Here is a 56,731-nt window from a genome sequence, read left to right as displayed (position 1 = left end):
AGTCTCTCCCGGGTCGGTGGTTTATTCCTACCCGGCTGATGGCCAGCCAGATGTCAGCCCGAAAGCAAACATTGTTCTGCGCTTCAGCCATGCGTTGACCGATGAGGATGCAGATCTTCAAAACAAGATTTTGCTGCAATCGCAGGGACAGCCACAGCCCTTTTCCATCAGCCGGATTGACGGCGGCAAAAGCCTGAAACTGTCGCCCTCGTCGGAACTCGACAAGCTCGGCGACTACACGGTGACGTTCAGCGAACCGCTGGCTGCGGAGGGCGGTCGCCAGATCGACACCCCTAACGCGGTCGGCGATGCCGGCATCCAGTTCGAGACTCGGGGAAGTTTCTCCGGACCAGCAAGCATAACCAACTCGGCCGCGGATTTTGGTATCGCCTGGCAAGTTCCGGCAAACAACAGTCCGTTCGAGGCCATGAACTTCTCCACATTCCGCCTGGCCATGACCCACCCGATCCATCCGGACTGGAAGGCTCTCGGCGGTTCCATCCAGCTCCTGGATGGCAACGGAGAGGCTGTTCCAGCGATGGTACTGGTGAAAGGCAACCGGGTAACGGTGGACCCCTGTCTGGTCGAGGCTCCCAGGGAATGTGGTAGCAAGGACGATGTCCTGGACACCAGCCAGACCTATACCCTGCGTCTGGAAAACCTGGCCAGCCTGACTTCGCCCGAAGCGGACCGGTTCAGCGAGGAGATCACATTCACGCCCCGCGAGACAGGCCCAACGGTCGTACTTCAGCAGTCTGCTGTCGATTCCGGGCTGGCCGCAGGTACTGCGGAACAAGACGTGACCCGATCCGTCCTGAACGGCCAGGTCATTAACGGCGTAACGCTCAACTCGGTGCTCCAGGGAGAAGCAGGCCCCTCCCAACAGACCGGCGACCTGTTTGCAGAGCTGGCTTATGCGCCGGCATTCGAGGCTGATGAAGCACTTCCATTGCGTATCGCCCGGGGCAGTGTCTTGAACAGTACCAGTCTGGATGTTCTGGTGGGCGGCGAGGTTCCCGTGCTGGACGCTGCTACCGGCCAACTTCAGACCACCGGCAACATCAAGGTCACCATGTTGTCAGACGCATCCGGCTACCTGAGCCCCAACCCCTACACCGATGACATTAACGCGCCCAGACATATCTCGCTGTTTATGGATGTCTCCATGAACACCGAAAATGCCCAGCCCAATGCAGCGCTCTCTCAGGATCTGATGGGGGTAGAGTTGCGCGGCATCGCGCTGGTGCAGGATGGTGTACTGACCATCGATGCCATCGGAATGGTGGAACCAAACCTTCTCGGCCAGGAGTACACCGACTCGACCATCGCGTTCCATCTTCAGGCGGCCACCGATGCCGATTCGGTTCTGGACGCCGAGCTACTCCGCGAGCTTGACAGCACTGCGCCCAGCCTGGTCAGCTGGATGCCCGGACCGGACAACGCCATTCCGGATACGCGCCAGTCCATGCAGCGCCCCGGCGATCCGGTCATTCTGTTCTTTGATGAGCCCCTTGCCGCGGACTCCATTGATACCGGAATCTCATTGTTCGCGGATGGTGTTCCTGTTGAGACACTTGAGACACGACTGGACGGAACTGCCGTTATCCTGAATCCGGGCGATGGCCTTCGCCATGGCGTTGACTACGAAGTCGTCATTGATGGTTTGACCGATCTGGCCGGCAACCCAGCCACCGCGGCACCCTTACCGTTTTCACTGGATGATATTGGCGGCTCCACTGTAACTCGACGCCCTGCCCTGGCCCTGACCACCTATCCGGGATACCCCTGCGAAACCGACCATAGTCTGCTGGATCTCTCCGCCGGCGTACTGGGACAGTGCTATTCCGATGGAGGTGTGGGTGACACTCTACCAGTCAGCACCATGCCGTCAGATCGCCCCATTACTGTTGTCTTCTCCAAGTCCATGGACCTGAATTCCATTATTCAAGGCGACACGTTCACCGTTGAAAAAGTGAGCCAGGAGCCAAATGGTTCGGTCACGGTTCTGGAAAGCAACGTGCCTGGCCGGCTTGAAAAGAATCTCCAGCGGATCCGGTTCTACCCGGACCAGCCCTGGGGAGCCGACGCACACTATCGGTACACCCTGAAGTCATCAGAGGATGCAGGAAGCTGCGCCGCTGGAAGCTACACCTCAATTTGCGATTCCGACGGCCTGGCGTTGAAAACCGACCTGCTTGAAGGGCTTGATGACGGGGGTGGCAACAACGGTCCGGATGACATGGTGATCTATTTCACCGGAACCGAACCTATGGACAGCGTTTTCACGCCTCTGCGAAACCTGCCAGTTCGCGACACCAATGCCAACTTCATTGTCGACTGTGACTCCAACACCAACCCGGACTGTCTTGAGCCTTTTGACCACCAGGGCAGCGACCCTGATGGCTGGGCCGCTTCAGCCAATTCAACCAAACTGAGGGTTCGCAATAACGAGGCATCAGCCTCTCCGCCCGTGATAGTAGCCAGTACCGCCGATGCGCGGGTTGGCTGCGAGACCGGTGAGCGTTGCCCCAAAGATAAGTTCATCTACCAGACCTACGCCCTCAACACGGAAGTTATTGGCCCTGGCGTTTATGAGCCAACCGGCGATGAGGGGATTCTGGTCAACCTGTATCCCACGCAGTTGGCGACCACATCGATCAGTGTGTTCACAGAGCTTAAGGTTTTTGGATTTATCCCGCTTCAGGAAGAGTCCATTACCAATACCCAGGTCCTCCGCATGCGCTATGCGAAGGACGACCCGGCGTGTTCCGGCCCGGGCTGCAGCCGCTCTGGCCTGATACCCGGGGTAATAACCGAGGGTGAAAATGGCCAGCCGGTCTTCAAGACCCGGGCCGAATTGATGCTCGATGCGCCCGATATGGAAATCCCGCTGGGGGGCCGCCACGACCTGTACGGTCGGGAGTTTGTGCTTGAACTGGAGGGCAATATCACCTTCTTCGATGACGGCCGGATGCAGATTGAGCAACGCAACTCCAACCTGGTCGACATCAATGTTCGGGCGCGGGCGCTTGGGGTGCCTGGCGGCGAAATCGTGACGATTGATCTGCCCCTGCAAATCCCCGAACAGGGGGTCTACCTCAACTTCATATCCAATCCGGTCAAAGAGATCCCGGCAGAGCCGTAAAACGCTCTGAAACCACTGCAAAGGGCCAGCCTTCGGGTTGGCCCTTTTTGCACAGGGCACAAGCGGTGGTTATTTCCCCATCCAAGCCATTTACTGCTAATCTGGTTGCAGATTGAAACTGCTATTGCAAAACAACAACCCTTCAGGAGAGCCCCTTCATGGAAAACGGCACCCACTATCGTACCTGTCACCTTTGCGAGGCCATGTGCGGTGTCGCGATCGAAATGAAGGACGGCCGGATTGCCTCCATCAAGGGCGATGAGAATGATCCACTGAGCCGGGGGCATATCTGCCCGAAAGCGGTTGCGCTGCAGGATCTGCATGAAGATCCGGACCGCCTGAAAAAGCCCATACGTAAAACCGGGACCGGCTGGCAGGAAATGGAGTGGGCCGAGGCGTTTGACCTCGTCGCCGAAAAACTCCACCAGACCCGCCAGGACCATGGCCGTAACAGTATCGGCGTTTACCTCGGCAACCCGAACGTGCACAACCATGGCTCTCTGGTTGCCACCATGCCATTGCTGCGGGCCATCGGAACCCAGAACCGGTTTTCAGCAACGTCCAACGATCAGCTGCCTCACATGCTCGCGAGTCTCGAGATGTTCGGGCACCAGGTTCTGTTCCCCATTCCCGATATCGATCACACGGATCTGTTTATCTGCATCGGTGCCAACCCCATGGCGTCCAATGGCAGCCTGATGACCGTTCCGGACTTCCGCGGGCGACTCAAGGCCCTGAAAGAGCGTGGCGGCAAGATGGTTGTGGTGGACCCCCGCCGCACCGAGACCGCGAAACTGGCCGACGAATTCCACTTCATCCGGCCCGGAAGCGATGCCCTGCTGATGATGGCCATGGTGCATACGTTGTTTGAAGAAGGCCTCGTGGATCCCGGCCCGGCCGAAAGGCTGGTGAAAGACGTCGACCTTCTGCGTCTGGCCGCCCTCAGCTTCACCCCGGAAGCGGTCAGCGCACACACCGGCATTTCCGCAGAAGACATTCGTGCCCTCGCCAGACAGCTCGCCACCACGCGAAAGGCGGCTCTTTACACGCGCATGGGAACAAGCACCCAGTCCTTTGGCGGTGTGGCAACCTGGCTGGCCTATTGCCTCAACATCCTGACCGGAAAACTGGACCTGCCAGGCGGCGTTCTGTTCTCGCAGCCGGCGATTGATCTGGTGGAGCTTGGCGCCATGGCCGGCCAGAAAGGTCACTTCGGCAAGCGCCACAGCCGCGTGAAGGGACTGCCTGAATTCGGCGGAGAATACCCGGCCAGCACCATGGCCGATGAGATGCTGACCCCTGGCGATGGGCAGATCCGGGCATTTGTCACCGTTGCCGGCAACCCGGTGCTCTCCAGCCCCAACGGGCGGCGCCTGGAAGAGGCTTTGGGTGGTCTCGATTTCATGGTTTCGGTGGACTACTACCTGAACGAAACCACCCGTCACGCGGATATCATTCTGCCACCGACAGCGGCGCTGGAACGCAGCCATTACGATCTGATTTTCAGCATGTTTGCAGTGCGCAATTTCGCGAAGTACAGCGAAGCACTCTTCGATGCCGGCCCGGGCGCCCGCCATGACTGGCAGATCTTACTGGAACTGGCCCACCGGCTGGAAAAGATCCGGAAAGGCGGGCGACTGCCCCTGCGCACGGAGCTCGGCTGGCGCGCCTTCAAGCAGATTGGCCCGGACCCGATCCTCGATCTGCTGTTACGCTCCGGCCCCTATGGCGCCGATGCCGGACGCGCGCGTGGATTGCTGCAGCCTGCGGTCGATCTGGTAATGGACATCTTGCCGAAACGACACCCGCTTCGTGGACTGGCCAAGCTCAGCCCCCTGAACCGCCACTGGCAGGAGCTACCGAAAGGGCTTTCCCTGAGTGCCCTGAAGGACAACCCGAACGGGGTCGATCTAGGCCCTCTCCAGCCGTCCCTGCCTGAACGCCTGTTTACCCGCGATGGCAAGATCAACCTTGCGCCAAGGCGCTACCTGGACGACCTTGGCAGGCTGCATGAGGCCCTGGCTGCGCCGGCCGGCGACTCCCTGCAACTGATTGGCCGGCGCCACGTCCGGAGCAACAACTCGTGGATGCACAACAGTCAGCGGCTGGTTAAGGGCAAGGACCGGTGCACCCTGATGATTCATCCCAAAGATGCCAGCCGCCTGGGTTTGCAGGCCGCTGACTCGGCAGAAATATCTTCGGAATCCAGGCAAATTGTCTTGCCGGTTGAGATTACCGAGGATGTCATGCCCGGGGTGGTATCCATTCCCCATGGCTGGGGGCATGACCGAGATGGCACTGGCCAGTCGGTGGCGGCTGCCCATGCCGGTGCCAGCATCAACGACTTGCTCAGCGACGGTCGAATTGATCCGCTCTCCGGCACTTCCGTATTGAATGGACAGTCCGTTGCTGTCAAAGTCTGGCGCCCGGAGCGCCAACGCAAACGGGCCTGATTCATAAAAGGAGCCGAAAATGCCCCAGTGGCTGCAGTGGAGTCTGATTATTGCCGGTCTCATCGCCATCGTTCTGCTGGCGGTTTTCATCCTGCGTCAGATGAGATTGCTTTCGGAAAATCGCAAACGGCAGGCCAAAGCCGAGGCGTTCCAGACCAACCGCAGAAACGACATGATTCGCAGTGTTCATGTTATTGCGATGGCGGTTGAAGAGGATCAGATCGAATATTCGGAAGCCTGTCTGAGACTCAAGGGCCTGCTGGACCACATTGCTCCGGAGTTGCTGGAGCAGTCCCCTTTCAGGGTATTCCAGGACGTGCATGACCAGTTGCAACACATGCCCACGCACCGGGCACGGCAGGCAACGGAGACAAAGTTTGTGGACAAAATGGACAAGGAACGTTTTGAGGTGGAACAGAAGCATGCCGATGCAATTCGCCGAGCCGCAACGGCTATCCGGCACCATTCCTTTTCAAGTTAGCACCAGCCACTAAAGCATCAACGAAACTGGTCAGACCTTATTTTTGTAACAATTTGTAACAGGGTTATCGGCAAAAAGGATAATTTAGCTTATCAAATCAAAAGGTTCTGACGCGGTGAAAAACTGACACTGCGATCATTCCTTCACGGTTACAACTGTTGACTTTTCTTTTCTCTATCAGGGTCTAAATTGAAAACAGGGAGGCACCTATCATCTGCGGCAGGTGCCACCTAACGTTGTTTTCTCCTGATAAGTTTGGACGACTCTGCAATAAAGCGGGTGAGCTTGCCGGCCTCTGGGCCGGCTTTTTTTGAGTTACAATATGCGGAATGCTGACCCTATTGGCTCATCATGCCGGCCATGGCCATAACGCTATCTTTGTTGTGGACCAGTTCGTCGAACTGTTCCTCAACCTGCCCACGGTCAAGCCCCAACTCGTCGTAGACTGCCGGATCAATCTCTTCACCGGCGCCCAGAGCTACACCTCGTGCCACTAGCAACTGCCGGCCGAGCCATAGCAAACGGGCATACACGCTGTTTGATCCACTGTAAAAGCGATTCTTCTGGTAACGAATTGCCAGTGTCACCTCGTCGGGCATGCCCCAGTTTTCCATGAGCTGGGCAGCAATCTGCTCTCGGGTAATTCCGAGCAAGTAGTGCTCAGTAACTGAGGAATCAATATCAGGATTTACTTCCAGGGAACGGCATACAAGTTTGAAATGTGGCGGAAACACTTGCGCCAGAACCAAGTGGCCAAAGTTGTGGAGAAGCCCTCCCAGATAGGCAAGACCAAATACAGGACGCTCTCCGCGGGGCATCATGCTGGCCAAAATACCGGCAGACTGGGCTTGCCAGATAGCCTGCTGCCAGTAATCCACATAACCTTCGGGATGATCCTGAGGCTGCTTTAATGCCCGCCCCAAAGAAAGGCCCATGGCCAGGTTCATGACGAGGTCGAATCCGAGAACTCGGGACACCGCATCATGCACTGATTTTACCTGGCCGGCGGCGGCATAGAACGAAGACGACGCCCAACTGACTACCTGCGCTGCCAAGCTTGGATCGCTCTCGACGATATCAACGAGGTCCCCCATCACAGCATTGGGGTTTACTCGTAAATGGATGATTCTCTGCGCGGTTTCAGGCAGTGGTGGTAACTCAAGCGTATCTTCAAGTCGCTGCTGTATTCTTAAACCGGTGAATTTTTTGATGGCCGAATGGAATTGATCCCGATCTCTGTCGTGGTCATCATAATTAACCGAAATGGATTCCAGGGCGACCGCAAGAGAGTGTCGATCGGCACTGGCTGTCAGAGCCTGAAAGTCCTCTGCAGGCATTACCATCGCGAGATTTTGTTCGCCAAGCTCCAACGCAACCGCAGAAAGTTGATCCACACGCTCATCAACAAGCGTTGGCCAGCCGGTCAATGACGGCAATGCTGGAAGCGCTTTAAGGCCTGCCCGCTCTCTCACCCGCACTTGCTCTCGGCGCTTCATGAGACGCAGATCCCGCCCGAGTTCCTTGTTCATCTGTTCTAAATCAATCAGATCGTCCTTGCGACAAATCACCTGAAGGTTACCTTGCTCATCAGTCAGCAAGACCATGCGCAGCAGTTCTTTTCGGCTGGCGGTGCTAGCATCCCTCAAGGATACACCCGCTGCGGTCTCACCCAGAGCCTGCTGAACTGCGACAGGTAATTCCATAAATATCTCCCGAATATTGCTGTTTTCCGCCCGATAACCCGAACCTGAAAATCATACTGAACCCAGTATAGGGCAAAGAAATGACCCTGACGTTGACTGAACTCTATTTCCAGAGCGCTTTCATACGCTTTCAGAGAATAAACGGACGCCTTTACACATCGCCGTAACGCGTTCTCTCACCGAGCCATCGTCTCACCAGAGCGCGGACAGTCTCCGGATGAGCCATCAGTCCTGGGGCCATTTTCCGGACTGGCTCGATCCAACCCTTGTCGCGTTCGAAGTCCGCCAGCCGAAACTGCATCATACCGGTTTGCCGAGTGCCCAACACTTCGCCCGGCCCACGAATCTCCAGGTCTTTCTCGGCGATACAGAAGCCATCCTGGCTGTCCCTGAGCGCCTGCAGGCGGGCCTTGCCATTGGCAGACAAGGGCGGGTGATACATCAAGACACAAAAACTCGCCTGCTCTCCCCGACCGACACGACCGCGAAGCTGATGCAACTGGGCCAGGCCCAGGCGTTCGGGATTCTCAATGATGATCAGCGAGGCATTGGGTACGTCAACGCCTACTTCAATGACCGTTGTGGCCACTAGCAGGTCAAGCTCGCCAACTTTGAACTGCTCCATCACCGCCGCCTTTTCCTGGGCCTTCAGCCGGCCATGCACCAGCCCCACTTTCAGGTCCGGCAATCGCTCGGCAAGCTCCTGGGCGGTCACCTCGGCAGCTTGACACTGCAGAGCCTCGGATTCCTCGATCAGGGTGCAAACCCAATAGGCCTGTCGACCTTCCCGGCAAGCGTCCCGAACCCGCTCAATCACATCATCCCTGCGGCTGTCGGGAATCACGATGGTTTCGATCGGCTTCCGTCCCGGAGGCAGTTCATCAATAACCGAGGTGTCCAGATCGGCGTAGGCGCTCATGGCAAGCGTACGGGGAATGGGTGTTGCCGTCATGATCAGCTGGTGAGGTGCCAATGAGCCACCGACGCCCTTCTCCCGCAAGGCCAGCCTCTGGTGGACGCCAAAACGATGCTGCTCATCGACGATGACCAGCGCAAGACGGTGGAACCTGACATCGTCCTGAAACAGGGCATGGGTGCCGATCACCACGGCGGCATCCCCTGACTGGACCGCTTCCAGCGTTTCGGCCCGGGTCTTTCCTTTTACCTTCCCGGATAGCCACGCGAGACGGATGCCCAGAGGCTCCAGCCATGCCCGGAAATTCTGAAAATGCTGTTCGGCAAGGATTTCGGTGGGCGCCATCAGGGCTACTTGTGCACCGGCGCCAATAGCCTGCAACGCCGCCAATGCCGCGACGACGGTCTTGCCCGAGCCAACATCACCCTGGACAAGCCGGAGCATCGGCAGTGGCTGGCTCAGGTTCTGACGGATATCGGCCAGCACATGGCGCTGGGCACCGGTGAGTGCAAAGGGCAGGGAATCCAGGAAACGCTCGGGCAAATCCCCCGTGGGCAGTAGCGGGAGCGCTTCACGAGCCTGAATCTGTTCACGCACCTGGAGCAAGCTCAGCTGATGGGCCAGCAGTTCTTCCATCACCAGGCGCTGTTGCGCCGGATGGCGTCCTTCCATAGGCAGGTTAACCGGCGCGCTGGCTGGCGGGGAATGCACCAGCTGGACAGCTTCGGTGATTCCGGGCAGCTGATACTCGGCCAGCAGGTTCCCGGGCAGCCAGTCACGAATCGGGAACCGCTCAAGATAGCCCAGCGCCTGCTGGCAGAGCGAGCGCACTCGAGGCTGCTGGATACCCTCTGTCAGCGGGTAAACCGGCGTCAGGGTCGCGTCACCTTCCGCCGGCATGGGCGGTGGATTGACTTGGTACTCCGGATGGTAGAACTCATAACCTGCGCGCCCGGGCCGGACTTCGCCAAAGCAGCGAACCCTTGCGCCCTCGCTCAACTGATTTTTCTGGGCCGCGTTGAAATGAAAAAAGCGCATCACCAGAAAGCCGCTGTTATCCCGGAGGGTCACTTGCAAACTGCGTCTGCGACCCATGATCAGGTCCGCTTTCATAACCTCCCCTTCCACCACGGCCACATCACCGATGCGAAGACTTCCCATGGGTATTACCCGGGTTCTGTCTTCGTATCGGTGAGGCAGGTGAAACAGCAGGTCCTGCAGGGAGGTAATACCCAGCTTGGCGAGCTTTTCTGCCAGGGCGTTTCCTACGCCCTTGAGCTGGGTGACCGGTATGTCATCCAGTGACGTCATAGTCAGGCTCAGGCGCTTTCGGCCACAACCGGTGTGTCTGTTTTCGCCTTTTCGATTACCCGGCACTGGCTGGCAGCCAGGGAGAGCACATCAATAGCCTTGGGCCGCGGGAACGTAACCCGCCAGGCCAGAGCCACTGTGCGGAACGGCACCGGTGGCGCAAACGGTCGAACGGCCAGAATGTCCTCGTGGTACTGCATGGCGGTGGCCGCCGAGAGTGGTAAAACTGTGATGCCCAGGCCGGAAGCGACCATATGGCGAATGGTTTCCAGAGAACTGCCTTCGGTCACCAGCGCCGGTGAACCGTTGTTTGCCCGGTGGGTTACGGCTTCTACCAGGGGTGGGCAGGATTCCAGAACCTGATCCCGGAAACAGTGTCCGGGCCCGAGCAATAGCAATTGCTCCTTGGCCAACTCGTCGGCAGTCAACTGCTCCTTGCTGGCCAGCGGATGTCCCGCGGGCAGCAACACTACGAACGGTTCGTCGTAGAGCGGCAGGGTAACTACTTCCGGCTCCTCGAACGGCAGGGCAATAATAATGGCATCCAGCTCAGACTGCCGGAGTTTCTGCCTCAGGTTGGCGGTGTAGTTTTCTTCGATATACAGCGGCATTTCCGGGGCCGCACGCCTCAGTTCCGGGAGCAGATGCGGGAACAGATAGGGACCGATGGTGTAGATCGCACCGACCTTCAGAGGCGAATTGAGCTGGTTCTTGCCATCCTGCGCCATGTCCTTGATCAGGCCGACCTGATCAAGCACCCGCTGGGCCTGCTCGATAATGCGCAGACCGGTTTCGGTCACGCGGATGCTGCTTTTGCTTCGCTCGAACAAAGGGATACCGAGCTCGTCTTCCAGCTTTTTCACAGCAACACTGAGCGTTGGCTGGCTAACATGGCAACGCTCTGCAGCCCGGCCAAAATGCCTTTCGCGGGCCAGCGTAACGACGTATCGTAACTCGGTGAGAGTCATGGTGAGCTCCGGTCAGAAAGATGCGGGTCGAAGTTTCACGAATTTATGAGGTAAAGCATAAGGATTGAAATTGTCTATGGCAATCACTGAAAGTCGTAAGACGCCCCGAATTCTCGTTGCTGGTTGCGGCAAACTCGGTGGCGCCATTGCCAGTCGGCTGACAACCTCGGCTACCGTGTTTGGCCTGCGGCGAAATCCCGAGCGTGTTCCCGAGGGCGTTCACGGCATCGGCGCCGATCTGACAAGGCCTGAGACCCTCGCCCGCAAACTTCCTGCTGATCTCGATATCATCATCTATTGCCTGACGCCCTCCAGCTACGACCAGCAGGGCTATCGCGATGCCTATGTGACCGGTCTGGAAAATTTCTTGGCGGCCATCGGCAGTCAGTCCCTGAAACACCTGTTCTTTGTGAGCAGCAGCAGTGTCTATTCACAGGATGACGACAGCTGGGTGGATGAATCCAGCCCCACAAAACCGGCCCGGTTCAGCGGGGAGCAGGTCCTGGCCGGTGAACAGACCGCATTGGACAGCGGCCATCCAGCGACAATCATCCGATACAGCGGCATTTACGGACCTTCACGGCGGCGTTTTCTCGAGGAGGTCCAGGAGGGGCGCATGAATCCGGCGAAGCCAGCACCGTTCAGTAACCGGATTCACGAGGAGGATGCAGCGGACGCGGCTGCCCACCTTGTGAAGCTGGCACTTGCAGGAGCGTCACTGGAGACCTGCTACCTTGCCAGCGATTGCGAGCCAGTAAGGCTTGATGAGGTAGTAGATTGGGTGCGGCAGCAAACGCCCTGCGCCGATCCGCAGCCCGATGCCCGGAAAGGCGGCCGGGCCGGGAGCAAACGCTGCAGCAACAAGCGACTGCTGGGCACCGGCTTCCAGTTCCGCTATCCGGATTTCCGTTCCGGCTACCGCGCCATGATTGACCAGGGATGAGCCTCCGGCATTAAAAAAGGCGGCCTTGGCCGCCTTTTTTAATGCCGGTGTTATCAGGTCTTAGCTGAGCACCATCACCGCTTCCATTTCAATGGGCACTCCCTTGGGAAGCGCCGCGACACCTACCGCCGCTCGGGCCGGATACGGTTCCTGGAAATAGGTGGCCATGATCTCGTTGACCGTGGCGAAATTGGCCAGGTCCGTCATGTAGATGTTCAGTTTCACGATGTCCTTCAGCTCGCCACCGGCGGCCTCGCAAACGGCCTTGAGGTTATCGAATACCTGCCGGGTCTTGGCCGAGAAATCGCCGGCGACCACTTCCATGGTTTCCGGCACCAGCGGAATCTGGCCAGACAGGTACACGGTATCCCCTGCCTTTACCGCCTGAGAGTAAGTGCCGATTGCCTGGGGCGCATTCTCGGTCTGAATTACGGATTTGTTGGTCATGACCCTTGGTTTCCTCTCTTCCAAAACGCCAATCGTCGCCCTTGCGTAGCGCGCCTGTCAACCGGGCTTTGGTCGGTGTCAGTGCCGCACACGGCTGATGTGGGTAATCGCACGAATGTTGCGGATCCGGCGCATCACCCGAGCCAGGTGTCGACGGCCATTAACGTGCACTACGAGACTGACGACGCCAAAGCGGGCGTTCTGCTCTTCCACGTTGATGCGCTCGATATTGCCGTCCGCCATGGCAACCGCGTTGGCCATCTCGGCAATCACACCGCGCTGGCGCTCCAGCTCTACCCGAAGCTCCACGGAAAATTCGTCGGTAATGTCCTTGGCCCATTTGAGATGAGTCAGGCGAGCCCGACCCTCATCGTCCTCGGGCAACCGGGAGCAGGTATCGGAATGAATCACCATGCCTTTGCCCGAGTCCATCACCCCAACCACCGGGTCCCCCGGAATCGGCTTGCAACAGCTGGCGAACCTTACCAGAAGCCCTTCGGTGCCACGAATGGTCACCGGGCTGTGATTGCCGCCCTCGATATCCCTGGGTGCCTCAATGGCTTCGGCAACCTCTGAGCCGCTCGCAAGCTGACGGGCGACCAGATAGGCCATCCGGTTGCCTAGCCCGATGTCGCTGATCAGGTCGTCAAAACTGTTCACCTGATTGTGGTTCACCACCGCCTGCTTCTGGGCGTCGCTGATCTCGGACAGTTTCGCACCGAACCCCTTCAGGGATTTTTTCAGCAGGGTCCGGCCAAGCTCCAACGATTCCGCGCGCTTCTGGCTCTTGAGCACGTGCCGGATACTGCTCCGAGCCTTGCCGGTCACGACGAAACTTAGCCAGGCCGGGTTGGGCCGGGCGCCGGGCGCAGTAATGATTTCCACGGTCTGGCCACTCTGCAGAGGCTGGCTGAGGGAACCCAGGTTGCGGTTGATTCGACAGGCTACGGTGGCGTTGCCGATGTCCGTGTGGATGGCATAGGCAAAGTCCACCGGCGTTGCCCCGCTTGGCAACTCCATGATGCGGCCCTTGGGGGTGAAGACGTATATCTCGTCCGGGAACAGGTCTACCTTCACATGCTCGATAAACTCCATGGAGTCATCGGCCCGTTCCCGCATTTCCATCAGCCCCTTCACCCAGCGGTCGACCCGGGCCTGGTTGGCGCTGGTCACGCTGCTGGGTTCATTCTTGTACATCCAGTGCGCCGCAATACCATTATTGGCGATATGCTCCATCTCCTCGGTACGGATCTGGATCTCGATGTTCACGTGCATCCCGAACAGGGTGGTGTGGATGGACTGGTAGCCATTGGCCTTGGGCATGGCTATGTAGTCCTTGAAGCGGCCCGGGAGGGGTTTGTAAAGGCTGTGTACGGCACCAAGGATCCGGTAGCAGTCGTCTTCGGTATCGGTGATGATCCGGAACGCGTATACATCCATGATTTCATGGAAGGACTTCTGCTTGAACTTCATCTTGTTGTAGATGCTGTTCAGGTGCTTTTCCCGGCCCAGAATCCGCCCCGGCAGGCCACGCTCCTCCAGCTTTTCCTGCAGTTTGCCGCGAATGTCCTCGATGATTTCGCGGTGGCTGCCCCTGAGCTTGTCCACTGCTTTTGAAATGTACTTCGAACGCATCGGATACAAAGAGGTGAAGCCCAAGTCCTCAAGCTCGGTGCAGATCGAGTGCATACCCAGGCGGTTCGCGATGGGGGCGTAGATATCGAGGGTCTCGGTGGCAATGCGCTGGCGCTTCTCATAGGGCATGGGGCCCAGAGTGCGCATATTGTGAAGGCGGTCCGCCAGCTTCACCAGAATTACCCGAATATCTCTGGCCATGGCCAGAGTCATCTTCTGGAAGTTTTCAGCCTGGGCTTCCGCTCGGGAACGGAATTCGATCTGGGTCAGCTTGCTGACCCCATCCACCAGTTCCGCAACATCGTCGCCGAACTGCTCCGCCAAGGCGTCCTTGGGAATGCCTGTGTCTTCGATCACATCGTGAAGCATCGCCGCCATCAGGCTCTGATGGTCCAGACGGAGATCGGCGAGAATGTGGGCGACAGCCAGGGGGTGAGTAATGTACCGGTCGCCGCTTTTGCGCATCTGGCCCTCGTGGGCCTGCTCGGCATAATAATAGGCGCGTCGCACCTGATTGATGCGAGTGGTATCCAGATAGGAACTTAGCTCTCGAGCCAGTCCTTCAACCGTAGCCTCTGCCGACACCGCGCCTCCACAACTTCATGAAATTCAGGGACAAAAAAACCCGAATGCACGCATCCGGGTCCTTCCAGAGTCCTTCCAGCAACGCTCTATAGATACACTATAAAACCGCGGGGACAGATTTCAATGCTTCTCGCTTGCGGACAGATACTTATATACCTGGGTCCGCAGCTGAATCACTCGTCGTCTTCTTCCTTGAGGAGATCCCGAGTAATCTTGCCTTCGGCAATTTCGCGCAGGGCGATAACCGTGGGCTTATCATTTTCTTCAGCCACCATCGGCTCGGCACCCTTGGTAGCGAGCTGACGGGCACGCTTGGTTGCCAGCATTACCAGCTGGAAGCGGTTATCAACGTTTTCCAGACAATCTTCAACGGTAACTCGTGCCATAACTTCCCCGACTCATAAAATGACTGTTTCAGCAGACCGCACAGTTTACTGTGGCCGGTTCAATTTGTATACAGGAAAACCCCGTATCACGCCGGGCCAGACAATCCAGCCAGCAACGCCCGGTGCCTTGGCTGCTGCACTTCCATTCGAAGGCGCTGGGCCCGAACAATGGCGAGCAGATCTCCGAGAGCGGCTTCGAAGTTGTCATTGACCACCAGAAAGTCGAACTCCACCGCGTGACGGCACTCCTCCTCGGCCTCGGCCAAGCGCCGCTCCACCACCTCCGGCGCATCGGTGCCACGCCCGACAAGTCGCTCGCGCAGTACTTCCGGCGACGGTGGCACGATGAAAATACTGACACACTCGGGAATAAGGCGTCGCACCTGCGCGGCACCCTGCCAGTCGATCTCCAGGATCACATCCTGGCCCTTGGCCAGAGTTTCCCGAACCCAGACCTGGGAAGTGCCGTAGTAATTGCCGAAGACATCGGCGTGCTCCAGAAAGTCGCCCTCGCCAATCATCGCCTCGAACACGGCCCGACTGACAAAGTGGTAGTTCACCCCGTTCTGTTCGCCCTCCCGCATGGTACGGGTCGTGTGCGAGACGGAAACACCGAGCTTGTCGTCATTCCGGAGCATTTCCGCCACAAGGCTGGTCTTGCCGGCACCGGATGGCGCGGAGATAACGTACAGAGTACCCTGCTCAACTGCCTGACTCATAACCCGAGAACTCCAAACCTAGACAAGGCGACCGTGTATTCCGGCCAGTAAAGCACGGAATTATACGGACTTTGGCAAAACACCGCACCCCACAAGGGCGCCAGCTGATACCATTTGCCTATCCAACTGTTCAGCGACTGCAAGAACCCATGCGAACCACCATCGACATCACCGTGAAGCAGCCCGGCAAAGCCATCGACGCCCTGAGCGAGGCAGCCCCCGGGCTTTCGCGTCAGAAAATCAAGGACGCCATGACCAAAGGCGCCTGCTGGTGGACTCACAAGGGCAAGCGCCTTCGGCTACGCCGTGCCACGAAGGAACTGAAGCCGGGTATCCGACTGCAGCTTTACTACGACGAAAAGGTGCTCGCGAGGAAACCGGAAGAGCCAATTCTCCTGGAGAATGTGGGGCGGTACACCGTCTGGTTCAAACCTCACGGGCTCCTCGCCCAGGGCTCCCAGTGGGGCGACCATTGCAGTCTGCTCCGCCTGGCCGAAATCCAGCTTGAGCAACCATGCCATCTGATCCACAGGCTCGACGCCGACGCTGCCGGGCTGATGCTGATTGCCCATGATCCGAAAGCGGCCGGCGCCCTCTCCCAGTGTTTCTCGGGTCGGACCATGACCAAACACTACAAGGCGCGAGTGGCCGGGCTTATGGACTCTCGGGACCAGCTCGTTGATGCACCCGTCGAGGGCAAAGCGGCCGTCAGCCGTGTATCGACACTCGAGCTGGATGAAACCGGGGAAACTTCGCTGGTGGAAGTCAATATCGAAACCGGACGAAAACACCAGATTCGCCGGCATCTGGCTGGCCTCGGCCATCCGATCATCGGTGATCGCCTGTACGGGCGACCGGCCGGCATGCCCTTGCAACTTCTCGCCTTTTACCTCGAATTCGACTGTCCTCTGAAAAAGCGCAAGATGATGTTCGAACTGCCGGCGGAACTGACCGACCTGAAACTGAACTGACCACCGGCGCACAGATCCGGCTTATTCCAGATTCTGCACCTGCTCTCGCATCTGCTCGATCAGAACCTTCAGATCCACCGCAATTCGTGTGACGCCAGCATCGATACTTTTGCTGCTCAAGGTGTTGGCCTCCCGGTTCAGCTCCTGCATCAGGAAGTCGAGCCGCCGGCCGATGGCATCGTCGCTTTTGAGAGTGTCAGTCACCTCACCGATATGGGCATCCAGCCGGTCCAGCTCCTCGGCCACATCGCTCTTCTGGGCCAGCATCACCATCTCCTGGGCAACCCGCTCGGCATCCAGTTCCACTTTGGCTTTTTCAAACCGCTCCCGCAGTACTTTCTCCTGGGCCTCTAGCAGTTCCGGCATACGTTTACGGACGTCGGCAACGAGGTCACCCATGGTTTTCAGGCGATCTTCGAACAGCGGCCGCAGGCGCTCCCCTTCACGCTCGCGTACCGATGCAAGTTCAGCCACGGTCTGCTCGAACAGACCGACCGCGGCGTCTCTGGCAGGGCCGTAGTCCTGTTCGGGCACTGATAGCACGCCCGGCCAACGGAGAATGTCCAGGGCATTGATGTGGGCCGGATTATCCAGCATCCGGTTAATATGGTTGGCCGCCTCGTTCACCGCCTGAGCCATATCCTCGCTGATCTCGAAGCTTTGAGATCCCTTCTCTGCCGACTGCAGGCGCATGGAAACATCCACCTTGCCCCGTTTCAGCTGCTTTCTCAGCTCTTCCCGCAACCGGTTTTCCAGCTCCCGGAAAGCATCCGGCAGCCGGAACGAAGGCTCCAGATACCGGTGATTCACAGTCCGGATTTCACAGGTCAGCGTACCCCAGTCTCCCTGGACGTCCTTGCGGGCAAATGCGGTCATACTTCGGATCATGTCGGCTCCGCTCATGGTTAATGATCAGCAATCGAGTTTAACAGGCTCTTAACAGCTACTGCGAACCGGACAAAAGCCTAACCCCAACGTGTTATACTGACCGCCCTTTTCGACATACGTTCGACCGGGACACGCGCCCGGACATTCAATACTGACTTCAGGAAACACTATGCGTCCAAGCGGCAGAACGCCCGAGCAACCCAGAGATGTTCGAATCACCCGCAACTATACACGTCACGCCGAAGGCTCCGTGCTGGTGGAATTCGGGGACACCAAAGTCATCTGCACTGCCTCCGTCGAAAACAAGGTCCCCCCGTTTCTGAGGGGTGAAGGCAAGGGCTGGATCACCGCCGAATACGGCATGTTGCCCCGCTCCACCGGCAGCCGCATGGGCCGGGAAGCTGCGCGCGGCAAACAGGGCGGCCGCACCGTTGAAATCCAGCGCCTGATCGGCCGATCCCTTCGCGCCGCTGTCGATCTGACCGCCCTCGGTGAACACTCCATCACCATCGATTGCGACGTCATCCAGGCCGATGGCGGCACCCGCACCGCAGCCATCACCGGCGGTTGTGTAGCATTGGTCGATGCCCTGAATCATCTGGTCGCCGAGAAGCGCCTGAAGAAATCCCCCCTCAAGCAGATGATCGCTGCGTTCTCCGTTGGCGTTTACAAGGGGACTCCGGTGGTGGACCTGGACTACCCGGAAGACTCCGAAGCCGAAACCGACATGAACGTAATCATGACCGACCAGGGCGGTTTCATTGAGATTCAGGGAACTGCGGAAGGTGCGCCGTTCGACCAGTCAGAACTGGACAGTATGCTGACTCTGGCCAAACAGGGTATTGAGCAGTTGTTTGAGATTCAGAAAGCGGCGCTGGCGGATTAAGCTTGTCGCCCGCGTGTCCGGAGGGGGAGACCTTTCCGGTGCACAGTGTCGGATTACGGCTTACGCCTAATCCGACCTACGGCTTGTTCAGCCCACCCCAAAGTCTGGGGCGCCTGTGTGGCGATGCTTCCCCAGACTTAAAAGCCGACTTCGATGTCGTAATCCATGATCACCGGAGCGTGATCGGAGAACCGGGTTGAGTCGTCGATCCAGCCATCTTCGATAGTCTTGCGGATTCCCGGTGTCAGCAGGTGGTAGTCCACCCGGATGCCCGCATTCTTGCGCGAACCTTCGGCCTGCTCGGGCCACCAGGTGAACTGGCTGCTCTGCTTGTTGATCTCCCGGAAGCCATCAACGCAGCCCATTTCATCAAACAGGCGGTCCAGCCACGCGCGCTCGTGGGGCAGAAAACCGGAGAAATCCAGCTTGTGGTACAGGGGGCTGGCGTCAGTTACATGGTGTGCGGTCTGGAGGTTGGCGCAGAAGATAAACTGACGACGTTTGCGCAGTGTTTTCTGCATGTGCAGACCGAAGGACTCCATAAATTCGTCCTTGTGGTCCAGAACCGTGAGGTCGTCCTCGCCGATCAGTTCTTCTTCGCGACCGAGGGCACAAGGAGCAAGCACGCAGGCTACGGAGACCTTGTCAAAATCGGCCTGAATGAACCGGCCTTCCCGATCAGCCTGTTCATTGGCAAATCCATACATGATGGCCTTCGGGAAATGACGGGTATAAATGCCGACACCGCCATCCTCATTCTTTTCGCCATCAATAAAGTAGGCCTCGTAACCTTCCGGAATCAGGTTATAGTCCTCAATCTCATAGGCCCGCATGCGATGGTCCTGAACGCAAACCACGTCAGCGTCCTGCTCCGCCAGCCAGTCGAATAAACCTTTTTCAACAGCCTGAGCGAGGCCATTGACGCTGATTGATACTACCCGCATACGTGTTCCCTGATTCGGTTTGTGTGTATGATACCGTTTTTACGCGCTAATTAAAGATCAACACCCGCCAGAAGCCTTGTCATGCACGACTATCAGCAAAAATTTATCGAATTTGCCATCCGCCGAAATGTACTACGCTTTGGTGAGTTCACGCTCAAGTCGGGCCGAACCAGCCCCTACTTCTTTAACGCTGGCCTGTTCAATACCGGGGACGACCTGCTTCAGTTAAGCAAGGCCTATGCCGCCGCCATCGCGCGCAGCGGGCTGGATTATGACATTATTTTCGGCCCTGCCTATAAGGGCATACCGCTGGCCACCGTCACAGCAATGGCGCTGGCTACAGAAGGTAACAGCAAACCCTTTGCGTTTAATCGCAAGGAAAAGAAAGATCATGGCGAGGGCGGCAATATTGTTGGCGCACCATTGCGGGGCAAAGTCTTGATTGTGGACGATGTGATTACTGCCGGCACGGCTATCCGGGAGTCCATCGACATCATTCGGGCCGCCGGGGCTGAACCTGCAGGCGTGTTGATTGCGCTGGATCGCCAGGAGAAAGGCAATGGCGAATTGTCTGCCATCCAGGAAGTGGAGAAGGAATTCGGCATTCCGGTGGTGAGCATTATTCGCCTCGAACAGGTTTTGGACTATCTTAAAGCCAACCCGGAGTTTGCCGGGCATGCCGAGAAGGTAGCCAGTTATCGGGATCGTTACGGAGTCTGATTGATGGCCAATCGTCTGACCGCGCTGTCTGTTAAAACGACGGCACTGGCACTTGCCCTGGGGTTATCTGCCCAGGCAGCGGCCAATATGTACCGTTACACGGATGAGAACGGCCAGATCGTAATCAGCAGCACCATCCCCCAGGAAGCCACCAAGCGTGGCTATGACATCCTGAATGACAATGGCCGCGTGATTGACACCATTCCGCCGGCACCAACCGAAGAAGAGATTGCTGCCCGGGAAGCGGAAAAACAGCGCCAGAAGGAACTCGCAGAACAGCGCGAACAAGACCGGGCGCTGCTGAAACGCTTCAGCCACCCGGATCAGGCCGTGAAAGCCATGCACCGGAAAATCCGCGAGCTCGAGGGTCTTATTCAGCTCAAGCGCGGCAATATATCGGTGATATCCAGCCAGCTGGATAACGAACAGAGCCGGGCAGCCAACATGGAGCGGGCCGGTCGCGAGATTCCCGAGGGCACGCTGGAGAAAATCCGGCGGCTGGAGGCCCAGATTCGCGATATCGAGCGGGAAATCACCTCACAGACCCAGGAAATCGAGGAACTACGCAAGGCCTTTGAAGCCGACATCGAGCGCCTGGAAGAGGTTACCGGCGAGGCACGAACCCTGCCACTTGATCATACCGAGACCGAAAACTGATCCTGCACTGAAATTTCCGAGACCAAAAAAAGGCCGCCGGTGTTACCCGGCGGCCTTTTCATTTCACTCACCTAACGGTGAGACGCTATCCGCATTTCAGGCGGAAGCTGTGCTCTTCTTGGCAGTTGAAGTGGTCTTGCGCGCAGTGGTCTTGCGTGCAGCCGTCTTCTTCGGCTCAACAGATTTCTTCGCATCCTGCGCAGCGTCAGACACGTCTTCCGCGGCTTCTGCGACTGCATCAGCGCCTTCGGCTGCTTCTTTTTCCAGCTTGGCGACCAGGTCACCAGCGAAGCTGCCAAAACGGCTGTTCAGGTTGCGCAGCTGATCGAACAGGCTGTCACTGTAGCCGTTGTAACGCTTGCGCAGGGTCTTCACGCTGTACTCGCGCGCTTCAGACTCGAGCTTCTCGGCGTACTCGAACGGCTTGGAAGCCAGCTTCTTCTGCTGCTCTTCAGCGGCATTGATACCCTTGTCCACGATTTCCTGGAGCTGTTCCTGATAAGACTTGAGTTTACCCATGATAAATCCCCTTGGTTTCCTGAAAGTTCCAAGGCCTTGTCGAAACCAGTGCAACTAAGGCCTTACTTCGATCTCACAACCTAAGCTACGCTCTAAAATTAGAATGTTCATACTAAAAGCAGGAAATGGACGAATAAGGGCTTTTACGGATTATTCACTTGATCCTGAAAACCCGGCTGGCATAATGCGTGGCTGTCAAAGAAGCCCGTCTCCCCGTTTTATTCAGGCTCCATACGCTTAATCAACAAAGGCCTCGATCAGGCCCGTATGCGAGTAACCATGATCCCTAATAAGCCCGGACATCCACGCGTCTCCCTGGTTCTTTTGCCGTTGATTGCCGCGTCTTTCCTACTTGCTGCTTGCCAAGAAGATTCCCGCGCCACCAGCACCAGCTCTGACCGGGCTGCTGAAATTGCTAATTCGCGATTGGACAAGGCGACCGACGGGCTGATGACGACGCTGGGGCAGGCCCACAAATCCGGAGATACAGCCACTGAGCCGAGGGAATTGACATGGACAGCTCCGCTGACCCGGGAAGACGGCTCCTCTCTGGCACTGGGGGAGATTGCGGAATTCAGGATTTACTACCGCCTCAGACACCAGGAAAACTACAACGTAATCCTTATTGAAAGCTCTGCCAAAACAAGGCTTTCACTGGCCGAGATGTCGCCCGGGGCGTACGAATTCGCCATCACCACGGTAGATATCGAAGGTTTGGAAAGCCGGCGCTCAACGCCGGTCACCGTGGATCTGATCTGATTACGATTTACCAGCGGAATATCACCCAACTGGGCACCAGCATGTCGGAATCGGTTTCCCGGATCCAACCGCCCCCATCCGCCGGCACCAGGTAGTACTCCGGTCCAACTTCCGGCACAACTTTAATTTCCATCAGCTGTCCGTTGACCCGGTATTCGTAGAACACTTCCTGCTCGCCCGGGCGAATAACAATCTCGGGACCCTGGCCCGCAGGCTGGTAATCCGAGATCACCACAGGCTCTTCGGGAGTTACCACCGGTGTCTCATCCAGAGCGCCCTCGTCCTGAGCCAGGGCAGCCAGAGGCAGACAGGCGAGCAACAAAGCCGGACAGGCGATTCGTTTCATTTTCGTGATACCCTTTCGTCCATCGATTTCAGTACAGAGTTGCATAAGCCAACCCACGCTTCAATCAGATTCCGGACCTGTTTTGACATGACCAGCAAAAACACACCACCTGTGGTTCTTGTGGACGGATCGTCCTATCTTTTCCGCGCTTATCATGCACTTCCACCACTCACCACAAGCAAGGATCATCCGACCGGAGCCATCAAGGGCGTGATCAGCATGATCCGTCGCCTGGAGCAGGATTTTCCCGGGTCCAAGATGGTGGTGGTGTTCGACGCCAAGGGCAAAACCTTCCGACATGATCTCTATGAAGAGTACAAGGCCAACCGACCTCCCATGCCGGAGGATCTCGCCTGCCAGATCGAGCCCATTCACGAGATCGTAAAGGCCATGGGGCTGCCGCTGCTGACGGTGACAGGCGTTGAGGCCGACGACGTGATCGGCACCCTTGCCAACGAAGCAACCAGCAAGGGCATCGATGTGGTGGTCTCCACCGGCGACAAGGACATGGCACAACTGGTCAGCGATCATGTCACGCTCATCAACACCATGACCGAGACCCGGATGGACCGGGACGGCGTGGTGGAGAAATTCGGCGTTACTCCGGAGCAGATTGTCGACTACCTGGCCCTGGTGGGCGACAAGGTGGATAACATCCCCGGCGTCAACAAGTGCGGCCCGAAAACCGCGGTCAAATGGCTGCAGAGCTACGATAACCTGGACAACGTCATCGAACACGCCGATGACATCAAGGGCAAGATCGGTGAATACCTGCGGGAAGCGACGGAAACCCTGCCCCTGAGCCGTGAACTGGCTACCATCCGCACCGACGTGGAACTGGATTTCGGTCTGGAAGATCTGAAACTCCGGGAGCAGGACGACCAGCAATTGCTCGAACTGTTCAAGGAATATGAACTCCGCAGCTGGATTGCCGAACTGGAAGAGGGAGACACTTCATCTTCCGGCAACGCTCAAGCCGGCGATGAGAATCCCAAACCGGAAACCGGCAAGAAAGACTACAGCATTGTCACCGACCAGAAACAACTGGATCAGTGGCTGGAGCGCCTTAAGTCGGCAGAGCTGTTTGCCTTCGACACAGAGACCACCAGCCTGCGCTACATGGACGCCGAAATCGTAGGCGTCTCCTTTGCCATAACGCCTGGCGAAGCCGCCTATGTCCCGCTGGGGCACGACTACATGGGCGCGCCCGAGCAGCTGGATCGTGATCAGGTTCTGGACCAGCTTAAACCACTGCTGGAGAACCCCGACCTGGCAAAGGTCGGCCAGAATCTGAAGTACGACAAAAACGTACTGGCCAACCACGGCATTACCCTGGAGGGCATTGCCGAAGACACCATGCTGGAATCCTACGTTCTGAACTCTGTGGCCACGCGGCACGATATGGACAGCCTCGCCATGTACTACCTCGGCGAGAAGACCACCAGCTTTGAGTCCATTGCGGGGAAAGGCGCGAAACAGCTCACTTTCAACCAAATTGACCTTGAAAAAGCGGCGCCCTACGCCGCCGAAGATGCGGACATTACCCTGCGCCTGCACCAGACCCTGCGACCGAAGCTGAAAGAAACCGGAAAACTGGCCGCTGTGTACGAAGATATCGATTTACCCCTGGTGCCGGTACTGTCGCGAATGGAGCAGCGTGGCACCCTCATCAGCGCGAGCACTCTGCGCCAGCACAGCCAGGAACTGGCGGAGCGCATGGCGGAGCTGGAAGAAGAGGCCCATGAAGTGGCCGGGGAAACCTTCAACCTGGGCTCCACCAAGCAACTGCAGGCGATCTTCTACGACAAAATGGGGCTGCCGGTCATCAAGAAAACCCCAAAGGGCGCGCCGTCAACAGCGGAGCCGGTGCTTCAGGAACTGGCACACGAACACGAACTGCCGCGCCTGATTCTTGAGCACCGAAGCCTGAGCAAGCTGAAGTCGACCTACACCGACACGCTGCCAGAGCTGATTCACCATCGTACCGGCCGGGTACACACGTCCTACCATCAGGCTGTCACTGCTACCGGTCGACTGTCCTCGTCGGAACCCAACCTGCAGAATATCCCCATCAGGAGCGAACAGGGACGCCGTATACGGCAGGCCTTTATTGCACCCGAGGGATACAAGCTCGTCGCTGCCGACTACTCTCAGATCGAGCTTCGGATCATGGCCCATCTCTCGGGAGACAAAGGACTGCTTAAAGCGTTTGAGAAGGGCGAAGACATTCACAAGGCAACGGCATCGGAAGTATTCGGGGTCAGCCTTGACGATGTGTCCTCAGACCAGCGTCGGAGCGCCAAGGCCATCAACTTCGGCCTGATCTACGGCATGTCCGCCTTTGGCCTTTCGCGGCAACTGGACGTTGAGCGCAAACTCGCCCAGGAATACATCGATCGTTATTTCGAACGCTATCCCGGCGTTCTTAAATACATGGACAACATCCGCAAACAGGCCCATGACGACGGTTTCGTGGAGACGCTCTTCGGACGGCGCCTGTACCTGCCAGAAATAAACGCCCGCAACAAACAGCTGCAGCAGGCTGCGGAGCGAACCGCTATCAACGCCCCGATGCAGGGTACTGCGGCAGACATCATCAAGCGAGCCATGGTGGATGTGGAGAACTGGCTGCTAAAAGAGCACGCCGATGAAGCCCGCATGACCATGCAGGTTCATGATGAACTGATCCTGGAAGTGAAGGAATCGGCACTCGACAAGATTCGGGCGGGACTGGAAAAGCGCATGTCGGCAGCCGCGGAACTGGATGTTCCCCTGCTGGTGGAAGCCGGCGCCGGTGACAACTGGGACGAAGCACACTAACGCACCCCAAAACAGGGCATGGACGCCCTTAAACGCACCGAAAACACTCACACTTTTAAACACTGAACCCGCTCTCAGCTTTCGTGACTTGCCGCCAAGTCGCAGAGGCGCCAACGCCGGCCAATTCTTCCGCCGTTACGGCACGATATTCGCTACGATTCCAGAGTCGGCGCTACCCCATCAGACACTCCGGGCAGCGCCAGGTTGTGACATTTCATCTCCGAGGCTCATACCATGACTTCTCTGGCATCTGAACGTAGCTGGCTGCTGGACCCCAGCGTGCTGAAACTGGTTCACCAGTGCCGCCGCCTGATTCACACGGAATTCGGCGTCAAACTGCACCTCACGGAAGAGCATCTGGAACAACAGCTGGCCGATTACGCGCGAAAAACACGCTCCAGTCAGCTGACTCGTGTCTGGGAGACCCTCAAAGAACGGGTTCCACAGCTCAATATTGAGCCCGAGGAAGAAGATGACGGCCTCAAGCGTAACTATCGAGGCCAGGTCATTGCCGATGCGCCGCCCTCATCAGCGGAACAGGACGAGGAGGGACAGATCGACCCGCCACGGAAGAAGAAAGTCATCTACCGTGGCCAGGTGGTTGGCTGACCGGCCTGCAGCCTGCCAGATTCTCGAGGGTTTAGAAGGACTTGCTTACCTCGATCGCAGCACTCCAGGCGCTCAAATCATAGCTACCGCGGTAATTGCTTGGATCTTCCAGACCGGGCCGCAGCTCAGCAACCTGCGTGGGATTCTCATGCTGGTAGTTTCTTTCATTGACTTGCGCATCGCCATCGAAGATCAGTGTGCCCGCAGCCACATCAACGGCCCAACCACTCTGCGCGTCAGCCCATTGCGCTCCGAGGGTCAACCAATGACGGTCATTGGAGGGAATCCTGGCAGTCACAAAATTCTCGTTGACCGGAGATTCATCAAACGCATAACCGGTTTTGAAAGCCCATTCTGGTGATGCCTGCCAGATTGCCCCAACGTTGAACTGCCAGGTATTTTGCCACTTCTCGGTTACGTGACTGAGAATGGCGCCCTCCTGAGGGGCCCCGGTAATCTCGCCACCAGCCTCACGACTGACAATATCCAGCTCTTCAAAGCGACTCCACTTGGCGTAGGTCGCCCCGGCCAGCAGGGTTACCTGGTTGGTCAGCTTATGCCTTGCACCAAGCGTTACGCTCTCGGGAATCGCAAGCGGCACCTCCACTTTTTCGAAGGCGTTGGTGGGCGTGACAACACCATTGGCTGGATCAACAAAGTTACTCAGCTTGGCATCGCCCTTCAAATTCAGCTCAGTACCGGTCTGGGCGCTGAGACCAAACTGGGTTCTGTTCGAGAGCTCATACAAAAAGCCGACCCGGAAAGTCACACCGATATCATCACCTTCAATATCAGCATACCCTTCGTTATAAAACGCCGGATCGGCTCCCCCGGTTACTGCAAAACTGGCTGCTGAGTTATCCAGGAACCTGGTCAGTTTGCCTTCCGCATACATCAGGTTGATTCCGGCACCCATCGACAGCCCTTCCCCATTACTGACAGAGATCGAGGGCGTAAAGGCAATAACCGTCAACTCGGTTTCATCAGCAAAGTATCGGCCGGCAAAATCGTCTTCGTAATCCGCCGCCAATCCGTAGGGCGCGTGTATGCCGAAACCCACATCAATGGATTCGCTGACTTCATGAGTGAGATAGAAATTCGGCAAGACCGCAGGATCAGCAATATCCCCGCCTCCTGAACCTGAACCAGGCTGGCCTAGCTGGTTTACCGCCTGGGCGCTGTCATCGCTGGCCTCAGCATCAATATCCAGAACGGCAGCACCAAACGAAATATTTGTGCCCGACAACTGGCTCATGCCGGCGGGGTTGAAAAGAACCGTGGTCGCATTTTCGGGATTGGCGGCAGCACCGGCATTAGCGGTGCCCATCGCACTGGCGCTCTGCTCATTGAGGGAAAAGCCGCCTGCCAGGGCAGAGGCAGGTGCGGCGAGCGCCGCGAGGGTGATAAGACGTACAGCTCGTGCAAGCATTGAAGAACGGTGGCGCATGGTATCTCCTTGTTGAATCGCGCGGAGTATACGCACCACCCCTTATTGGCCTCAAATGCCATTCCTAACGGTTCGGGGCCCTAACTTTCTACGACTAACGTCTTATGACCTTGCAGCCATCAGTCATCCTGGATCGAAAGCTTGTCAACCGAGGAAGACAGCTTGTCGGCTCCCTGGGCATCCGCGCCCAGCTTGATCATCAGGCGCAGATCGTTGGCAGAATCTGCGTGAGCCAGGGCATCCTCGTAGGTAATCGAACCCTCTGCATACAGGTGATAAAGCGCCTGGTCGAAGGTCTGCATGCCGGATTCGTTGGATTTGGCCATCAGTTCCTTCAAACGATGCACCTCACCTTTACGAATCAGGTCTGACACCAGAGGGGTATTGATCAGCACCTCAATAACCGCCTTGCGGCCCTTGCCGTCTGGCGTTGGGACCAGCTGCTGGGCGACGATCGCCTTGAGGTTCAGGGACAGGTCCATCCAGATCTGGTTATGCTGTTCCGGCGGGAAGAACTGGATAATCCGGTCCAGCGCCTGGTTGGCGTTGTTGGCGTGCAGAGTCGCCAGGCACAGGTGACCGGTTTCGGCAAACTGTACCGAGTACTCCATGGTCTGCCGGGTACGAACCTCACCAATCAGAATAACGTCGGGCGCCTGCCGCAGGGTGTTCTTGAGGGCTACTTCGAAGCTCTCGGTATCAATGCCCACCTCGCGCTGGGTGACAATGCAACCCTGATGCTGGTGCACGAATTCGATCGGGTCTTCGATGGAAATGATGTGGCCACGGCTGTTGCGGTTACGGTGCCCGAGCATGGCCGCCAGGGACGTAGACTTACCGGTACCGGTAGCGCCCACGAACATGATCAGACCACGCTTGGTCATGGCCAGTTCTTTAATCACCTCTGGCAATGACAGATCGTCGATTTGCGGGATCTTTACCTCGATCCGACGCAGCACCATCCCGCACAGGTTGCGCTGGAAAAAGGCGGAAACCCGGAAACGGCCAATGCCACGGGCACTGATTGCGAAGTTACACTCATGGGTTTCCTCGAATTCGGCGCGCTGCTTGTCGTTCATGGCGCCGTAAACGAACTCCCTGGTCTGCTCCGGCGTCAACGCGTTCTTGGTGACCGGCAGAACCTTCCCGTTCACCTTCATGCTCGGCGGCACACCCGCTGTAATAAACAGGTCCGAGCCACCCTTTTCCACCATCAACCGAAGCAGTTTTTCGAATTCCATTTTTCTACCCAATTTTCACTGTTTGGCGCCGAGCGCACCTTGTCAGAAGTTATCCGGCATCTTGGCCTTCGCCCGCGCCGCTTCGCGGGAGATAAGCCCTTTCTGCAGCAGCCGCTCAAGGCACTGATCCAATGTCTGCATGCCGAGGGAGCCACCGGTCTGGATCGACGAATACATCTGCGCGATCTTGTCTTCACGAATAAGGTTCCGGATCGCAGACGTACCGATCATGATCTCGTGTGCCGCGATCCGGCCGCCGCCCATCTTCTTCATAAGCGTCTGGGAAATAACCGCCTGCAAGGACTCCGACAGCATCGACCGCACCATGGACTTTTCCTCTGCCGGGAAAACGTCGACCACACGGTCAATGGTTTTGGCGGCGGAGGTGGTGTGCAGGGTGCCAAATACAAGGTGGCCCGTCTCAGCCGCCGTCAGCGCCAGACGGATGGTTTCCAGATCCCGGAGCTCGCCAACCAGGATGATGTCGGGGTCTTCCCGCAGGGCCGAGCGCAGTGCTTCGTTAAAACCCAGAGTATCCCGGTGCACTTCCCGCTGGTTCACCAGACATTTCTTTGAGTCGTGTACGAATTCGATGGGGTCTTCAATGGTAAGAACGTGTTCGTAGCGGCTGTCGTTGATGTAATCGATCATCGCCGCCAGCGTGGTGGACTTACCCGAGCCCGTCGGGCCGGTCACCAGTACCAGACCACGGGGCACTGAAGACACGTCCTTGAACACCTGCCCCATACCCAGGTCTTCCATGGTCAGAACTTTGGAAGGGATGGTCCGGAACACAGCGCCGGCGCCACGGTTCTGGTTAAAGGCGTTAACACGGAAACGGGCGACGCCCGGAACTTCGAAGGAGAAGTCGGTTTCCAGGAATTCCTCGTAGTCCTTACGCTGCTTGTCGTTCATGATGTCGTAGATAAGCCCGTGGACCTCTTTGTGCTCCATGGGCGGCAGGTTGATGCGGCGTACATCACCATCAACACGAATCATCGGGGGCAAACCGGCAGAGAGGTGCAAGTCAGACGCACCCTGTTTCGCCGAAAAGGCAAGCAGTTCAGTAATATCCATAGGAATCCTCGGAAGGCTTTTTCTTTTATCCCGGTAGCTTCCGCCCGGCGGGGCCCGGCGCGGTTCACTTGGCATTTCAGTGACCTGCGGGTAACGTGTCACCGTACAAGTGACAGACCGAGCGTGGCATTCTCACACTATGAGCAGCATAGCAGACAACATCGGGAGCGTAACCCGACGCATACAAAAAGCAACATTGCAGGCAGGCCGTGCGCCAGAGTCTGTGCATTTGCTCGCCGTCAGCAAAACCCGACCACCCGAAGACCTGCGGGAAGCCTTCGCTGCCGGGCAGCGGGCCTTCGGTGAGAACTACCTCCAGGAAGCACTCGAGAAGATCGAGGCGCTTGCAGATCTCGAGGGCGTCGACTGGCATTTCATCGGGCCAATCCAGTCCAACAAGACGCGACAGCTGGCCTCCGCCTTTTCCTGGGTGCACAGCGTCGACCGCCTCAAGATTGCCCGTCGCCTCAGCGAACAGCGGGATCCTGCGCTGCCGCCATTGAATGTCTGCCTTCAGGTCAATATTAATGAGGAAGAGAGCAAGTCCGGCTGCACTCTCGATGAGTTGCCGGATCTGGTGGCCGAAATCGGCGAATTGCCGAACCTCAGCTTGCGAGGCCTGATGGCCATTCCGGATCCGGATCAGCCCGAAGCAGGATTGAGAGCCAGTTTCCGGAAACTTGCCAATACCCTGAAACAGCTGCGGTCAGACCATTCCGACGCCGGCCCCCTCGACACGCTGTCGATAGGCATGTCCGGCGATCTGGAAGTCGCGATTGCGGAAGGCGCCACCTGGGTACGGGTCGGCACCGCCGTATTCGGCAAACGCCCAGTAAAGAGCTGAACCGGCCGGTTCCTGCTATGATCAGGGCCGGACGTTTAATCGATCAACCGGGGAGTTAACCTTGAGCACATCACCAACCATTTCTTTTATTGGCGCCGGCAACATGGCCAGCGCCATCATTGGCGGTATGCTGGATAACGGCTACAAGGCCGGCAATATCTGGGTCAGCGCACCGGATGACGCTCACCTGCAGACAATCCGCAAGCGCTTCGGCGTAAGCGTCACCACAGACAACCGGTACTGCGCCCAGCAGGCTGACATGGTGGTTCTGGCGGTGAAACCCCAGGTCATGGCCGATGTCTGTCGCGACATTGCACCAGTGGTCCAGAACACTCGCCCGCTGATGGTATCCATTGCCGCCGGTCTAACAGCCGATACACTCGACGGCTGGCTTGGCGGCGGCTTGCCCATGGTTCGGGTAATGCCTAACACACCGTCCCTGGTCGGCAAAGGGGCTGCAGGCCTGTTCGCCAACAAAGAGGTGAAAGACAAGCAGAAGAAGATGGTGGAATCGGTGTTCGAAAGCATCGGCTCTGCGCTCTGGGTTGAGGACGAAAACCTGCTGCACGCGGTTACCGCCCTCTCCGGCAGCGGACCCGCCTATTTCTTCCTGATGCTTGAGGCGCTTGAGGAAGCGGCTACCGAGGCTGGCATTGCCGCCGGAACTGCCAGGGAGCTGGCCATCCAGACCATGGCGGGAGCCGCGGAAATGGCCGGTCGAAGCGAGCACGATCCTGGCCAGCTCAAGCGCAATGTGATGTCTCCTGGCGGAACCACCGAGCAGGCCATAAACACCTTCGAGGAAGGTGGTATGCGCGATCTGGTGGCCAAAGCCTACAAGGCGGCCTTCGAGCGCTCGGAAGAAATGGCCAAAGAACTGGCAGGCAAACAGTAACCGATAACGGAGACACGGCTTCATGCTGGCAGACATTCTGATTACCATCCTGCTCATCGCATCCACCTTTTACTTGACCATTGTGCTGCTTCGGTTCCTGCTTCAACTGGCCAGGGCAGACTTCTATAACCCCATCACTCAGTTCGTGGTCAAGGCAACCAATCCACCGCTGCGCCCGCTGCAGCGTGTCATTCCTGGCCTGGGCGGTTTCGATGGAGCTTCGCTGGTTCTTGCAGTTATCATCCAGGGCATCACCTTCTTCCTGATCCTGGTGGCACTGAACGGCGGCATTCCCGCCATAAATCCGATCACACTACTGGTCTGGGCCGTACTGAACGTGCTGGATCTGATCGTGAAGATCTATTTCTGGTCGGTTATTGCAGTGGTGGTCGTCAGCTGGATCGCGCCGGGCAGCGGCCATCCGGCCATCCAGCTGGTGGCCCAGATCACCGAGCCGGTGATGCGCCCGGTGCGCAATATCATGCCCTCGATGGGCGGTCTGGACCTGTCACCCATCATCGTGTTCCTGATTCTGAACGTGATTTCAGTGGTGATTGAGCACATGAAAATGGCCGCAGGCCTCGGCTCCATCGGGCTCGGTATGTAAACCCCGTCTCAAAAATACACTCTGTAACACTTAACCACGAAATCCATCATTCCCGAGCTGCAAAGTCATATGACTGATTTTGCAGCTTTTTTATTGCATTTTCGGCGAGCTTGGCCGATCCTTCCACTCCGGCCCAGCCACAAACTTTGAAATAACAGGATAGTATTAACGGTAATTAATCCGTCACCCGTGAGCACCCCGTCCTGACCGGGATACCAGGAAGTCGCGCAGAAGGAAAATCCGATGAACCAACAGGGAACTCTGTCGCAGCAGGTAGAGGCTTATCACAACTGGAAAAAAGAGCTTATCCGCCAGATCGGCCGGTACCGGCTGTGGCTGCAGGATAACAACCTGTTCTCCGATGATGTCAGCACCCGCATCCGCCACGGGCTGGAGCTGCTGATCGAGGATGAGCTGACCATTGCGTTTGTCGGCGAATACTCCCGCGGTAAAACCGAACTGATCAACGCCCTGTTCTTCTCCGATTACGGCCAGCGCATGCTGCCGTCCCAGGCGGGCCGCACTACCATGTGCCCCACCGAGCTGTTCTTCGATCGCAGCGCCAATGAAAACTACCTGCTCCTGCTCCCTATCGAAACCCGTAACGGCGAACTGTCCCTCCAGCAACTGCGCAAGCAGCCGGAACGCTGGGTCAAACATGAGCTGGATGAACGCGATCCTGAGATCATGCGGGAGGTGCTTGCGGAAGTTGCCAGGGTCAAGAGTGTGCCACCAGAGGAAGCCCGCGCACTCGGTTTCGACGAAGGCATGCTCGAGCATGATCGCAACAATCCGGGCAATGTACTCGTACCTGCCTGGCGTAACGCCCAAATCAGCATCCGCCACCCCCTGTTCGAGCGTGGCCTGCGGATCCTTGATACTCCGGGCCTGAATGCCCTTGGCTCCGAGCCGGAGCTGACCATCAGCATGCTGCCCCGCGCCCATGCCGTGATCTTTGTGCTGAGCGCCGACACCGGCGTGACGGCCAGCGACATGACCATCTGGAAAGAGCATATCGACACCCAGCACGCAGATCATCGCGCCGGCCGCTTTGCCGTGCTGAACAAGATCGACGTGCTCTGGGATGACCTCCAGGGCGAGCGCCACACCAACGAGGCGATTGAGCGGGTGCGCGGTTACACGGCCGACCACCTGGGCATGCGCCAGCACGATGTTATCCCGGTTTCTGCCAAGCAGGGACTGGTCGCGAGGGTCAAGAAAGACAACGAGCTGTTTGACCGTTCCAATATCAACCAGCTTGAGCAGCTGATTATCCAGCGCATTCTCATGCACAAGGAACAGCTGATCACCCAGAGTCTGATCAACGACCTGCTCGGCATGCTCCAGAACAGCCAGGCGGCGATGCAGTACCGCCTGGAATCCCTGGAGGAAGAACTCCAGGCGTGCGCGGGCGTTACCATGGACAAGGCAGCGCTGGGCCGCCTCGCAGAACGCGCCCAGAAAGACTACGACTTCTACTACAAAAAGCTGATTACCCTGCGCTCGAGCCGGCGTCTGATGGACTCCCAGGGCGACCTGCTAAAAAAACTGGTGGGCGAAGACCGGTTCGAAGCCCACGCAGAGCGGGTGCGCACCAGCATGTCGAAGAGCTGGACCACTGCCGGCATGAACCGCGCCATGGACCAGTTTTTCGAACTGCTTGAAAGCGACTTGACCAACCTTCTGAGTGAAGGGCACCTGGCCGAGAAAATGGTGGGCGCGATTTACCGTCGCTATAACGAAGACAACCGAGCCCGTCACCTTGAGCCCATCCCGCTTCGGGCAGGTCGCCATGTGATTGCCATCCGGGAGTTGCGCAAGAAAGCGAGACGCTTCCGTATCAGCCCGAAGAATCTGCTCACCGAGCAGTCAGTTCTGGTTCGCCGTTTTTTCAATGTCATGGTGGGCGAAGCCCGCACACTGCATGCCCGTGTACGCCAGGACGTTGAACGCTGGCCATCAGAAGCCCTGCTACCGATCATGCAGTACTCCATGGAGCAGAAGCAGCTTCTGGAGCACCAGATCCGGCGCCTTCGCGATATGGTCCGAAACGACAAGGACAGCCGCACCGAGCGTCAGCGCCTGACCAACACCATTGCCGACCTGCGCAGGCAACTGGAACTGGCAGACGCGATGCAGCGCCAGATCCGCAAACCGGCCCCTACCCTGATCCAGCAAAAAGTGGTGAACATCTCCGGCGCTGTGTAAGCGCAGCAAACGCGACCATTCAGGCGGTTGCAGCCATCACGCCCCGGCTTTAAACTGCTGGGCTGGCGATGGCTTTGTCATTGCTTTTCCAGACACTTACGGATCGAACCAGGAACCATTCGCGCCGATGCCTGATACCCTGCCTGCGGATTCTGTCGGGATTGTCTCCCCGCAGACCTATCATTTCGACGCTCCCATCGATCTGGCCTGCGGCCAGTCCCTGGAAAACTATGACCTGGTGGTGGAAACCTACGGCACCCTGAACGCCGAAGCCAGTAATGCCGTTCTGATCTGCCATGCCTTGAGCGGCCACCACCACGCGGCCGGCTACCATTCTGCGGAGGACCGCAAACCTGGCTGGTGGGACAGCTGTATCGGCCCCGGGAAACCCATCGATACCAATCGTTTTTTTGTTGTCAGCCTGAACAATCTGGGCGGCTGCCACGGCAGCACCGGCCCCAACAGTATCAATCCCGAAACCGGAAAGCCGTTTGGCCCGGAGTTTCCGGTTATCACCGTGGGCGACTGGGTCAAGAGTCAGGCGCTGCTGGCAGACCGGCTCGGCATTCAATGCTGGGCGGCCGTTGTGGGCGGCTCCCTGGGCGGCATGCAGGCCCTGCAGTGGAGCCTGGACTATCCGGATCGCCTGCGCCACGCCGTGGCCATTGCCTCCACCCCCCGGCTAACGGCCCAGAATATTGCTTTCAATGAAGTGGCCCGCCAGGCCATCACCTCGGACCGGGAGTTTCACGATGGTCGCTACTACGACTTTGATACCGTTCCCCGACGCGGCCTGATGCTGGCGCGGATGGTCGGACACATCACCTACCTGTCCGATGCGTCCATGGGCGAGAAATTCGGCCGCGAACTTCGAGACCAGGCCTACAAGTTCGGCTATGACGCGGAGTTCCAGGTTGAAAGCTATCTGCGTTATCAGGGCGAGCGCTTTTCAGAGTCTTTCGACGCCAATACCTATCTGCTGATGACCCGGGCCCTCGATTACTTTGATCCGGCCTATGAGTACGGCGGGGACCTTTCCAAAGCCCTTGCAGCGGGCAACTGCGAATACCTGGTGTTGTCATTCAGCACCGACTGGCGCTTCACTCCGGCCCGCTCGGAAGAAATGGTCAATGCCATGATTGGCGCGCGCAGGAAGGTCAGCTACGCCGAGGTGGACGCGCCCTGGGGACACGATGCATTTCTGATTCCGACCCCGCGGTACACTGACATCTTTAATGCCTATATGGACCGGGTAGCACGGGAGGTCGGCGCATGAGACCGGATCTCGAAATCATCCAGCAGTGGGTTCAGCCCGGCCACCATGTTCTGGACCTGGGCTGTGGCGATGGCACTCTTCTTGATTTCCTCCAGCGGGAACGGGGTGCCAGTGGCTTCGGCCTGGAGATAAACCCGGACCACATCACCGCCTGCATGGGACGCGGGGTGGCGGTTATCGAACAGAACCTGGACACTCAGGGGCTGGGGAACTTCGAAGATGGCAGTTTCGATATTGTTCTGATGACCCAGGCGCTTCAGGCGGTCCGGCGTCCTGACAGGGTACTGGATGAAATGCTGCGGGTTGGCAGCGAAGGCATCGTGACCTTCCCCAACTTTGCCCATTGGCGATTGCGCTGGGGACTGACTTTGAGCGGTCGTATGCCCGAATCCGAGGCACTGCCGTATAAATGGTATAACACGCCCAACATAAGGTTGTGCACCTTCAAGGATTTTGAGGCACTGTGCCGTCAGAAAGGCATCAGGATCAAAAGCCGCCGGGTGGTCGACGGGCAGCACCAGAACAGCTGGCTGGCTCGTCTCTGGCCGAACTTGTTGGGCGAAATTGCCATTTACCGAATCACACGGGAGACCTAGCAATGATCGCAAAAACCTTTTCCACATTCCGTACGCTGCTGGCAATCACGCTGATTGGTCTGTTCAGCCTGCAGGCACAGGCCGGCTCCAAGAATTTCGGAGACTACAAGGTACTCTGGAGTGTCCTGCCCAGCACCTTCCTGGCTCCGGAAGTCGCCCAGGCCAATAATCTGCAGCGGAGCAAGGGCATAGGCATCGTCAATATCTCCATCATGGAGGAAAACGAAGATGGCTCCATGTCTCCGGTGAGTGGCCAGGTTGAAGGCAAGGTAACCAACGATGTCCAGCAGGTTCGGTTCCTGGCGTTCCGCCGCATTCAGGAGGGCGACTCCGTGTACTTTATTGCCGAGTATCAGTATTCCTCCGGCGAACTGATGACTTTCAATATTACCGCACGCCCTACCGGACACCAGCAGGACCTGGCGGTACGGTTTGCTCACACACTGTTCAGCGATTAAGCCTATATGACCAACCGACTTGTCATCGCCAGCAATAACAGGGGCAAAATCGCCGAGTTGACCGAACTGCTCTCGCCTTTAGGGATGACGCCGGTTGCCCAGGGCGATCTGGGTGTCGGTGAAGCCGAGGAGCCCGCGGTTACCTTTGTAGAAAACGCGATTCTCAAGGCACGCCACGCGGCCCGGGAAACCGGGCTGCCAGCCCTCGCTGACGACAGTGGTCTGGCGGTGGATGCGCTTGAGGGCCGCCCGGGCGTGCGCTCCGCCCGCTTTGCCGGCGATGATGCAACCGACCGGGACAATCTGGACGCCCTGCTCGACGCCATGGCTGGCGTGCCGGACGGGCAACGGGGCGCCCAGTTTCACTGTGTGCTGGTATACCTGCGCCATGCCGACGACCCGACCCCGATCATCTGCCATGGCCGCTGGCCGGGCTCGATCCTGAGATCCCCTCAAGGCGATGGCGGCTTTGGCTATGACCCGGTGTTCCTGGCACCAGAGCATGGCTGCAGCGCGGCGGAACTGTCTCGCGCCGAAAAAGGCAACATCAGCCACCGCGGACGGGCCCTGAAGATTCTGCTGGATCAGCTGAAGGCCGAGGCCTGAGCCAGTTGAGCAATACCAGCCCCGGGGAAGATCATCAGCCAGCGGCGGTTCGGCCGCCGTTGAGCCTCTACATTCACGTGCCCTGGTGCGTGCGGAAGTGCCCCTACTGCGACTTCAACTCCCACGCTTTCACCGGGACTATCCCCGAATCCGCCTATCTGCAGGCTCTGCTCGAAGATCTCGACCAGGACCAGGCCTTTGCCACCGATCGACCAATAGAAACCGTTTTCATCGGAGGCGGCACCCCGTCCCTGATGAGCGGCGACTTCTACGATCGCCTGTTCCGGGAACTGCGGGCGCGTCTTACTTTCGCGACAGATGCCGAAATTACCCTGGAAGCCAATCCCGGCACGCTCGAAGCCGGCCGCTTCGACGCTTTTCGGGCAGCGGGAATAAACCGTCTCTCCATCGGGGTCCAGAGTTTCAACCCCGACCATCTTAAAGCCCTGGGGCGTATTCACGACTCCGATGCCGCCCACCGGGCCATACGCGCCGCTCGCCGCGCCGGCTTCGATAACTTCAACATCGACCTGATGCACGGCCTGCCGGGCCAGACTCCGGAGCAGGCCATCGAAGACATTGAGACGGCCCTGGACTACCAGCCACCGCATCTGTCCTGGTATCAGTTGACCCTGGAGCCCAATACCGAGTTTTACAGCCGCCCTCCAGACCTGCCGGACGACGATCATCTCTGGGACATCTATCGCCAGGGTTCTGACTTCCTGCATCGAAGGGGCTACCAGGATTACGAAGTCTCGGCCTGGAGCCTCCAGGGAAGCGCCTCTCGCCACAATCTGAACTACTGGACCTTCGGAGACTATCTGGCACTTGGGGCTGGGGCCCACGGCAAGATCAGTCTGGCCGACGGGAGTATCAGGCGATACTGGAAGACCCGGCAGCCCGAAGCTTACCTGAACCGGATCGGTAGCCGAACGGCCGGATCTGATGCGATAGCGGTGGAAGATCTGCCGCTGGAATTTCTGATGAACGCCCTCAGACTGAAAGAAGGAGTGGATGAAAGCCTTTTTTCTGAGCGAACGGGTTTACCCCTGACAACAGTTGGAGTAAAACTTGAACAACTGCGGAATGAAAAGCTGCTGGTAAGCGATCGACTCCAGGCAACCGACCTGGGCCAAAGATACCTTAACAGCCTGTTGGAGCGTTTTCTGTAATGGACCCTGCACACGGAGTGGCAGCCTTTCCTAAAAGCCTCAAAGCCAGCCTGGTGGTGGCGGCGGTGCTGCTTTTCGCCCTGCTTATGGTCAACCAGCCACTGCAGACCGCTTCTGCACCCCAGGGTATCGTCAGCTATCAGTTGGCCGGTACCGCAGATCAGGCCCACGCCATTCTTCGCAGTTGGCGAAGCGAAGGTGTGGCCTGGGCAAGGGTGTCTCTGTGGCTGGACTTCCTGTTCATCCCCGCCTACATGCTGGCGCTGATAAATCTGACGAGACATTTCACACGAGACCGGCCCGGGGTTCGCGAGCGGATGGTAGCAAGATGGATTCGTGCCTTGTTCGTCGCAGCCGGCTTCAGCGATGGCGCGGAGAACATGCTGCTGCTGAACAATTTCAATCCGCCTACCGATGAAGTAAGCCTATCCGCAACCCTGTGCGCGCTGATCAAGTTCACGGCACTCACGCTCGGCATTGCCGGGCTGGTGATTGTCCGGGCGTCGCGGCGCCATCCACTGGCACATCACTGACCCCCGCTCCCCGGCTATCAGTTGGTCCGGTAGAACAACAGATCCCAGACGCCGTGACCCAGGGTTTCGCCACGCTTTTCAAACTTTGTAATCGGACGGTCTTCAGGGCGCGGTGAATAGCCACCGGGCTCCTGGGTGTTGGCAAAGCCTTCGGACTCGCTCATCACCTCAAGCATATGCTCGGCGTAATTCTCCCAGTCGGTCGCCAGGTGCAGAATGCCGCCCACCCTCAACTTGTGACGAACCCGCTGGACGAACTCGTGCTGGATCAGTCGGCGTTTGTGATGTTTTTTCTTATGCCAGGGATCCGGGAAAAACACCATTACCCGGTCCAGACAGGCATCCGGCAGGCAAAGATCAATCACATCGTTGGCATCGATACTGTAAATCCGGACGTTTTCCAGGCCACGGTCCTCAATCTCCTTGAGCAACGCGCCAACGCCGGGCTGATGAACTTCAACCCCGATAAAATCCTGCTCGGGAGCGGCCTCAGCCATCTCGGCCAGGGACCGGCCCATGCCGAAACCGATTTCCAGGTTCAGCATGTTGTCGCGCCCGAACACTTCCCTGGGATCAATCATTCCGTCCTCACGGGTTAGCCCGTACTTCGGCCAGCTCCGCTCGAACGCCTTTTTCTGGCCTTCCGTCATCCGGCCCTGGCGCAGAACAAAGCTGCGCACACCACGACGGGTGGTTACCGGCGATTCAGCGGCCTTATCCTGGGAATCTTGCGGTTCTTTATGGTCTGTCATCTGCAATCCTTAACCGCAGGCAGCGGGTCATGGTTAACGGGATTTGCCAACAGTTTACCAGAGTGTTGTCGCTCAGGCGGAGACCACCGAGTTGCGGCCCTGCTGTCGGTCGAGCTGCCGGTAACCCAGAGCCTCAACCAGATGGCTCTGTCGTAGCTCCTCGCTGCCTTCAAGATCGGCAAGCGTTCGGGCAACTCGCAATATGCGGTGCAGTGCACGGGCCGAAAGCCCCAGCTTTTCCATGGCACCGGTGAGCAACTGTTCTCCCTGGCGATCCAGCCGGCACGCAGCCTGCAACTCACGCCCGGCTAAGGCGGCATTCAGGCAACCCCGCTCTGATTGCCGGGATCTGGCAATCAGGACACGCTCCCGAACGGCGGCGCTGGTTTCACCATCCCCGCCCGACTGCATCAACACGTCGCCGCCTTGCACAGGCACTTCCACATGCAGATCAAACCTGTCCAGAAGGGGGCCGGAAATTTTCGACCGGTAACGGGTTACCTGTTGCGGCGTACACTGGCACTCGATGGTGGGATGACCACTGTAGCCACAGGGGCAGGGATTCATTGCACCCACGACCTGAAATCGCGCCGGAAAATTCACCTGCCGTGCCGCCCGGCTGATCGAGATTTCGCCGGTTTCCATCGGCTCCCGGAGCACTTCAAGCACCCGTCGTTCGAACTCTGGCAACTCGTCGAGAAACAGTACGCCCCGGTGCGCCAGGGAGATCTCCCCCGGCCTCGGGCTGCTGCCACCACCGACCAGCGCAACCGCTGAGGCGGTATGATGGGGCGCCCGGAAAGGCGGCTGACGCCAGCCCCCGGCCCGAACCGGGAGCCCGGCCACCGAATGCACGCTGGCCACTTCCATGGCCGCAGTATCATCCAGCCCCGGCAGGATTCCGGGCAAGCGACTGGCAAGCATGCTCTTGCCGGTTCCCGGGGGACCGAAGAACAGAAGATTGTGCCCTCCCGCTGCCGCCACTTCCAACGTGCGGCGCGGGACCTGCTGGCCGCGGACATCCGACAGATCGGGCACCTCACGGTTGCCGTCCGGCGCTTCGTCCAGGGGAGACCTGGGCACCGGCACCAGACGGGCACGGCCACTCAGATGCTCGCACACGGCCAGCAGGTGGCCGGCGGCCAGAAGATCACCCCGGCTTGCCAGCGCCGCTTCCTCGGAGTTGGCGTGCGGAACCAGCAAGGCCCGACCATCCTCCCGTGCGGCTAATACAGCCGGCAGAACACCTTTCAGGGGGCGCAGTGCACCATCAAGGGACAATTCGCCGAGGAATTCGCAATCGGAAAGGCTGTCGACCGGGATCTGGCCAGACGCCGCCAGAATGCCCAGAGCGATGGGCAGATCGAACCGGCCACCCTCTTTTGGCAGATCAGCGGGAGCAAGATTGATGGTAATTCTTCGGGCGGGAAACTCGAAACCGGCGTTGAGAAGCGCGCTTCGGACGCGTTCTTTGCTCTCCCTTACACCGGTTTCCGGCAAGCCCACGATCGAGAGCGCGGGCAAGCCGCCGGAGAGATGGACTTCAACGGTAACGGCAGGCGCTGACACGCCAATGGCGGCGCGGGAATGAACAATAGCAAGCATGACAACCATCCATGGTAATAACCGGATATGTTTGCCCGGCATCCTGCCGGGCGTGTCCGGGATTTATTGTTTCTGCAGGGAATTTTCCAGTTCGGCCACCCGCTTCTCGAGCGCGTCCACCTTTTCACGGGTCTTCAGCAGGACCGCCTGCTGGGCGTCAAACTCCTCCCGGGTCACCAACTCCAGGCGAGACAGAACGGCCATCACGGTGGCCCGGGCCTGGGTTTCAAAATCTTCCCGTGCAGCGCGGGCCATGTCGGGAACAAACTGGCCAAACTGGCCCTGCAGCTGAGAAAAAATATCCTGTGGACCTTTCACACGTCACCTCACAAATTCCTGAAATATCCGGCTTCGACTAAAAGACAGGGCCGGTTGCCGGTTAGCGGGAGTGTATCACACCGCAGCCCCTGCCATACTGTAGGTGGTCGACCCTATAATAAGTGGCGAAGGGCCAGGGAGCCCGCTCCAAATTGGCTCACTGGCCGGCTACCCGCTCTATTTTGGTGCACAAGTTTGCGCCATTCTGGTACGCGGATATCGTAGTCTATTGTTTTTTAAACATTTTTTTGCGTTGGCATACACGATGCTAAAGCTCTCGTACGCAATCCGCACAATTGGTGTGCGAGGTGGCAGCATCCCGAGCTCAACAACCGGCCGACGGGCCCTCACTGTTGAGACGGCTTTACCAAGGAGAAAGCAATGAAACTTGTGACAGCGATCATCAAGCCTTTCAAATTGGATGATGTCCGTGAGGCACTATCCGAGATTGGCGTACAAGGCGTAACCGTCACTGAAGTCAAAGGCTTCGGTCGGCAAAAAGGCCACACAGAACTCTACCGTGGCGCGGAATACGTGGTGGATTTCCTGCCCAAGGTGAAGGTGGAAGTTGCTATCGGCGACAACCTTCTGGACCAGGTTATCGAGTCCATCACCAAGGCGGCTAACACCGGCAAGATCGGTGACGGCAAGATTTTCGTGACTGAACTGGCTCAAGCCATCCGGATCCGGACTGGCGAAACCGGCGAAGAAGCGGTCTGAACCAGCTCTGATTTTTCGAACAGCCAACGCAAAAAAATTTATAACCTGAAAAGCCTCGTGCGGAGGGCTTCATATGGAAAGCAATCTTAATCACATTTTTGAACTCCAGTATGCGCTGGATACCTTTTACTTCCTGATTTGCGGTGCTCTGGTCATGTGGATGGCCGCTGGCTTTGCCATGCTGGAAGCCGGCCTGGTGCGTGCCAAGAACACCACCGAAATCCTGACCAAGAACGTGGCCCTGTTTGCGGTCGCCTGTACCATGTACCTGATTGTCGGCTACGACATCATGTACGACGGCGGTATCTTCCTGAGCGGTGTAACAACTGTTGCCGAGATGGACGACGCAGCGATTGCAGGCGTTATTGCAGCCTCCACTGAAGCCGGCTTCGGCGACATGGGCGAATACAGCGGCGCTTCTGACTTCTTCTTCCAGGTTGTCTTCGTTGCAACCGCCATGTCCATCGTTTCCGGTGCTGTGGCTGAGCGTATGAAGCTCTGGGCCTTCCTGGGTTTCGCCGTTGTTATGTGTGGTTTCATCTACCCGATGCAGGGTTCCTGGACCTGGAACGGCGACGCGGTATTCGGCATGTACGAGCTGAGCTACAGCGACTACGCCGGTTCCGGTATCGTTCACATGGCCGGTGCAGCAGCAGCTCTGGCAGGTGTGATCCTGCTTGGTGCCCGTAAAGGTAAATACGGCGCCAAAGGTGAAATCCGCGCGTTCCCGGGCGCCAACCTGCCCCTGGCAACTCTTGGTACCTTCATCCTGTGGATGGGCTGGTTCGGCTTCAACGGTGGCTCAACCCTGAAACTGGGTGGCATCGGTGTCGCCAACGAAGTGGCCAACGTGTTCCTGAACACCAACGCGGCTGCAGCCGGTGGTCTGATCGCTGCCCTGATCGTGGCACGCCTGATGTTCGGCAAGGCCGACCTGACCATGGCCCTGAACGGCGCTCTGGCTGGCCTGGTTGCGATCACTGCAGAACCGGCGGATCCCTCTCCCCTGCTGGCCACCATCATCGGCGCCATCGGTGGCACCCTGGTTGTGTTCTCCATCGTAACCATGGACAAGCTGCGCATTGACGACCCGGTCGGTGCCATCTCTGTGCACGGTGTGGTCGGTATCTGGGGTATCTTTGCGGTCCTCCTGTCCGACGCAGACGCTACCTTCATGGGCCAGCTGGTCGGCATGCTCACCATCTTCATCTGGGTATTCGTCACCAGTCTGATCGTCTGGGGCATCCTGAAAGCCGTCATGGGTATCAGGGTCACAGAAGAAGAAGAGTACGAAGGTGTGGATCTGTCCGAGTGTGGTATGGAAGCCTATCCGGAGTTCGTCAGCGGCAAGCAATAAACGCTGACACTGCAAGTAAAAAGGGGCGCCAGTTGGCGCCCCTTTTTTGTAAGTCCGATCTTGCCTAACCTTCTGTCGGTCTTACCTCATCTTCAAGCGCATCCACCATGAACTGTGGCATCGCCAGCGCGCCGCGATGAACACCGGCATTGTAGTAGCGAGTTACGAACGGGCGATTGTTGGCATCCTCCTCCCGGAAATACTTGACCGGATTTTCCTTGCTCGCCATGGTGCAACTCCACCAGCCCGTCGGATAGACAGGCTGCGGAAATGGCAGGGTCTGTACATGCTCGAACCCTGCCTTGCGCATGTCCTCGTGAATACCTTTGATAATGCTCTGCGTGTGGAGCAGCGGCGATTCGCTCTGCTGCACGATAATCCCTCCCTCGCGCAGCGCCAGCATGGCATCCCGATAAAAATCCAGGGCAAACAGGCCTTCAGCGGGGCCTACCGGATCAGTACTGTCGATAATGATAAGGTCAACGCTGTTCGGCTCAATATCCCGCATCCACTGGATCCCGTCGCCAAAGAAGAAATTGGCGCGCGGGTCGATGTTGGCCTCACATAATTCCGGAAAGTACTCTTCAGACACGCGGGTTACCCGTTCATCAATTTCCACCTGCCAGGCTTCCTCGATGCCCGGATGCTTGAGCACCTCTTTCAGGGTGCCACAGTCTCCGCCACCAACAATCACCACCTTTTTCGGATCGCGGTGGGTAAACAGGGCCGGGTGCGTCATCATCTCGTGGTACAGAAAGTTGTCGCGGGTGGTCAGCATCACGCAGCCATCCAGAACCATCAGGTTGCCAAAGGTCTCGGTCTCGTAGATTTCCAGTTTCTGGAACGGCGTCTGTTCCTCATGGAGCTTCTTTTTCACCTGCAGGGAGAACGCGGTCCCCTGATCCTGGAATACCTCGGTAAACCAGCCGTCATTGAGTGCTGTCATGTCTTGCCTCCCGCTGTGAGCCTTGGGCTGAATTGAAAGGGCGTATTGTAGGGATGCCCCACCGTGAGCTAAAGCGATAATCGCGGCGAAACGCCATGTATTTTCCGCAGCCGATGCTTTTAGCCAGGGATGGGAATCCATACAATGGCGGCCAGTGTTTCCTGACAGGATAGCAAGCATGAGCGAAGCCAGCGCCACCCCGGCCCACAAGGTTTACAACATTGCCCACTGGAGCGATGGCTACATCGGTGTCAATGATCAGGGCCAGGTGCTCATCCGCCCGGATCGTGGCCACAGCCCGGCCCGCATCAATCTGCCCGAACTGACCCGGACGCTGACCGAGTCCGGGGTCCAGCTGCCGGTACTTGTGCGCTTCGTTGACATCCTGCACGACCGCGTTAACAAACTCTGCAATGCCTTCAACAAGGTTGCAGAGGAGCACGCCTACCAGGGCGGCTACACGGCGGTTTACCCCATCAAGGTCAACCAGCAGCGCCGCGTGGTCGAAGAGCTGCTGGCTGCCGAGCCCGCCGCCTCCAACGGCCAGATCGGGCTTGAAGCGGGCAGCAAGCCTGAGCTGATGGCGGTGCTGGCAATGTCGCAACAACCCGGATCAGTGATTGTCTGTAATGGTTACAAGGACCGGGAATACATCCGCCTGGCCCTGATTGGCCAGACTCTGGGCCATCGGGTGTTCATCGTGGTCGAGAAAAAGTCGGAGTTACCGCTCATCCTGGAAGAGGCAAAAAGTCTGGGCGTGTCACCATTGATCGGGGTCCGGGCCCGGCTGGCCACCATCGGCAAAGGCAACTGGCAGAACACCGGCGGTGAAAAGTCCAAATTCGGACTGTCCGCCAGCCAGGTTCTGGATGTCCTCGACACCCTTCGCGAGGCAGGTGCCCTGGACACCCTGCAACTCTTGCATTTCCACCTTGGGTCCCAGATTGCCAATATCCGTGACATCCAGACCGGTCTCCGGGAATGCGCACGCTTCTATAGCGAGTTACGCCAGATGGGCGCCCCGATCGGCACAGTGGACATCGGCGGGGGCCTGGGCGTGGACTACGAAGGCACTCGCTCCCGCAGTAGCTGCTCCATGAACTACAGCGTTTACGAATATGCCTACAACGTTGTGCATGTTTTGCAGGCAGAGTGTGATCGCCACGGTACGCCTCACCCGGATCTGATCAGCGAATCCGGCAGAGCCCTGACCGCCCATCACTCCGTGCTTGTAACCAACGTGATCGACCACGAAGCACCGGAAAACCGGACTCCGCAACAACCAGGCGCGACCGCCTCGGCGCCGCTGCACGACCTCTGGCGCGACCTTGAAAGCCTGCAGGACACAAACACCCCCCGTTCACTGGCTGAGATCTACCATGACGTACTCCACGCCATGGCCGATGTTCACGCCCAGTTCGCCCACGGCGTAGTGTCGCTCCAGGAGCGGGCCGATGCTGAAACCCTGTACACTCGCTGCTGCCGACTTCTCCGGGATCAGCTGGACAGCAGCAACCGGGCCCACCGTGAAATCATCGACGAACTCAATGAGAAACTGGCGGAAAAACTTTTCGTTAATTTTTCCCTGTTCCAGTCACTGCCTGATGTCTGGGGCATTGACCAGATCTTCCCGGTTATGCCGATCAATGGCCTGGATCGCCCCCTGAACCGACGGGCAGTTATCCAGGACATTACCTGCGATTCGGACGGACGCATTGACCGCTACGTAGATGGACAGGGCACCGAGACAACACTGCCCCTGCCGGAAGAACGGTCGGGCGAGCCCCTGCTGATGGGCTTTTTCATGACCGGCGCGTATCAGGAAATTCTCGGCGATATGCACAACCTGTTCGGCGACACCCATTCCGTGGATGTCCGCCTGACGCCAGAGGGCGGCTACGAGATCAGCGCCCCCATCACCGGGGACACCGTCGCCAAGGTGCTGCGCTATGTGAACTTTGAACCGGAGGCCCTGATGAAGGCCTATCAGGGCAAGTTTGCAGCCTCCGCCCTGGCAGCGGAAACCCAGGCCGCGCTTCTGGCGGAGCTGGCCGCCGGCCTGGATGGTTATACCTACCTCGAGGAATAGCAAGTCAGGACTTCTGATGCTCACGACGCCAGGCACTGGGTGACAAGCCTTCCCACTTGCGGAAGGCCCGGCCAAAGTTGGAGGGGTCACTGTAGCCCAGAGCGTCAGCTATCTCATCAATGCTCAGCTCATTGCGGCGCAGCAGTTCAAGTGCTCGGCGGTGGCGAATGGAATCCTGCAGTTGCTGGAATCGCACCCCTTCGGATGCCAACTGCCTGCGCAGCGTCCTGGTGGACATTTTCAGGTGTTTTGCGACATCCTCCAGGGCCGGTAACCGCTGGCTTCGCCCCGTCTCGAGCAGGCGCACCACCCGGTCCGAAACCGATGTAGAACCCTCGATGAATCGCATTTCCTCCTGACACTGGGCCTCGGCAATCCGACGGGTCACCGGATTCGACAGCGACATGGGGGAGTCCAGAAAAACCCGTTTGAACCGCAGCTGGTTCACGCCGCTGCCAAACGAAATCTGGCTTCCAAACAGCTGCCGATAGGCCGAGACATCGCCAGGCTCCGGAAAATCCAGCAGGCAACGGCCCCCATCCAGCAGCCGATGGCCAAAAAGCAGGAGATTTACATCCATCAGTGAAGCCATAACGACATCAACATTGAACCGGTACAGGTCCTCAATGCTGTGCGCCAGGTCCAGCTGGATCACAGCCTCATGTTCCTCCACGAAGAACGACAGGCTCATGTAGACAAAGCGGATCTGGAAATACTTGATCAGCACCGTGAGCGCCTGCTCAAGCGTATCGCAGCTGATGGCTGCCTGGGCCAGCGAGCCATGGGTGGTAAACTTCAGACGCTTTCCGAATTCAAGCCCAAGGGCAGGATCACCGCTCTGGACAAGAGCTTCGCGGCACAGGGCACTGAACTGCTCGACAGTAATGAAATTGTCCGGATGACCAAGCATGGATGGGCGGATACCGGAAGCCGACAATAGCCGGGACCGCTGAAGGCCACGGTCCTCTGCCAACTGACAGAGGATATCCGCATAGTGCGCCCGGATAACGGGCAGGTTTCCGGTAAAGCCGGGAGCATTCATGGAGATGATTGTCGTCCGGAGTCAATTTATTGCTCAGACTAGACCCCTCTGCCAGTTACGGCAATCACCTGCGAGACGATTGCAAAACGTCGCTGGTGCCAGCTTTCTGCTTTTTTTCCAATCAGGCTGATCCACCCGATAGACCGATCCGTAAATCTAGGCACTGACAAACCCGGGACGAGTGCATAGAATGATGACCAGAACAAGCTCAAATCATGCGACTGTCAAGGAGCGTCCGGTGACCACACTGGATAAGAAGCCGGCCAGTTCCGAGGGCCGCAAGGACCCTTGGAGCCAGATGCTGCAGAAAGTGGGCAAGAGCCAGGACCGCGAAGCATACCACGCGTTGTTCGAGCATTTTGGCCCGCAAATCAAGTATTACGCAATGGCGAACGGTCTGGCGAGTCACGCCGAAGAGCTCGTGCAGGAAGTCTTTGTGTCCATCTGGAGACGGTCCTGCCTGTACGACTGGCGCAAGGCTGCCGCTTCTACCTGGATTTTTACCATCGCCCGTAACCAGCGCATCGACATGCTGAGAAAAATGCAGCGAACCAGCGCTGAAATGCCGGTTGAGACAGAAGACCTCTGGCAGATTCCAGGTGAAAACGAGAACGAGCCGGTCACGTCTTTGCACCGCCTCATGTCCGAGCGGCGGATCAGGGAGTCGCTGAGCCACCTGCCGGAAGAACAGATCACGGTGATTGCCAAAGTGTACATGGAAAACAAATCGCATCAGATGGTTGCAGACGAGTTGGACATCCCTCTTGGCACCGTGAAAAGCCGGGTCCGCCTGGCATTGAATAAACTGAAAGTGATTTTGCAGGATCAGAACGTATGACACGGCACCATCCCGACAGCCTGAGCCTGATGGAATACAGCGCAGGTAATCTGAGCGAGCCCCATGCTCTGTGCATCAAGCTTCACCTGGACAAATGTTCCCACTGCCGTAGCCGTGTGGACACGCTCGACAGTCTTGGGGCTGTGATGATGGAGCAGCAGCCAAAGGTCACCGTCTCCGAAAGCATGTTCGACAGCATTCTTTCAAGAATCGATAGCGAACCGTCGGCTGAGCCTGCGGCTCCGGCGATTCCGAGGGTCAGCGCCCTGCAAAAGCTTCTGGGTGAAGACCTTAATAGTCTGCCGTGGAAGCGCCAGCTGGGCGATGTGAGTGTCCTGGACATTACCGATCGGTTCCCCGGCCAAAAGGAACAGGTTGTGCTCCAGAAGCTTGCTGCGGGCGGTAAAGCGCCTGCTCACACGCACCGCGGGGAGGAAACGACAATCGTTCTCCAGGGCGCCTTTGCCGACCAGAAAGGCGTTTTCAACCAATGGGATTTTGTGGTCCTGAACGACGAGGATGAACACAAGCCCGTCGCGGTTGGTTGCGAAGACTGTATAACACTCTCCGTGTTGAGTGCCCCGGTTAAGCTGACCGGCACATTTACCCGGATGCTCAACCCTTTTATTCGGTAATATTTCACCGAATGGCGGGCAAGAAAAAGGGGCGATTTCCATCGCCCCTTTTTTTAATCCGATTCCAAGGCTGATCGACCTACCAGGGCAGTTCTGTACCATCCCAGCTCAGAAACGTCCCGTTGTCGTTCTCCCCCAGTCCATCGAGCACCTCCAGAAGGTTGGTGGCCGTTTCCTCCGGAGTATGCACTTTAAGCTTGGCGAGAGATTGGCTGAATGGTTCGCTCAACGCCGATTCGGTTGTACCCGGATGCAGGGATACGCAGGCAACCGGTTTGCATCGGCGCGGCAACTCAATGGACAGGTTGCGAACCAGCATATTCAGCGCCGCCTTTGAGCTGCGATAAGCGTACCAGCCGCCAAACCCGTTGTCGGATATCGATCCAACCTTGGCGGAAATAGCCACCACCCGTTTGAATTCGCGATGCCGCAGCCATGGCAATAACGCTTGGGTCAGCAATCCGAAACCGGTTGCATTGACAGCAAACGCACGCGCCATACTCTGCGAATCCAGATCTTCAAGCCGCTTCTCCGGGAACATACCCGGCCCATGAAGCAGCCCGGCGGCATAAATAAAGCTATCAATGCCCTCCTCCCTGTTCAGCAGCGATTCCAGTGCCTCGGCAATCGCTCCGGGCGCTGCACTGCGTTCCGCATCCCAGGACAGCAAGATACTGCGCTGATGGCTGCGTAAGGCGTCCGGCGCACTCTCCGGATCACGGCACAACCCGATCACCCTGGTTTTCGAATCACGCTCAAGCAACCGACTCGCCAAAGCGCCACCGATTGCGCCGGAAACCCCGGCTATCACCACTTGTTTCATCTGAGACCTCCTCGGTTCAGGAGGACATACGAAAATTCTAACGTCCAGACTGCCAAAACGGTGAACCAGCGTATTAAAACGGGCGTATGAAACCAGTGTTCAAATCATCTTTGGGTCGCTGGCGAATGTTGCAGCGCTCCCGTTAAAACGGCGCACCTAGGAGAGTATCCATGCAATACCAGGCTCCGGCGAATGACCTTCGCTTTCTGTTGTTTGATGTATTGGGCGCAGACCGGCTGCATGAGCTGGAAAAATACGCCGATGCCACCCCGGATCTGATTTCCGCGGTCATCGATGAGGCCGGCAAACTGGCAGCTGAGGTCATCCAGCCCACCAACCAGGCCGGCGACCGCGAGGGCTGTACCTACGATCCTGAAACCCGTTCGGTAAAAACACCTGACTGCTTCAAGGATGCCTACAAGAAGTTTATTGAGGGCGGCTGGACCGCGCTGGACGCACCACTGGAATACGGCGGTCAAGGCCTGCCCCACACCCTGAAATTCGTGGTGGATGAAATGGTCTGCTCCACCAACCTGTCGCTGGGCATGTACCCCGGTCTGACCCACGGCGCCATCAGCGCCCTGCATGCCCACGGCTCCGACGAACTGAAAAAAATCTATCTGGAAAAGCTGATCTCCGGCGAGTGGACCGGCACCATGTGCCTGACCGAACCCCAGTGCGGCACTGACCTGGGCCTGATTCGCACACGCGCCACTCCGAACGATGACGGTAGCTACGCGATCGAGGGCACCAAGATCTGGATTACCGGTGGCGAACACGACCTGGTGGACAACATCGTGCACCTCGTCCTGGCCAAGCTGCCTGGCGCGCCGGATACCACCAAAGGCATTTCGCTGTTCGTGGTTCCCAAGTTCCTGCCGGAGTCTGGTGAGCGCAACCCTGCCTTCTGTGGCGGCCTTGAGCACAAGATGGGCATCAAGGGCTCTGCCACCTGTGTCATGAACTTCGAAGGCGCCAAGGGCTGGCTCGTGGGCGAGCCGAACGACGGCATGCGTGCCATGTTCACCATGATGAACGAGGCGCGCCTGATGGTTGGCATGCAGGGCCTTGGCCTGGCGGAAATGGCTTACCAGGAAAGCCTCGGCTTTGCCCGCGAGCGTCTTCAGAGCCGCTCGCTGAGCGGTCCGAAAAACCCGGATGGGCCCGCTGACCCGATCATCGTGCACCCGGATGTACGCCGGATGCTAATGCGCCAGAAAGTCCTGAACGAAGGCATGCGTGCCCTGGCCCTGTTTGCTGGCCACCAACTGGATCTCTCTGTCGCCCACCCGGACGAGACCGTTCGGGAATCCGCGGACGATCTGGTTCAACTGCTTACCCCGGTGGTGAAGTCGTTCCTGACGGACGAAGGCTTCAACAACGCCAACACCGGGCTGCAGGTACTGGGTGGCTCCGGCTTCACCACCGACTGGCCGCTGGAGCAGCTGGTTCGGGACGGCCGGATCGCCAGGATCTACGAGGGCACCAACGGTATTCAGGCCATGGACCTCGTGGGTCGAAAGCTGGGCCTGAAAGGCGGTCAGCTGGTGCGCACCCTCTTCGGTACCCTGAGCGGTTATCTGAAGGACAACCCGGAAGCGCCGCACCGCGAAGAGTTGAAAAACGCCATGAAGGCACTTGAGACAGCCACCATGTGGCTGGCCAGCAACGCGCCGAAAGATCCGGAGCAGGCGGGCGCCGCCGCGACACCGTATCTGCGCCTGATGGCGCTGACGGTCATCGGTTACCTCTGGTCCCGGATGGCCAACGTTGCCAACGAACAGCTTGCCGCCGGCGAAGGCAACAAGCCCCTGCTGGAGAGCAAGGTTGTCTCTGCCCGCTTCTACTTTGAAAAGCTGCTGCCGGAGGTCAACTGGCTGCTGGGCGACATTCAGAGTGGCAAGGACAGCCTGATGGCGTTCTCGGACGACCACTGGGCCGCGTGATCCGCTATCCGGCCAGGATTCTCACGACCTGGCCGGAAATGACCGATCAATGACAGCTTGTGACCTTCAGAGGAATGCACTGGGCATTGATAATGATCACGTTGATTAGTGTCTCTGAACTAGTCCCGCCCAGCTCCCCGTCGGACTGGGTGCTTTGAAAGCCACGCCCTGCGTGGCTTTTTTTATGGTCCTTTTTTGTCTGTGCGGTCACTGGGTTACAATTGCGATCTTTGATTCTGTCCGGCCTACGACCGGACCTGCACGGGGATACCATGAACGCCGACGATTACGCTTTCCGCTTTGGTGGCATCGAACGACTCTACGGGCGCCGGGCCCTGGAAGCCTTTCGTCACGCCAATATTGCCGTGGTCGGTCTTGGCGGGGTCGGGTCCTGGGCTGCTGAAGCCCTGGCCCGAAGTGGCGTTGGCACCATCACCCTGATCGACATGGACGATGTCTGTGTGTCCAACACCAACCGGCAGCTCCACGCTCTCGAAGGTCAGTACGGGCGCACTAAAACCGACGCCATGGCGGATCGGCTGCGGGCCATCAATCCGGACGCAGACATTCGGGTACATTTCGGTTTTCTGACCACAAAAAATGTCAGCGAACTCATCACCGACGGCATGACCGGCGTGATCGACGCCATCGACAGCGTCAAAGCCAAGGCCGCACTGATTGCCCACTGCCAGCGCCGGAAAATTCCGCTGGTGTGTGCCGGTGGCGCGGGGGGACAGATCGATCCTACCCAGATCCAGGTGGCCGACCTCAGCAAGACCACCCAGGACCCACTGTTAGCCAAGGTACGAAACCTGCTGCGTCGGGAATACGGCTTTTCAAGGAATCCGAAGCGTCGCTTTGGCATTGAGGCCGTATACTCCCTCGAGCAGCTAACGTATCCTGCCGGAGATGGGGAAGTGTGCCATCAAAAACCTGCCACCGATGGCCCGGTGCGCCTGGATTGCGCCTCCGGCTTTGGCGCCGCCAGCCCGGTGACCGCCAGCTTCGGTTTATTTGCGACTTCCCGACTCCTGAACCGGATTGCCCGGCGCGCCAACCAATAGATCAACGGACCTGAGACCATTATGCCTGTCAGCACTGTCCTGCTTCTTGCCAGCATTGGCGTTTTATCACTGTTCTGCCAGTGGCTTGCCTGGCGCGTGCGTATGCCAGCTATCCTGTTCCTGTTGGCGGGCGGTATTGCAGCAGGGCCTGTCCTGGGGTTTCTGGCGCCGGAAATGGTGTTCGGTGATCTGCTGTTTCCGGTTATTTCCCTGGCCGTCGCCATAATCCTGTTTGAAGGCAGCCTGACCCTGCGCTACGACGAAATACGGGGCCACGGCAAGATGGTCCGCAACCTCATTCCGGTCGGTTCTATTGTCACCTGCATCATCGGCACCCTGGCTGCCCGCTGGCTTCTGGATGTCTCCTGGGCGGTCGCCCTGCTGTTCGGCGCCATCTCGATTGTTACTGGTCCGACCGTTATCGCGCCGCTATTGCGCTCCGTACGACCGGATTCGAAACTGGCCAACATACTGCGCTGGGAAGGCATCATCATTGACCCGGTCGGGGCTTTGCTGGCGGTTCTGGTATTCGAAGGGATCGTGTCCTGGGGTCAGGGCAACGTGTTTGGCCACTCGTTGTATATCTTTGGAAAAACCCTGGCCGTGGGTTTTGTGATTGGCGCCGTTGCCGGGTATCTCAACGGCATCGTATTGCGCAAGCACTGGATTCCGCAATACCTGCATAACGCCGGCACACTCACCTTTATGCTTGGCGTATACGCCATTTCCAATGAGCTGGCCCATGAGTCTGGCCTGCTGACAGTGACCGTCATGGGCATATGGATGGCCAACATGAAGCAGGTGCCCATTGATAGCATTCTGGAGTTCAAGGAATCCCTGAGCGTTCTGTTGATCTCCGCACTGTTCATTATTCTGGCGGCGCGGGTTGAGTTCGCCGCCATTGCCGAACTGGGCTGGGGCCTGGTAGCGGTGCTGGCCCTGCTGATGCTGGTTGCCCGTCCGCTGAGTATTTTCCTGTCTGCCATCGGCACCAGCCTGAACTGGCGCGAGAAACTCTTTCTGAGCTGGATCGCCCCCCGGGGCATCGTTGCCGCTGCGGTGTCAGCGCTGTTTGCCTTCCAGCTTCAGAAACTGGGCTATGAGAGTGCTGGCGCGCTCGTACCTCTGGTGTTCATGCTCATCATTGCCACGGTTACCCTGCAAAGCCTCACCGCACGGCCGGTTGCGCGCCTGTTGAAGGTCGCGGAACCTGCGGAGTACGGCTTTCTTATCCTGGGCGCCAATCCGGTTGCACGCATGATTGGCAAGGCTTTGAAAAAGTACGAAGTCCCGGTGACCCTGGCCGATACCAACTGGGAAAACGTTCGCCAGGCGCGCATGGACAACCTGCAGGTGTACTTCGGCAACCCGGTTTCCGAGCATGCATCGACCCACCTGGACCTGACAGGCATCGGCAAGCTGCTGGTGATCTCCCCGTACAAGCACATGAACTCGCTGGCCACGTACCACTTCCTGGACTGGTTCGGAAACAAGTGCGTGTTCAGTCTGGCGGAAGGTGATCAGGACCAGAAGGCCCGACATCAGACGGCTGAAAAAATACAGATGACCCGGGGCCTGTTCGATGGCGTCAGCTATGCCAAATTGGCCAGTCTGGTGAGCCAGGGCTACACCGTGAAGACCACCCAGTTGAGCGAGGAATTCGGTTACGAGGAGTTCCTGAACAAATACCAGAACCAGGCCCTGGTGCTGTTCACGTTCGACAGCAAGGAACACGTCGCTCCGGTTTGCAGCATGAAAGACCTGAAACCGGAAGACGACTGGATCCTGATCAGCCTGGTACCGCCCCAGGCCCGCAAGGAGCGCAAAGAGAAAGAAGGAGGAGAACCATCGGCCAGTCAGGATCAACCGGCCGATCAGGATCCCTCATCGACAATCTAGCACCAGCTTGCCGCGCACGTGCCCGCCTTCCAGCAGTTCGTGGGCCTGCGCGACATCATCCAGCGCGAACGCCTTTTCGATGTGCACCTTGACGTCGCCGTCCTCAATCAGCTCGGCAATCTCATCCAGGTGAAATACGTCCGGACGCACGGTCATGCCATGGGCGCGTAAACCCATTTCCTCGGCAGCACTGATGATTTCGTCGGCGGTCACCGTTGGGATGGTCACTAGGACGCCCTGCTCACCCAGGGTGTGCAGGGAGCGCTTGCCGGTATCACCGCCAACAAGATCCAGTACCACGTCCAGGCCATAACACTCTTCGCCGATATCCGTGTTGCGGTAGTCAATCACTTCGTGGACCCCGAGTTCCGCCAGGAAATCCCGGTTATTGGCCGAGGCCGTTGCTATCACATGGGCACCGCGCTCCAGTGCAAACTGCACCGCAAAATGGCCAACGCCACCGGCGCCGGCATGGATCAGGATTTTCTGCCCTGACTCCAGTTTCGCCATCTCGAACAGGGCCTGCCAGGCGGTCAGTGCCGCCAGGGGCAAAGCACCTGCAGACACCAGGTCCAGTTCTTCCGGCACGATGGCCAGTTCATCGGCCGCCGCCAGGGCATACTGCGCGTAACCGCCACCGCCGGCCGGGAATCCGACCATGCCCATGACCCGGTCACCGGGCGCCAAAGTGGTCACATTGGCGCCCACTCCGACAACCTCTCCGGCCACATCGTAACCGGGTGTCCATGGCAACGAATTCTCAATCTGCCGCGCCGCGAAACCAAGCCCCTTCCGGGTTTTCCAGTCAATCGGATTGAGCCCGGCACCGTGCACCCTGACCAGTACCTGATCGCCTCCGGGGACTGGCACGTCAGCTGTGGCCACCTGCAGGACATCACGGTCACCAAAGCGATCATAGATCACATGGCGCATCGTGGCTTCAGCATTCTGATCGGCAGTATTTTCCATGAGGATCTCCGGACAACAGGTTAAACGGGATTGGCTTTGAACAAGGCTAGCTGAAGTAAAGCACAAAAGACCTCGGGTGACCTACAGCCCTTTGCCTCCGGCTACCACAGCGGAACCGAGAATCTCGGCGAATTCTTTTGGCGCACGGGCAGGCCGCTGGCTTTTCAGATCAACACAGGCGTGGGTGGAAACCGCTCTGACAAGCGTCTTGCCATCAGATGGACGCACGAGCTGGAACTGCCGGGCAGACCGGAACCGACCATCGTAGTCGGTCAGCCAGGTCCCCAGAACCAGTTGATCGCCGGCATTCGCCGAGGCCAGATAATCGATTTCCGTGCGGGTGATGGCCATCGCCTTGCCGGTTTTTTCGTGCAGTTCCCAGGTCATACCCAGCGTTTCTATGTGTGCCCAGCTGACGTCTTCCAGCCAGCGCACGTAAACAACGTTGTTAGCGTGCCCCAGCCGATCTGTGTCCTCGGCCCGCACCGCTATCTCGATCGTGAAAGGCGCCGGCAGATCCCAGGCAATATCGTGTTGCTGCATCAGTTGCTGTCCCCCAGACCCGGAATGGCTTGCAACGGTAGCCGGCCAATACGATCATTGTGAAGTGAACCAAAGTACAGGTTGCCATCGTGAGGATTCACCGAGGTGATTTCCTGCAGATGGGTACCCCGAGTGTCGTGAAGGCTGGTGATCACCTCACCGTCCCGGTCGAAGGCTATGACAAGGCCATATTCTTGTGGCGCAGGTTTCAGGCTGCTCGGGAGTTTGGCAACCAGATCCTTGAGCCAGGGCCGGGGGTGCATGGCGTCCATCCTCGAATCTCTAAGGGTAGGAAACGCCACCCAGTAGCGCTCCTGATCATCCACCGCGAGGTTGTCGGGAAAGCCGGGCAGATTGTCGGCAAACACTTCCGCCTGCCCGGCTTTGGGCCCGTGAATCCAGTATCGGAGGATG

The 56,731-nt window shown here is 58.1% G+C and carries 52 protein-coding genes (2 of these 52 only partly in view); 29 read left to right on the top strand and 23 right to left on the bottom strand.

Going from position 1 to position 56,731, the window contains the following annotated elements:
* The 3 genes from ACWJ62_RS18065 to ACWJ62_RS18055 form a co-directional block, all read left to right on the top strand.
* Nucleotides 1–3,145, top strand: the 3' portion of a protein-coding gene (locus tag ACWJ62_RS18065; protein WP_449287441.1) for an Ig-like domain-containing protein. Its footprint begins 83 nt before the window's first position; 3,145 of the gene's 3,228 nt are visible here — the last part of the coding sequence; its start codon lies beyond the left edge, outside the window; its stop codon occupies nucleotides 3,143–3,145.
* 158 nt (nucleotides 3,146–3,303) lie between these two features.
* Nucleotides 3,304–5,598, top strand: coding sequence for a molybdopterin-dependent oxidoreductase (locus ACWJ62_RS18060; protein ID WP_449287440.1), 2,295 nt, complete (start codon nucleotides 3,304–3,306; stop codon nucleotides 5,596–5,598).
* Between the two features lie 19 nt (nucleotides 5,599–5,617).
* Nucleotides 5,618–6,079, top strand: a complete 462-nt coding sequence (locus ACWJ62_RS18055; protein ID WP_449287439.1) for a DUF2489 domain-containing protein — start codon at nucleotides 5,618–5,620, stop codon at nucleotides 6,077–6,079.
* A gap of 338 nt (nucleotides 6,080–6,417) precedes the next feature.
* On the opposite strand, the gene ACWJ62_RS18050 is transcribed toward ACWJ62_RS18055, so the two are convergent.
* The 3 genes from ACWJ62_RS18050 to ACWJ62_RS18040 all read right to left on the bottom strand — a co-directional run bounded on the left by ACWJ62_RS18050 (nucleotide 6,418) and on the right by ACWJ62_RS18040 (nucleotide 10,977).
* Nucleotides 6,418–7,782, bottom strand: a complete 1,365-nt coding sequence (locus tag ACWJ62_RS18050) for an HDOD domain-containing protein (protein ID WP_449287438.1) — start codon at nucleotides 7,780–7,782, stop codon at nucleotides 6,418–6,420.
* 151 nt (nucleotides 7,783–7,933) lie between these two features.
* A complete protein-coding gene (recG, locus tag ACWJ62_RS18045) occupies nucleotides 7,934–10,009 on the bottom strand; it encodes an ATP-dependent DNA helicase RecG (protein WP_449287437.1) in 2,076 nt (691 codons plus the stop codon).
* Nucleotides 10,010–10,017: 8 nt separating this feature from the next.
* Nucleotides 10,018–10,977, bottom strand: a complete 960-nt coding sequence (locus tag ACWJ62_RS18040; protein ID WP_053114223.1) for a hydrogen peroxide-inducible genes activator — start codon at nucleotides 10,975–10,977, stop codon at nucleotides 10,018–10,020.
* A gap of 76 nt (nucleotides 10,978–11,053) precedes the next feature.
* Between ACWJ62_RS18040 and ACWJ62_RS18035 the strand changes: the two genes are divergently transcribed.
* Nucleotides 11,054–11,920: an NAD-dependent epimerase/dehydratase family protein gene (locus ACWJ62_RS18035; RefSeq protein WP_449287436.1), complete on the top strand. Its 867-nt coding sequence runs from the start codon at nucleotides 11,054–11,056 to the stop codon at nucleotides 11,918–11,920.
* A gap of 60 nt (nucleotides 11,921–11,980) precedes the next feature.
* Here the strand turns inward: ACWJ62_RS18035 and ACWJ62_RS18030 are convergent, their stop codons facing one another.
* The 4 genes from ACWJ62_RS18030 to gmk form a co-directional block, all read right to left on the bottom strand.
* Entirely contained in the window at nucleotides 11,981–12,367 is a 387-nt protein-coding gene (locus tag ACWJ62_RS18030; RefSeq protein WP_008169589.1) for a RidA family protein, read from the bottom strand.
* Nucleotides 12,368–12,445: 78 nt separating this feature from the next.
* A complete protein-coding gene (locus ACWJ62_RS18025; protein ID WP_014575900.1) occupies nucleotides 12,446–14,587 on the bottom strand; it encodes a RelA/SpoT family protein in 2,142 nt (713 codons plus the stop codon).
* Nucleotides 14,588–14,760: 173 nt separating this feature from the next.
* The gene (rpoZ, locus tag ACWJ62_RS18020) at nucleotides 14,761–14,973 is read right to left on the bottom strand and encodes a DNA-directed RNA polymerase subunit omega (RefSeq protein ID WP_008169593.1); all 213 of its coding nucleotides are present in this window, start codon (nucleotides 14,971–14,973) and stop codon (nucleotides 14,761–14,763) included.
* An 86-nt stretch (nucleotides 14,974–15,059) separates the two neighbouring features.
* Nucleotides 15,060–15,692 (bottom strand): guanylate kinase, encoded by a 633-nt coding sequence (gene gmk, locus ACWJ62_RS18015; protein WP_449287435.1) that lies wholly within the window; start codon nucleotides 15,690–15,692, stop codon nucleotides 15,060–15,062.
* 149 nt (nucleotides 15,693–15,841) lie between these two features.
* Between gmk and ACWJ62_RS18010 the strand changes: the two genes are divergently transcribed.
* The gene (locus tag ACWJ62_RS18010) at nucleotides 15,842–16,663 is read left to right on the top strand and encodes an RluA family pseudouridine synthase (protein ID WP_449287434.1); all 822 of its coding nucleotides are present in this window, start codon (nucleotides 15,842–15,844) and stop codon (nucleotides 16,661–16,663) included.
* Between the two features lie 21 nt (nucleotides 16,664–16,684).
* Here ACWJ62_RS18010 and ACWJ62_RS18005 read toward each other — a convergent pair whose 3' ends face one another.
* Nucleotides 16,685–17,551: a YicC/YloC family endoribonuclease gene (locus ACWJ62_RS18005; protein WP_449287433.1), complete on the bottom strand. Its 867-nt coding sequence runs from the start codon at nucleotides 17,549–17,551 to the stop codon at nucleotides 16,685–16,687.
* A gap of 169 nt (nucleotides 17,552–17,720) precedes the next feature.
* Between ACWJ62_RS18005 and rph the strand changes: the two genes are divergently transcribed.
* Entirely contained in the window at nucleotides 17,721–18,437 is a 717-nt protein-coding gene (rph, locus tag ACWJ62_RS18000; protein ID WP_449287432.1) for a ribonuclease PH, read from the top strand.
* A gap of 137 nt (nucleotides 18,438–18,574) precedes the next feature.
* On the opposite strand, the gene ACWJ62_RS17995 is transcribed toward rph, so the two are convergent.
* Nucleotides 18,575–19,381, bottom strand: a complete 807-nt coding sequence (locus ACWJ62_RS17995) for an exodeoxyribonuclease III (protein WP_449287431.1) — start codon at nucleotides 19,379–19,381, stop codon at nucleotides 18,575–18,577.
* A gap of 81 nt (nucleotides 19,382–19,462) precedes the next feature.
* On the opposite strand from ACWJ62_RS17995, the gene pyrE reads away from it, so the two are divergent.
* A complete protein-coding gene (gene pyrE / locus ACWJ62_RS17990; protein ID WP_449287430.1) occupies nucleotides 19,463–20,101 on the top strand; it encodes an orotate phosphoribosyltransferase in 639 nt (212 codons plus the stop codon).
* 3 nt (nucleotides 20,102–20,104) lie between these two features.
* A complete protein-coding gene (locus tag ACWJ62_RS17985; protein ID WP_449287429.1) occupies nucleotides 20,105–20,758 on the top strand; it encodes a DUF4124 domain-containing protein in 654 nt (217 codons plus the stop codon).
* Nucleotides 20,759–20,854: 96 nt separating this feature from the next.
* On the opposite strand, the gene ACWJ62_RS17980 is transcribed toward ACWJ62_RS17985, so the two are convergent.
* A complete protein-coding gene (locus ACWJ62_RS17980) occupies nucleotides 20,855–21,277 on the bottom strand; it encodes a hypothetical protein (protein ID WP_449287428.1) in 423 nt (140 codons plus the stop codon).
* A gap of 279 nt (nucleotides 21,278–21,556) precedes the next feature.
* Here ACWJ62_RS17980 and ACWJ62_RS17975 point away from each other — a divergent pair, with 279 nt between their 5' ends.
* Nucleotides 21,557–22,036: a fibronectin type III domain-containing protein gene (locus tag ACWJ62_RS17975; protein WP_449287427.1), complete on the top strand. Its 480-nt coding sequence runs from the start codon at nucleotides 21,557–21,559 to the stop codon at nucleotides 22,034–22,036.
* A gap of 7 nt (nucleotides 22,037–22,043) precedes the next feature.
* Here ACWJ62_RS17975 and ACWJ62_RS17970 read toward each other — a convergent pair whose 3' ends face one another.
* The gene (locus ACWJ62_RS17970) at nucleotides 22,044–22,382 is read right to left on the bottom strand and encodes a DUF2782 domain-containing protein (RefSeq protein ID WP_449287426.1); all 339 of its coding nucleotides are present in this window, start codon (nucleotides 22,380–22,382) and stop codon (nucleotides 22,044–22,046) included.
* Between the two features lie 87 nt (nucleotides 22,383–22,469).
* Between ACWJ62_RS17970 and polA the strand changes: the two genes are divergently transcribed.
* Nucleotides 22,470–25,202 carry a DNA polymerase I gene (gene polA / locus ACWJ62_RS17965; protein ID WP_449287425.1) on the top strand — a complete coding sequence of 911 codons (2,733 nt, stop codon included), beginning with the start codon at nucleotides 22,470–22,472 and terminating at the stop codon, nucleotides 25,200–25,202.
* A 234-nt stretch (nucleotides 25,203–25,436) separates the two neighbouring features.
* Nucleotides 25,437–25,811: a hypothetical protein gene (locus tag ACWJ62_RS17960; RefSeq protein WP_449287424.1), complete on the top strand. Its 375-nt coding sequence runs from the start codon at nucleotides 25,437–25,439 to the stop codon at nucleotides 25,809–25,811.
* A gap of 31 nt (nucleotides 25,812–25,842) precedes the next feature.
* On the opposite strand, the gene ACWJ62_RS17955 is transcribed toward ACWJ62_RS17960, so the two are convergent.
* The 3 genes from ACWJ62_RS17955 to ACWJ62_RS17945 all read right to left on the bottom strand — a co-directional run bounded on the left by ACWJ62_RS17955 (nucleotide 25,843) and on the right by ACWJ62_RS17945 (nucleotide 29,576).
* Entirely contained in the window at nucleotides 25,843–27,258 is a 1,416-nt protein-coding gene (locus ACWJ62_RS17955; RefSeq protein WP_449287423.1) for an OmpP1/FadL family transporter, read from the bottom strand.
* Nucleotides 27,259–27,377: 119 nt separating this feature from the next.
* Nucleotides 27,378–28,499, bottom strand: a complete 1,122-nt coding sequence (locus ACWJ62_RS17950) for a PilT/PilU family type 4a pilus ATPase (RefSeq protein ID WP_088558221.1) — start codon at nucleotides 28,497–28,499, stop codon at nucleotides 27,378–27,380.
* Between the two features lie 42 nt (nucleotides 28,500–28,541).
* Nucleotides 28,542–29,576 carry a type IV pilus twitching motility protein PilT gene (locus tag ACWJ62_RS17945; RefSeq protein WP_148607526.1) on the bottom strand — a complete coding sequence of 345 codons (1,035 nt, stop codon included), beginning with the start codon at nucleotides 29,574–29,576 and terminating at the stop codon, nucleotides 28,542–28,544.
* A 139-nt stretch (nucleotides 29,577–29,715) separates the two neighbouring features.
* On the opposite strand from ACWJ62_RS17945, the gene ACWJ62_RS17940 reads away from it, so the two are divergent.
* The 10 genes from ACWJ62_RS17940 to ACWJ62_RS17895 all read left to right on the top strand — a co-directional run bounded on the left by ACWJ62_RS17940 (nucleotide 29,716) and on the right by ACWJ62_RS17895 (nucleotide 38,771).
* Nucleotides 29,716–30,420, top strand: a complete 705-nt coding sequence (locus tag ACWJ62_RS17940) for a YggS family pyridoxal phosphate-dependent enzyme (protein WP_449287422.1) — start codon at nucleotides 29,716–29,718, stop codon at nucleotides 30,418–30,420.
* A 61-nt stretch (nucleotides 30,421–30,481) separates the two neighbouring features.
* On the top strand, nucleotides 30,482–31,315 hold the full coding sequence (proC, locus tag ACWJ62_RS17935; protein WP_449287421.1) for a pyrroline-5-carboxylate reductase: 834 nt from the start codon (nucleotides 30,482–30,484) through the stop codon (nucleotides 31,313–31,315).
* A gap of 22 nt (nucleotides 31,316–31,337) precedes the next feature.
* Nucleotides 31,338–31,922 carry a YggT family protein gene (locus ACWJ62_RS17930; RefSeq protein WP_008174183.1) on the top strand — a complete coding sequence of 195 codons (585 nt, stop codon included), beginning with the start codon at nucleotides 31,338–31,340 and terminating at the stop codon, nucleotides 31,920–31,922.
* 243 nt (nucleotides 31,923–32,165) lie between these two features.
* Entirely contained in the window at nucleotides 32,166–34,130 is a 1,965-nt protein-coding gene (locus tag ACWJ62_RS17925; RefSeq protein WP_449287420.1) for a dynamin family protein, read from the top strand.
* A gap of 127 nt (nucleotides 34,131–34,257) precedes the next feature.
* The gene (metX, locus tag ACWJ62_RS17920) at nucleotides 34,258–35,406 is read left to right on the top strand and encodes a homoserine O-succinyltransferase MetX (protein ID WP_449287419.1); all 1,149 of its coding nucleotides are present in this window, start codon (nucleotides 34,258–34,260) and stop codon (nucleotides 35,404–35,406) included.
* Nucleotides 35,403–36,002 carry a methionine biosynthesis protein MetW gene (metW, locus tag ACWJ62_RS17915; RefSeq protein ID WP_008174176.1) on the top strand — a complete coding sequence of 200 codons (600 nt, stop codon included), beginning with the start codon at nucleotides 35,403–35,405 and terminating at the stop codon, nucleotides 36,000–36,002. Before metX ends, metW begins: the two co-directional genes overlap by 4 nt.
* A gap of 2 nt (nucleotides 36,003–36,004) precedes the next feature.
* Nucleotides 36,005–36,460 (top strand): DUF4426 domain-containing protein, encoded by a 456-nt coding sequence (locus ACWJ62_RS17910; RefSeq protein ID WP_449287418.1) that lies wholly within the window; start codon nucleotides 36,005–36,007, stop codon nucleotides 36,458–36,460.
* A gap of 6 nt (nucleotides 36,461–36,466) precedes the next feature.
* Entirely contained in the window at nucleotides 36,467–37,066 is a 600-nt protein-coding gene (rdgB, locus tag ACWJ62_RS17905; RefSeq protein ID WP_449287417.1) for an RdgB/HAM1 family non-canonical purine NTP pyrophosphatase, read from the top strand.
* 5 nt (nucleotides 37,067–37,071) lie between these two features.
* The gene (gene hemW / locus ACWJ62_RS17900) at nucleotides 37,072–38,238 is read left to right on the top strand and encodes a radical SAM family heme chaperone HemW (protein ID WP_449287416.1); all 1,167 of its coding nucleotides are present in this window, start codon (nucleotides 37,072–37,074) and stop codon (nucleotides 38,236–38,238) included.
* Nucleotides 38,238–38,771 carry a hypothetical protein gene (locus ACWJ62_RS17895; RefSeq protein WP_148607536.1) on the top strand — a complete coding sequence of 178 codons (534 nt, stop codon included), beginning with the start codon at nucleotides 38,238–38,240 and terminating at the stop codon, nucleotides 38,769–38,771. Before hemW ends, ACWJ62_RS17895 begins: the two co-directional genes overlap by 1 nt.
* A 17-nt stretch (nucleotides 38,772–38,788) precedes the next feature.
* Here ACWJ62_RS17895 and trmB read toward each other — a convergent pair whose 3' ends face one another.
* The 3 genes from trmB to ACWJ62_RS17880 form a co-directional block, all read right to left on the bottom strand.
* Nucleotides 38,789–39,523, bottom strand: coding sequence for a tRNA (guanosine(46)-N7)-methyltransferase TrmB (gene trmB / locus ACWJ62_RS17890; protein ID WP_449287415.1), 735 nt, complete (start codon nucleotides 39,521–39,523; stop codon nucleotides 38,789–38,791).
* Between the two features lie 72 nt (nucleotides 39,524–39,595).
* A complete protein-coding gene (locus ACWJ62_RS17885) occupies nucleotides 39,596–41,128 on the bottom strand; it encodes a YifB family Mg chelatase-like AAA ATPase (RefSeq protein ID WP_449287414.1) in 1,533 nt (510 codons plus the stop codon).
* 63 nt (nucleotides 41,129–41,191) lie between these two features.
* A complete protein-coding gene (locus ACWJ62_RS17880; protein ID WP_014575880.1) occupies nucleotides 41,192–41,446 on the bottom strand; it encodes an accessory factor UbiK family protein in 255 nt (84 codons plus the stop codon).
* A gap of 381 nt (nucleotides 41,447–41,827) precedes the next feature.
* On the opposite strand from ACWJ62_RS17880, the gene glnK reads away from it, so the two are divergent.
* Together glnK and ACWJ62_RS17870 are read left to right on the top strand one after the other, a co-directional pair.
* A complete protein-coding gene (gene glnK, locus ACWJ62_RS17875) occupies nucleotides 41,828–42,166 on the top strand; it encodes a P-II family nitrogen regulator (RefSeq protein WP_008173268.1) in 339 nt (112 codons plus the stop codon).
* A 73-nt stretch (nucleotides 42,167–42,239) separates the two neighbouring features.
* Nucleotides 42,240–43,523 (top strand): ammonium transporter, encoded by a 1,284-nt coding sequence (locus ACWJ62_RS17870; RefSeq protein ID WP_449287413.1) that lies wholly within the window; start codon nucleotides 42,240–42,242, stop codon nucleotides 43,521–43,523.
* A 64-nt stretch (nucleotides 43,524–43,587) separates the two neighbouring features.
* Here the strand turns inward: ACWJ62_RS17870 and speE are convergent, their stop codons facing one another.
* Complete coding sequence (speE, locus tag ACWJ62_RS17865) at nucleotides 43,588–44,469, bottom strand: polyamine aminopropyltransferase (RefSeq protein WP_449287412.1); 882 nt, start codon at nucleotides 44,467–44,469, stop codon at nucleotides 43,588–43,590.
* Nucleotides 44,470–44,647: 178 nt separating this feature from the next.
* Here speE and speA point away from each other — a divergent pair, with 178 nt between their 5' ends.
* Nucleotides 44,648–46,558 (top strand): biosynthetic arginine decarboxylase, encoded by a 1,911-nt coding sequence (gene speA, locus ACWJ62_RS17860; RefSeq protein ID WP_449287411.1) that lies wholly within the window; start codon nucleotides 44,648–44,650, stop codon nucleotides 46,556–46,558.
* A 4-nt stretch (nucleotides 46,559–46,562) separates the two neighbouring features.
* Here speA and ACWJ62_RS17855 read toward each other — a convergent pair whose 3' ends face one another.
* The gene (locus ACWJ62_RS17855) at nucleotides 46,563–47,600 is read right to left on the bottom strand and encodes an AraC family transcriptional regulator (RefSeq protein WP_449287410.1); all 1,038 of its coding nucleotides are present in this window, start codon (nucleotides 47,598–47,600) and stop codon (nucleotides 46,563–46,565) included.
* Nucleotides 47,601–47,790: 190 nt separating this feature from the next.
* Between ACWJ62_RS17855 and ACWJ62_RS17850 the strand changes: the two genes are divergently transcribed.
* A complete protein-coding gene (locus ACWJ62_RS17850) occupies nucleotides 47,791–48,438 on the top strand; it encodes a sigma-70 family RNA polymerase sigma factor (protein WP_449287409.1) in 648 nt (215 codons plus the stop codon).
* Complete coding sequence (locus tag ACWJ62_RS17845; RefSeq protein WP_449287408.1) at nucleotides 48,435–49,073, top strand: ChrR family anti-sigma-E factor; 639 nt, start codon at nucleotides 48,435–48,437, stop codon at nucleotides 49,071–49,073. Before ACWJ62_RS17850 ends, ACWJ62_RS17845 begins: the two co-directional genes overlap by 4 nt.
* A 79-nt stretch (nucleotides 49,074–49,152) precedes the next feature.
* On the opposite strand, the gene ACWJ62_RS17840 is transcribed toward ACWJ62_RS17845, so the two are convergent.
* Nucleotides 49,153–49,896, bottom strand: a complete 744-nt coding sequence (locus tag ACWJ62_RS17840) for an SDR family oxidoreductase (protein WP_449287407.1) — start codon at nucleotides 49,894–49,896, stop codon at nucleotides 49,153–49,155.
* A gap of 170 nt (nucleotides 49,897–50,066) precedes the next feature.
* Between ACWJ62_RS17840 and ACWJ62_RS17835 the strand changes: the two genes are divergently transcribed.
* The 3 genes from ACWJ62_RS17835 (at nucleotide 50,067) to ACWJ62_RS17825 (ending at nucleotide 54,805) form a co-directional block, all read left to right on the top strand.
* Nucleotides 50,067–51,842 (top strand): acyl-CoA dehydrogenase C-terminal domain-containing protein, encoded by a 1,776-nt coding sequence (locus tag ACWJ62_RS17835; RefSeq protein WP_449287406.1) that lies wholly within the window; start codon nucleotides 50,067–50,069, stop codon nucleotides 51,840–51,842.
* Between the two features lie 272 nt (nucleotides 51,843–52,114).
* Nucleotides 52,115–52,906: a tRNA cyclic N6-threonylcarbamoyladenosine(37) synthase TcdA gene (gene tcdA, locus ACWJ62_RS17830; RefSeq protein WP_449287405.1), complete on the top strand. Its 792-nt coding sequence runs from the start codon at nucleotides 52,115–52,117 to the stop codon at nucleotides 52,904–52,906.
* A 21-nt stretch (nucleotides 52,907–52,927) separates the two neighbouring features.
* The gene (locus ACWJ62_RS17825; protein WP_449287404.1) at nucleotides 52,928–54,805 is read left to right on the top strand and encodes a cation:proton antiporter; all 1,878 of its coding nucleotides are present in this window, start codon (nucleotides 52,928–52,930) and stop codon (nucleotides 54,803–54,805) included.
* Here the strand turns inward: ACWJ62_RS17825 and ACWJ62_RS17820 are convergent.
* The 3 genes from ACWJ62_RS17820 to ACWJ62_RS17810 all read right to left on the bottom strand — a co-directional run.
* A complete protein-coding gene (locus ACWJ62_RS17820) occupies nucleotides 54,791–55,774 on the bottom strand; it encodes an NADP-dependent oxidoreductase (protein WP_449287403.1) in 984 nt (327 codons plus the stop codon). The two genes, ACWJ62_RS17825 and ACWJ62_RS17820, sit on opposite strands and share 15 nt — an antisense overlap.
* 81 nt (nucleotides 55,775–55,855) lie before the next feature.
* Nucleotides 55,856–56,317, bottom strand: coding sequence for an acyl-CoA thioesterase (locus tag ACWJ62_RS17815; protein ID WP_449287402.1), 462 nt, complete (start codon nucleotides 56,315–56,317; stop codon nucleotides 55,856–55,858).
* Nucleotides 56,317–56,731, bottom strand: the 3' portion of a protein-coding gene (locus tag ACWJ62_RS17810; RefSeq protein WP_449287401.1) for an SMP-30/gluconolactonase/LRE family protein. 671 nt of this gene lie beyond the right edge of the window; only the last 415 of its 1,086 coding nucleotides appear in the window; its start codon lies off the right edge, out of view; the stop codon is at nucleotides 56,317–56,319. Before ACWJ62_RS17810 ends, ACWJ62_RS17815 begins: the two co-directional genes overlap by 1 nt.

It is taken from the genome of Marinobacter sp. PE14, assembly GCF_053566155.1.
This window is presented reverse-complemented; position numbering and strand designations above follow the sequence as displayed.

Excerpts from the sequence above, each read along its gene's own strand:
- ACWJ62_RS18060 (WP_449287440.1), top strand. The coding sequence starts at position 3,304 with ATGGAAAACGGCACCCACTATCGTACCTGTCACCTTTGCGAGGCCATG.
- ACWJ62_RS18055 (WP_449287439.1), top strand. The coding sequence starts at position 5,618 with ATGCCCCAGTGGCTGCAGTGGAGTCTGATTATTGCCGGTCTCATCGCC.
- ACWJ62_RS18050 (WP_449287438.1), bottom strand. The coding sequence starts at position 7,782 with ATGGAATTACCTGTCGCAGTTCAGCAGGCTCTGGGTGAGACCGCAGCG.
- recG (WP_449287437.1), bottom strand. The coding sequence starts at position 10,009 with ATGACGTCACTGGATGACATACCGGTCACCCAGCTCAAGGGCGTAGGA.
- ACWJ62_RS18040 (WP_053114223.1), bottom strand. The coding sequence starts at position 10,977 with ATGACTCTCACCGAGTTACGATACGTCGTTACGCTGGCCCGCGAAAGG.
- ACWJ62_RS18035 (WP_449287436.1), top strand. The coding sequence starts at position 11,054 with ATGGCAATCACTGAAAGTCGTAAGACGCCCCGAATTCTCGTTGCTGGT.
- ACWJ62_RS18030 (WP_008169589.1), bottom strand. The coding sequence starts at position 12,367 with ATGACCAACAAATCCGTAATTCAGACCGAGAATGCGCCCCAGGCAATC.
- rpoZ (WP_008169593.1), bottom strand. The coding sequence starts at position 14,973 with ATGGCACGAGTTACCGTTGAAGATTGTCTGGAAAACGTTGATAACCGC.
- gmk (WP_449287435.1), bottom strand. The coding sequence starts at position 15,692 with ATGAGTCAGGCAGTTGAGCAGGGTACTCTGTACGTTATCTCCGCGCCA.
- ACWJ62_RS18010 (WP_449287434.1), top strand. The coding sequence starts at position 15,842 with ATGCGAACCACCATCGACATCACCGTGAAGCAGCCCGGCAAAGCCATC.
- ACWJ62_RS18005 (WP_449287433.1), bottom strand. The coding sequence starts at position 17,551 with ATGATCCGAAGTATGACCGCATTTGCCCGCAAGGACGTCCAGGGAGAC.
- rph (WP_449287432.1), top strand. The coding sequence starts at position 17,721 with ATGCGTCCAAGCGGCAGAACGCCCGAGCAACCCAGAGATGTTCGAATC.
- ACWJ62_RS17995 (WP_449287431.1), bottom strand. The coding sequence starts at position 19,381 with ATGCGGGTAGTATCAATCAGCGTCAATGGCCTCGCTCAGGCTGTTGAA.
- pyrE (WP_449287430.1), top strand. The coding sequence starts at position 19,463 with ATGCACGACTATCAGCAAAAATTTATCGAATTTGCCATCCGCCGAAAT.
- ACWJ62_RS17985 (WP_449287429.1), top strand. The coding sequence starts at position 20,105 with ATGGCCAATCGTCTGACCGCGCTGTCTGTTAAAACGACGGCACTGGCA.
- ACWJ62_RS17980 (WP_449287428.1), bottom strand. The coding sequence starts at position 21,277 with ATGGGTAAACTCAAGTCTTATCAGGAACAGCTCCAGGAAATCGTGGAC.
- ACWJ62_RS17975 (WP_449287427.1), top strand. The coding sequence starts at position 21,557 with ATGATCCCTAATAAGCCCGGACATCCACGCGTCTCCCTGGTTCTTTTG.
- ACWJ62_RS17970 (WP_449287426.1), bottom strand. The coding sequence starts at position 22,382 with ATGAAACGAATCGCCTGTCCGGCTTTGTTGCTCGCCTGTCTGCCTCTG.
- polA (WP_449287425.1), top strand. The coding sequence starts at position 22,470 with ATGACCAGCAAAAACACACCACCTGTGGTTCTTGTGGACGGATCGTCC.
- ACWJ62_RS17960 (WP_449287424.1), top strand. The coding sequence starts at position 25,437 with ATGACTTCTCTGGCATCTGAACGTAGCTGGCTGCTGGACCCCAGCGTG.
- ACWJ62_RS17955 (WP_449287423.1), bottom strand. The coding sequence starts at position 27,258 with ATGCGCCACCGTTCTTCAATGCTTGCACGAGCTGTACGTCTTATCACC.
- ACWJ62_RS17950 (WP_088558221.1), bottom strand. The coding sequence starts at position 28,499 with ATGGAATTCGAAAAACTGCTTCGGTTGATGGTGGAAAAGGGTGGCTCG.
- ACWJ62_RS17945 (WP_148607526.1), bottom strand. The coding sequence starts at position 29,576 with ATGGATATTACTGAACTGCTTGCCTTTTCGGCGAAACAGGGTGCGTCT.
- ACWJ62_RS17940 (WP_449287422.1), top strand. The coding sequence starts at position 29,716 with ATGAGCAGCATAGCAGACAACATCGGGAGCGTAACCCGACGCATACAA.
- ACWJ62_RS17930 (WP_008174183.1), top strand. The coding sequence starts at position 31,338 with ATGCTGGCAGACATTCTGATTACCATCCTGCTCATCGCATCCACCTTT.
- ACWJ62_RS17925 (WP_449287420.1), top strand. The coding sequence starts at position 32,166 with ATGAACCAACAGGGAACTCTGTCGCAGCAGGTAGAGGCTTATCACAAC.
- metX (WP_449287419.1), top strand. The coding sequence starts at position 34,258 with ATGCCTGATACCCTGCCTGCGGATTCTGTCGGGATTGTCTCCCCGCAG.
- metW (WP_008174176.1), top strand. The coding sequence starts at position 35,403 with ATGAGACCGGATCTCGAAATCATCCAGCAGTGGGTTCAGCCCGGCCAC.
- ACWJ62_RS17910 (WP_449287418.1), top strand. The coding sequence starts at position 36,005 with ATGATCGCAAAAACCTTTTCCACATTCCGTACGCTGCTGGCAATCACG.
- rdgB (WP_449287417.1), top strand. The coding sequence starts at position 36,467 with ATGACCAACCGACTTGTCATCGCCAGCAATAACAGGGGCAAAATCGCC.
- ACWJ62_RS17895 (WP_148607536.1), top strand. The coding sequence starts at position 38,238 with ATGGACCCTGCACACGGAGTGGCAGCCTTTCCTAAAAGCCTCAAAGCC.
- trmB (WP_449287415.1), bottom strand. The coding sequence starts at position 39,523 with ATGACAGACCATAAAGAACCGCAAGATTCCCAGGATAAGGCCGCTGAA.
- ACWJ62_RS17885 (WP_449287414.1), bottom strand. The coding sequence starts at position 41,128 with ATGCTTGCTATTGTTCATTCCCGCGCCGCCATTGGCGTGTCAGCGCCT.
- glnK (WP_008173268.1), top strand. The coding sequence starts at position 41,828 with ATGAAACTTGTGACAGCGATCATCAAGCCTTTCAAATTGGATGATGTC.
- ACWJ62_RS17870 (WP_449287413.1), top strand. The coding sequence starts at position 42,240 with ATGGAAAGCAATCTTAATCACATTTTTGAACTCCAGTATGCGCTGGAT.
- speE (WP_449287412.1), bottom strand. The coding sequence starts at position 44,469 with ATGACAGCACTCAATGACGGCTGGTTTACCGAGGTATTCCAGGATCAG.
- speA (WP_449287411.1), top strand. The coding sequence starts at position 44,648 with ATGAGCGAAGCCAGCGCCACCCCGGCCCACAAGGTTTACAACATTGCC.
- ACWJ62_RS17855 (WP_449287410.1), bottom strand. The coding sequence starts at position 47,600 with ATGAATGCTCCCGGCTTTACCGGAAACCTGCCCGTTATCCGGGCGCAC.
- ACWJ62_RS17850 (WP_449287409.1), top strand. The coding sequence starts at position 47,791 with ATGATGACCAGAACAAGCTCAAATCATGCGACTGTCAAGGAGCGTCCG.
- ACWJ62_RS17845 (WP_449287408.1), top strand. The coding sequence starts at position 48,435 with ATGACACGGCACCATCCCGACAGCCTGAGCCTGATGGAATACAGCGCA.
- ACWJ62_RS17840 (WP_449287407.1), bottom strand. The coding sequence starts at position 49,896 with ATGAAACAAGTGGTGATAGCCGGGGTTTCCGGCGCAATCGGTGGCGCT.
- ACWJ62_RS17835 (WP_449287406.1), top strand. The coding sequence starts at position 50,067 with ATGCAATACCAGGCTCCGGCGAATGACCTTCGCTTTCTGTTGTTTGAT.
- tcdA (WP_449287405.1), top strand. The coding sequence starts at position 52,115 with ATGAACGCCGACGATTACGCTTTCCGCTTTGGTGGCATCGAACGACTC.
- ACWJ62_RS17825 (WP_449287404.1), top strand. The coding sequence starts at position 52,928 with ATGCCTGTCAGCACTGTCCTGCTTCTTGCCAGCATTGGCGTTTTATCA.
- ACWJ62_RS17820 (WP_449287403.1), bottom strand. The coding sequence starts at position 55,774 with ATGGAAAATACTGCCGATCAGAATGCTGAAGCCACGATGCGCCATGTG.
- ACWJ62_RS17815 (WP_449287402.1), bottom strand. The coding sequence starts at position 56,317 with ATGCAGCAACACGATATTGCCTGGGATCTGCCGGCGCCTTTCACGATC.